The sequence below is a fragment of the Streptomyces alfalfae genome (assembly GCF_004127445.1).
Lineage (GTDB): Bacteria > Actinomycetota > Actinomycetes > Streptomycetales > Streptomycetaceae > Streptomyces > Streptomyces alfalfae.
On sequence record NZ_QEXM01000049.1, the window covers coordinates 56782 to 113971 of the forward strand.

Annotated in this window: 53 protein-coding genes and 3 pseudogenes (2 of these 56 running past the window's edge); 41 read left to right on the forward strand and 15 right to left on the reverse strand. The window is 71.5% G+C overall.

What is annotated here, in order from left to right:
- Window positions 1-458, reverse strand: partial view of an SAM-dependent methyltransferase gene (locus DCW30_RS30795; protein WP_076684297.1) — the 5' portion only. Its footprint begins 430 nt before the window's first position; 458 of the gene's 888 nt are visible here — the first part of the coding sequence; its start codon is at window positions 456-458; its stop codon lies beyond the left edge, outside the window.
- A gap of 486 nt (window positions 459-944) precedes the next feature.
- Between DCW30_RS30795 and DCW30_RS30800 the strand changes: the two genes are divergently transcribed.
- The 17 genes from DCW30_RS30800 (at window position 945) to DCW30_RS30880 (ending at window position 13958) form a co-directional block, all read left to right on the forward strand.
- Window positions 945-1577: a hypothetical protein gene (locus tag DCW30_RS30800; RefSeq protein ID WP_076684296.1), complete on the forward strand. Its 633-nt coding sequence runs from the start codon at window positions 945-947 to the stop codon at window positions 1575-1577.
- A 189-nt stretch (window positions 1578-1766) separates the two neighbouring features.
- Window positions 1767-2213 (forward strand): 30S ribosomal protein S16, encoded by a 447-nt coding sequence (gene rpsP / locus DCW30_RS30805; RefSeq protein ID WP_076684295.1) that lies wholly within the window; start codon window positions 1767-1769, stop codon window positions 2211-2213.
- A 2-nt stretch (window positions 2214-2215) separates the two neighbouring features.
- A complete protein-coding gene (locus DCW30_RS30810) occupies window positions 2216-2455 on the forward strand; it encodes an RNA-binding protein (protein WP_014176063.1) in 240 nt (79 codons plus the stop codon).
- A gap of 92 nt (window positions 2456-2547) precedes the next feature.
- Window positions 2548-3120 (forward strand): ribosome maturation factor RimM, encoded by a 573-nt coding sequence (gene rimM / locus DCW30_RS30815; protein ID WP_076684294.1) that lies wholly within the window; start codon window positions 2548-2550, stop codon window positions 3118-3120.
- A complete protein-coding gene (gene trmD, locus DCW30_RS30820; protein ID WP_076684293.1) occupies window positions 3120-3941 on the forward strand; it encodes a tRNA (guanosine(37)-N1)-methyltransferase TrmD in 822 nt (273 codons plus the stop codon). The genes rimM and trmD overlap by 1 nt, the downstream gene beginning before the upstream one ends.
- Window positions 3942-4072: 131 nt before the next feature.
- Window positions 4073-4423 carry a 50S ribosomal protein L19 gene (gene rplS, locus DCW30_RS30825; protein WP_062783686.1) on the forward strand — a complete coding sequence of 117 codons (351 nt, stop codon included), beginning with the start codon at window positions 4073-4075 and terminating at the stop codon, window positions 4421-4423.
- 45 nt (window positions 4424-4468) lie between these two features.
- Window positions 4469-5185, forward strand: coding sequence for a signal peptidase I (gene lepB / locus DCW30_RS30830; protein ID WP_076684292.1), 717 nt, complete (start codon window positions 4469-4471; stop codon window positions 5183-5185).
- Window positions 5178-6257: a signal peptidase I gene (gene lepB / locus DCW30_RS30835; RefSeq protein ID WP_076684291.1), complete on the forward strand. Its 1080-nt coding sequence runs from the start codon at window positions 5178-5180 to the stop codon at window positions 6255-6257. The genes lepB (DCW30_RS30830) and lepB (DCW30_RS30835) overlap by 8 nt, the downstream gene beginning before the upstream one ends.
- Window positions 6142-7104, forward strand: coding sequence for a signal peptidase I (gene lepB / locus DCW30_RS30840; protein ID WP_103557410.1), 963 nt, complete (start codon window positions 6142-6144; stop codon window positions 7102-7104). The genes lepB (DCW30_RS30835) and lepB (DCW30_RS30840) overlap by 116 nt, the downstream gene beginning before the upstream one ends.
- 79 nt (window positions 7105-7183) lie before the next feature.
- Window positions 7184-7933, forward strand: coding sequence for a signal peptidase I (lepB, locus tag DCW30_RS30845; protein WP_076684289.1), 750 nt, complete (start codon window positions 7184-7186; stop codon window positions 7931-7933).
- Complete coding sequence (locus tag DCW30_RS30850; RefSeq protein WP_076684288.1) at window positions 7923-8432, forward strand: NUDIX hydrolase; 510 nt, start codon at window positions 7923-7925, stop codon at window positions 8430-8432. The genes lepB (DCW30_RS30845) and DCW30_RS30850 overlap by 11 nt, the downstream gene beginning before the upstream one ends.
- 55 nt (window positions 8433-8487) lie before the next feature.
- Window positions 8488-8796 carry a DUF2469 domain-containing protein gene (locus tag DCW30_RS30855; RefSeq protein ID WP_003965949.1) on the forward strand — a complete coding sequence of 103 codons (309 nt, stop codon included), beginning with the start codon at window positions 8488-8490 and terminating at the stop codon, window positions 8794-8796.
- Between the two features lie 126 nt (window positions 8797-8922).
- A complete protein-coding gene (locus DCW30_RS30860) occupies window positions 8923-9330 on the forward strand; it encodes a YraN family protein (protein WP_076684287.1) in 408 nt (135 codons plus the stop codon).
- Entirely contained in the window at window positions 9330-10949 is a 1620-nt protein-coding gene (locus DCW30_RS30865) for a YifB family Mg chelatase-like AAA ATPase (protein WP_076684286.1), read from the forward strand. Before DCW30_RS30860 ends, DCW30_RS30865 begins: the two co-directional genes overlap by 1 nt.
- Window positions 10946-12106: a DNA-processing protein DprA gene (gene dprA / locus DCW30_RS30870; protein ID WP_076684285.1), complete on the forward strand. Its 1161-nt coding sequence runs from the start codon at window positions 10946-10948 to the stop codon at window positions 12104-12106. The genes DCW30_RS30865 and dprA overlap by 4 nt, the downstream gene beginning before the upstream one ends.
- A 345-nt stretch (window positions 12107-12451) precedes the next feature.
- A complete protein-coding gene (gene whiG / locus DCW30_RS30875) occupies window positions 12452-13294 on the forward strand; it encodes an RNA polymerase sigma factor WhiG (protein WP_076684284.1) in 843 nt (280 codons plus the stop codon).
- A gap of 106 nt (window positions 13295-13400) precedes the next feature.
- Entirely contained in the window at window positions 13401-13958 is a 558-nt protein-coding gene (locus tag DCW30_RS30880; protein WP_062783720.1) for a TetR/AcrR family transcriptional regulator, read from the forward strand.
- 98 nt (window positions 13959-14056) lie between these two features.
- On the opposite strand, the pseudogene DCW30_RS30885 reads toward DCW30_RS30880, so the two are convergent.
- Window positions 14057-14599: pseudogene (locus tag DCW30_RS30885) on the reverse strand (murein hydrolase activator EnvC family protein); the annotation flags it as partial.
- Window positions 14600-15432: 833 nt separating this feature from the next.
- Here DCW30_RS30885 and rpsB point away from each other — a divergent pair.
- The 10 genes from rpsB (at window position 15433) to DCW30_RS30935 (ending at window position 26326) form a co-directional block, all read left to right on the forward strand.
- Window positions 15433-16332, forward strand: coding sequence for a 30S ribosomal protein S2 (gene rpsB / locus DCW30_RS30890; RefSeq protein WP_062778870.1), 900 nt, complete (start codon window positions 15433-15435; stop codon window positions 16330-16332).
- 101 nt (window positions 16333-16433) lie between these two features.
- Window positions 16434-17270 (forward strand): translation elongation factor Ts, encoded by an 837-nt coding sequence (gene tsf / locus DCW30_RS30895; protein WP_062778868.1) that lies wholly within the window; start codon window positions 16434-16436, stop codon window positions 17268-17270.
- Window positions 17271-17469: 199 nt separating this feature from the next.
- The gene (gene pyrH, locus DCW30_RS30900; protein WP_062778866.1) at window positions 17470-18234 is read left to right on the forward strand and encodes a UMP kinase; all 765 of its coding nucleotides are present in this window, start codon (window positions 17470-17472) and stop codon (window positions 18232-18234) included.
- 156 nt (window positions 18235-18390) lie between these two features.
- Window positions 18391-18948 (forward strand): ribosome recycling factor, encoded by a 558-nt coding sequence (frr, locus tag DCW30_RS30905; protein WP_062778864.1) that lies wholly within the window; start codon window positions 18391-18393, stop codon window positions 18946-18948.
- 42 nt (window positions 18949-18990) lie between these two features.
- Window positions 18991-20088 carry a phosphatidate cytidylyltransferase gene (locus DCW30_RS30910; protein ID WP_076684283.1) on the forward strand — a complete coding sequence of 366 codons (1098 nt, stop codon included), beginning with the start codon at window positions 18991-18993 and terminating at the stop codon, window positions 20086-20088.
- 95 nt (window positions 20089-20183) lie between these two features.
- A complete protein-coding gene (gene rlmN / locus DCW30_RS30915; protein ID WP_076684282.1) occupies window positions 20184-21290 on the forward strand; it encodes a dual-specificity RNA methyltransferase RlmN in 1107 nt (368 codons plus the stop codon).
- Window positions 21291-21600: 310 nt separating this feature from the next.
- Complete coding sequence (locus DCW30_RS30920; RefSeq protein ID WP_076688858.1) at window positions 21601-22662, forward strand: thiamine ABC transporter substrate-binding protein; 1062 nt, start codon at window positions 21601-21603, stop codon at window positions 22660-22662.
- Complete coding sequence (locus tag DCW30_RS30925) at window positions 22638-24347, forward strand: ABC transporter permease (RefSeq protein ID WP_076684281.1); 1710 nt, start codon at window positions 22638-22640, stop codon at window positions 24345-24347. Before DCW30_RS30920 ends, DCW30_RS30925 begins: the two co-directional genes overlap by 25 nt.
- Complete coding sequence (locus DCW30_RS30930; protein WP_076684280.1) at window positions 24347-25375, forward strand: ABC transporter ATP-binding protein; 1029 nt, start codon at window positions 24347-24349, stop codon at window positions 25373-25375. The genes DCW30_RS30925 and DCW30_RS30930 overlap by 1 nt, the downstream gene beginning before the upstream one ends.
- A gap of 93 nt (window positions 25376-25468) precedes the next feature.
- On the forward strand, window positions 25469-26326 hold the full coding sequence (locus DCW30_RS30935; protein WP_079249985.1) for a maleylpyruvate isomerase family mycothiol-dependent enzyme: 858 nt from the start codon (window positions 25469-25471) through the stop codon (window positions 26324-26326).
- A gap of 42 nt (window positions 26327-26368) precedes the next feature.
- On the opposite strand, the gene DCW30_RS30940 is transcribed toward DCW30_RS30935, so the two are convergent.
- From DCW30_RS30940 to DCW30_RS30965, 6 genes and pseudogenes are all read right to left on the reverse strand, one after another.
- A complete protein-coding gene (locus DCW30_RS30940) occupies window positions 26369-27520 on the reverse strand; it encodes an LOG family protein (protein WP_076684279.1) in 1152 nt (383 codons plus the stop codon).
- A gap of 38 nt (window positions 27521-27558) precedes the next feature.
- On the reverse strand, window positions 27559-27963 hold the full coding sequence (locus DCW30_RS30945) for a VOC family protein (protein ID WP_076684278.1): 405 nt from the start codon (window positions 27961-27963) through the stop codon (window positions 27559-27561).
- Between the two features lie 110 nt (window positions 27964-28073).
- On the reverse strand, window positions 28074-29243 hold the full coding sequence (locus DCW30_RS30950) for a hypothetical protein (RefSeq protein ID WP_076684277.1): 1170 nt from the start codon (window positions 29241-29243) through the stop codon (window positions 28074-28076).
- A 1190-nt stretch (window positions 29244-30433) separates the two neighbouring features.
- A pseudogene (locus DCW30_RS30955) lies at window positions 30434-31141 on the reverse strand (ABC transporter ATP-binding protein); the annotation flags it as partial.
- A gap of 249 nt (window positions 31142-31390) precedes the next feature.
- Window positions 31391-32770 carry an aspartate aminotransferase family protein gene (locus DCW30_RS30960; RefSeq protein WP_062778814.1) on the reverse strand — a complete coding sequence of 460 codons (1380 nt, stop codon included), beginning with the start codon at window positions 32768-32770 and terminating at the stop codon, window positions 31391-31393.
- Window positions 32755-33300: an Lrp/AsnC family transcriptional regulator gene (locus DCW30_RS30965; RefSeq protein ID WP_076684276.1), complete on the reverse strand. Its 546-nt coding sequence runs from the start codon at window positions 33298-33300 to the stop codon at window positions 32755-32757. Before DCW30_RS30965 ends, DCW30_RS30960 begins: the two co-directional genes overlap by 16 nt.
- A gap of 163 nt (window positions 33301-33463) precedes the next feature.
- On the opposite strand from DCW30_RS30965, the gene DCW30_RS30970 reads away from it, so the two are divergent.
- From DCW30_RS30970 to DCW30_RS30980, 4 genes are all read left to right on the forward strand, one after another.
- A complete protein-coding gene (locus DCW30_RS30970; protein WP_076684275.1) occupies window positions 33464-34903 on the forward strand; it encodes a gamma-aminobutyraldehyde dehydrogenase in 1440 nt (479 codons plus the stop codon).
- A 188-nt stretch (window positions 34904-35091) separates the two neighbouring features.
- Window positions 35092-35988 carry a hypothetical protein gene (locus DCW30_RS37110; protein ID WP_076684274.1) on the forward strand — a complete coding sequence of 299 codons (897 nt, stop codon included), beginning with the start codon at window positions 35092-35094 and terminating at the stop codon, window positions 35986-35988.
- Window positions 35918-37081 carry a TerD family protein gene (locus DCW30_RS37115; RefSeq protein ID WP_076684273.1) on the forward strand — a complete coding sequence of 388 codons (1164 nt, stop codon included), beginning with the start codon at window positions 35918-35920 and terminating at the stop codon, window positions 37079-37081. The genes DCW30_RS37110 and DCW30_RS37115 overlap by 71 nt, the downstream gene beginning before the upstream one ends.
- Window positions 37082-37163: 82 nt before the next feature.
- Window positions 37164-38354, forward strand: a complete 1191-nt coding sequence (locus tag DCW30_RS30980; protein WP_076684272.1) for an ABC transporter substrate-binding protein — start codon at window positions 37164-37166, stop codon at window positions 38352-38354.
- 12 nt (window positions 38355-38366) lie between these two features.
- On the opposite strand, the gene DCW30_RS30985 is transcribed toward DCW30_RS30980, so the two are convergent.
- From DCW30_RS30985 to DCW30_RS31000, 4 genes are all read right to left on the reverse strand, one after another.
- Window positions 38367-39566: a serine hydrolase domain-containing protein gene (locus tag DCW30_RS30985; protein WP_076684271.1), complete on the reverse strand. Its 1200-nt coding sequence runs from the start codon at window positions 39564-39566 to the stop codon at window positions 38367-38369.
- A 105-nt stretch (window positions 39567-39671) separates the two neighbouring features.
- A complete protein-coding gene (locus DCW30_RS30990; RefSeq protein WP_076684270.1) occupies window positions 39672-40565 on the reverse strand; it encodes a DUF72 domain-containing protein in 894 nt (297 codons plus the stop codon).
- Window positions 40566-40587: 22 nt separating this feature from the next.
- Complete coding sequence (locus DCW30_RS30995) at window positions 40588-41268, reverse strand: glycerophosphodiester phosphodiesterase (protein ID WP_076684269.1); 681 nt, start codon at window positions 41266-41268, stop codon at window positions 40588-40590.
- Between the two features lie 21 nt (window positions 41269-41289).
- Window positions 41290-42414: an adenosine deaminase gene (locus tag DCW30_RS31000; RefSeq protein ID WP_079249983.1), complete on the reverse strand. Its 1125-nt coding sequence runs from the start codon at window positions 42412-42414 to the stop codon at window positions 41290-41292.
- A gap of 332 nt (window positions 42415-42746) precedes the next feature.
- On the opposite strand from DCW30_RS31000, the gene DCW30_RS31005 reads away from it, so the two are divergent.
- A complete protein-coding gene (locus DCW30_RS31005; RefSeq protein WP_309029385.1) occupies window positions 42747-43292 on the forward strand; it encodes a DUF4190 domain-containing protein in 546 nt (181 codons plus the stop codon).
- A gap of 425 nt (window positions 43293-43717) precedes the next feature.
- Here the strand turns inward: DCW30_RS31005 and DCW30_RS31010 are convergent, their stop codons facing one another.
- Window positions 43718-44320, reverse strand: a complete 603-nt coding sequence (locus DCW30_RS31010) for an NADAR family protein (protein ID WP_076684268.1) — start codon at window positions 44318-44320, stop codon at window positions 43718-43720.
- Between the two features lie 177 nt (window positions 44321-44497).
- On the opposite strand from DCW30_RS31010, the gene DCW30_RS31015 reads away from it, so the two are divergent.
- From DCW30_RS31015 to DCW30_RS31050, 8 genes and pseudogenes are all read left to right on the forward strand, one after another.
- Window positions 44498-46000 carry a gamma-aminobutyraldehyde dehydrogenase gene (locus tag DCW30_RS31015; protein ID WP_076684267.1) on the forward strand — a complete coding sequence of 501 codons (1503 nt, stop codon included), beginning with the start codon at window positions 44498-44500 and terminating at the stop codon, window positions 45998-46000.
- A 66-nt stretch (window positions 46001-46066) separates the two neighbouring features.
- On the forward strand, window positions 46067-47317 hold the full coding sequence (locus DCW30_RS31020; RefSeq protein ID WP_076684266.1) for a polyamine ABC transporter substrate-binding protein: 1251 nt from the start codon (window positions 46067-46069) through the stop codon (window positions 47315-47317).
- A 120-nt stretch (window positions 47318-47437) separates the two neighbouring features.
- Window positions 47438-48625 carry an ABC transporter ATP-binding protein gene (locus DCW30_RS31025; protein WP_076684265.1) on the forward strand — a complete coding sequence of 396 codons (1188 nt, stop codon included), beginning with the start codon at window positions 47438-47440 and terminating at the stop codon, window positions 48623-48625.
- Window positions 48622-49557: an ABC transporter permease gene (locus DCW30_RS31030; protein ID WP_076684264.1), complete on the forward strand. Its 936-nt coding sequence runs from the start codon at window positions 48622-48624 to the stop codon at window positions 49555-49557. Before DCW30_RS31025 ends, DCW30_RS31030 begins: the two co-directional genes overlap by 4 nt.
- Window positions 49557-50360 carry an ABC transporter permease gene (locus DCW30_RS31035; RefSeq protein WP_062778788.1) on the forward strand — a complete coding sequence of 268 codons (804 nt, stop codon included), beginning with the start codon at window positions 49557-49559 and terminating at the stop codon, window positions 50358-50360. Before DCW30_RS31030 ends, DCW30_RS31035 begins: the two co-directional genes overlap by 1 nt.
- Window positions 50361-50407: 47 nt before the next feature.
- On the forward strand, window positions 50408-51826 hold the full coding sequence (locus tag DCW30_RS31040) for an NAD(P)/FAD-dependent oxidoreductase (RefSeq protein ID WP_076684263.1): 1419 nt from the start codon (window positions 50408-50410) through the stop codon (window positions 51824-51826).
- A gap of 102 nt (window positions 51827-51928) precedes the next feature.
- Window positions 51929-52393: a hypothetical protein gene (locus DCW30_RS31045; protein WP_076684262.1), complete on the forward strand. Its 465-nt coding sequence runs from the start codon at window positions 51929-51931 to the stop codon at window positions 52391-52393.
- A gap of 277 nt (window positions 52394-52670) precedes the next feature.
- Window positions 52671-53675: pseudogene (locus DCW30_RS31050) on the forward strand (chitinase); the annotation flags it as partial.
- Here the strand turns inward: DCW30_RS31050 and DCW30_RS31055 are convergent.
- Together DCW30_RS31055 and gabT are read right to left on the reverse strand one after the other, a co-directional pair.
- Window positions 53663-54529, reverse strand: coding sequence for a phosphatase PAP2 family protein (locus DCW30_RS31055; protein WP_076684261.1), 867 nt, complete (start codon window positions 54527-54529; stop codon window positions 53663-53665). The pseudogene DCW30_RS31050 and the gene DCW30_RS31055 sit on opposite strands and share 13 nt — an antisense overlap.
- 259 nt (window positions 54530-54788) lie before the next feature.
- Complete coding sequence (gene gabT / locus DCW30_RS31060) at window positions 54789-56123, reverse strand: 4-aminobutyrate--2-oxoglutarate transaminase (protein WP_076684260.1); 1335 nt, start codon at window positions 56121-56123, stop codon at window positions 54789-54791.
- Window positions 56124-56463: 340 nt separating this feature from the next.
- Between gabT and DCW30_RS31065 the strand changes: the two genes are divergently transcribed.
- Window positions 56464-57190 carry the 5' end (the start) of an ATP/GTP-binding protein gene (locus DCW30_RS31065; protein ID WP_076684259.1) on the forward strand. Its footprint extends 1652 nt past the window's final position, so only the first 727 of its 2379 coding nucleotides appear in the window; the start codon lies at window positions 56464-56466; the stop codon falls past the right edge of the window.

The following is a 57190-nucleotide window of genomic DNA, read 5'->3' on the forward strand; positions in this document are numbered from 1 at the left end:
AAGAGGGTCGACAGCCCTTCGGAGTCGCCCGCCAGGCACCCGATCGGGTGAAACGCGGTGATGAGGTCGTACGCGGACGCCGCGGGGTCCGCCGCGTCCGCGGGGCCGCCCTCGACGAGCGTCGCCTCGGCACGCGCGCGTGTCCCGGGCTCGGCCTCCGCCGTGGCGTCCCGCAGCAGCCGCGCCCGCGCGAGGGCCAGCCGCTCGGGCGCCGACGCCTCGACGCCGGTGACCGCCGCGCCCCGTGACGCGGCCATCAAGAGGGCGAGCCCGGAGCCGCAGCCGAGGCCGAGCAGCCGGGTCCCGCTGCCCACTTCGAGCCGTTCGTACACCGCTTCATAGAGGGGGACCAGCATCCGTTCCTGAATCTCCGCCCAGTCACGCGCGCGTGCGCACAGGTCCACACGGGGCGCTGAGCCCGCGTGGGGACGGTGCGACTGCGCGAGTGTTGGTGTCATCGAAAGCGCCCCAATCCGCTGAGAGTCATGGCCGTTCCGGTGGTCAACGGTTCGTCCGCCCCCGTGCAGTGCGCCCGCACTCCCCCTGTATGCCAGAGAACTCCGCATCGGTCCCGACGTCCAGTGCTTGTCGGGGACTGCTTGTGTGCCCCCGTCGTGCGCCCCCCGGCCGGCGACGGGGCGGTGCCCGCGGCGGACGAGGCACCGGGTAACGTCGCGGTCGTGGCCCGCTCCTCGCGAGGGGTTCGGCCCGCGCCTTCTGAGGAGGGCCCTTCCGGTGGCGGGACGCCCGTTCCGGCCCACCCGCCCCGCCGGGCGCCATCAGCCCCGGCGTGAGGGAACGCCCTACGCGCCGGGGCGTACGCGCCACTACGTACCGGCTTGGTGGGAGCTGTGAGGCTTCTCCGCAGATCAGCGCACCCGCCCTCGTCCGGACGCATCAACGGCAACTGACGGGTACGTGCAAATTATTTGAGATGCCCCGGAATGGAACCCCCGGGGCACTCGGCTCGTTGTCACGACGTGAGCACGACACCACCTGTTCTCGCCGCAGAGCTGGCACAGGCGTGGGCCGACATTCAGCGGCACCACCCCGAGCTGCCCGACCTTGCCGCGCCCGAATCCCTGATCGGAGAGTCGTCGTCCGCCTGCGGCGCCGAGCTCTCCTTCGAGCGACTGCTCCACGAGGCAGTCCATGGCATCGCCGCCTCGCGCGGCGTACGCGACACTTCACGAGCCGGCCGCTATCACAACCGCAGATTCCTCGCGATCGCCGAGGAGCTGGGCCTCGACCATCCGGAGGAGCCGCACCCGAGCAGCGGCTTCTCCCTGGTCACGCTGAACCCCGAGGCCCGCAAGCGGTACCGTCCGACGATGGAGCGCCTTCAGCGCGCCCTGAAGGCGCACACCGCGGCCACGACCGCCGACACCGCGCGCAGCTTCCGCGGGCCCGCCGCCCGGCACGGCTCCTCGGGGGGAGGGGTGCGTGTGAAGGCCGTCTGCGACTGCGGGCGCAATGTGCGCGTGGTCCCGTCCGTGCTCGCCCAGGCGCCCATCGTGTGCGGCGGCTGCGGCAAGCCCTTCCGCATCCCGGAAGCGGTCGGCGCGGGCGTCGGCTGAGCTGGGCAGGGGCGTCCGGACCGGGTGCGGGTGCCCCGCCGACGTATGGCACAATGGCTAGCTGTACTCGACAGTCGCACAGGACCCCTCTCTCCTCCGGCTGACGCGTCCATCGGGCACTCGAGTACCGCAACCCCACGCGGCATCACGTTGTGCCCACCCACGTCAAGACCAGGAGACACCACTCCCGTGGCAGTCAAGATCAAGCTGAAGCGTCTGGGTAAGATCCGTTCGCCTCACTACCGCATCGTCGTCGCCGACTCCCGTACCCGCCGTGACGGCCGGGCCATCGAGGAGATCGGTCTGTACCACCCGGTGCAGAACCCCTCGCGCATCGAGGTCAACTCGGAGCGTGCCCAGTACTGGCTGTCCGTCGGCGCCCAGCCGACCGAGCCGGTCATGGCCATCCTGAAGCTCACCGGTGACTGGCAGGCGCACAAGGGCCTGCCCGCCCCGGCGCCGCTGAAGGTCGCCGAGCCCAAGGACAAGCGCGCCGCGTTCGAGGCCTTCACCAAGGGTCTCGAGGGCGACGACGCCAAGGGTGAGGCCATCACCCAGAAGGCCAAGAAGTCCGACAAGAAGGCGGACGAGGCTGACACTGCCTCGTCGGCGTCCGCCGAGTCGACCGAGGCCTGAGCATGCTCGAGGAGGCTCTCGAGCACCTCGTGAAGGGCATCGTCGACAACCCCGACGACGTGCAGGTCGCCTCGCGCAATCTGCGTCGCGGACGCGTCCTCGAGGTCCGGGTCCACCCCGACGACCTCGGCAAGGTGATCGGCCGCAACGGCCGCACCGCGCGCGCTCTGCGCACTGTCGTGGGCGCCATCGGTGGCCGCGGTGTCCGCGTCGACCTCGTCGACGTGGACCAGGTTCGCTGAACCGGGTTCGCAGAACCACAGCAGCACCGGCTCGGGCCGGGGAGGGCTTCAGGGCCTTCCCCGGCCCGTAGTCGTGGATGAGGAGAAACGCAGTGCAGTTGGTAGTCGCCCGTATCGGCCGTGCCCACGGCATCAAGGGTGAGGTCACCGTCGAGGTCCGCACCGACGAGCCGGAGCTGCGGCTCGGGCCCGGCGCCGTGCTCGCCACCGAACCCGCCGCCACGGGGCCGCTGACCATCGAGAGCGGCAGGGTGCACAGCGGCCGTCTCCTGCTGCGCTTCGAGGGCGTGCGCGACCGCTCCGGCGCCGAGGCGCTGCGCAACACCCTCCTGATCGCCGAGGTCGACCCGGAGGAGCTCCCGGAGGACCCCGACGAGTACTACGACCACCAGCTGATGGACCTGGACGTGGTCACCGCGGACGGCGCCGAGGTCGGCCGCATCACGGAGATCTCGCACCTGCCCTCGCAGGACCTGTTCATCGTGGAGCGCCCCGACGGCAGCGAGGTCATGATCCCCTTCGTCGAGGAGATCGTCACCGAGATCGACCTCGACGAGCAGCGCGCGGTCATCGACCCGCCGCCCGGCCTGATCGACGACCGCGCGGAGACCGCGTCCGCCAGGGACGCCGCCGAGGAAGCGGCCGCCCCGGAGGGCGGCGCCTGATGCGGCTCGACGTCGTCACGATCTTCCCCGAGTACCTGGAACCCTTGAACGTCTCGCTCGTCGGCAAGGCACGCGCGCGTGGCCGGCTCGACGTGAACGTGCACGACCTGCGGGAGTGGACGTACGACCGCCACAACACGGTCGACGACACCCCCTACGGCGGCGGCCCCGGCATGGTCATGAAGACCGACCCCTGGGGCGCCGCCCTCGACGACGTGCTCGCCGAGGGCTATGAGGCGGGGGCCCACGGTCCCGTCCTCGTCGTCCCCACGCCGAGCGGCCGTCCCTTCACCCAGGAACTGGCCGTCGAGCTCTCCGAGCGCCCCTGGCTCGTCTTCACCCCGGCCCGCTACGAAGGCATCGACCGCCGCGTCATGGACGAGTACGCGACCCGCATGCCCGTCTACGAGGTGTCCATCGGTGACTACGTCCTCGCGGGCGGGGAAGCCGCCGTCCTGGTCGTCACCGAGGCGGTGGCCCGGCTCCTGCCCGGCGTCCTCGGCAACGCCGAGTCCCACCGGGACGACTCCTTCGCGCCCGGCGCCATGGCCAACCTCCTCGAAGGGCCCGTCTACACCAAGCCCCCCGAGTGGCGCGGACACGGCATCCCCGACGTCCTGCTCAGCGGCCACCACGGCAAGATCGCGCGCTGGCGCCGGGACGAGGCGCTGCGCCGCACCACCCGCAACAGGCCCGACCTCATCGAGCGCTGCGACCCCGCGACCTTCGACAAGAAGGACCGCGAGATGCTCTCGATCCTGGGCTGGCGGCCGGGGCCCGACGGCCGATTTGGGCGAGACCCCGAGGCCGTGGAAGAATAGGCCGCTGCTGTACGTCCAGCGTGCGCCCCTGCCACAGGGGGAATGACGCCCGCCCGACGCGATCAGCTACCGAATCCTCATCACCACGTACCGCTGATGACCTGTGGCATCAGTGAAGAAAGCAGACGATCATGGCTAACCTGCTCGACTCCGTCGACAGCGCGTCGCTGCGCAGCGACATCCCGGCCTTCCGCCCGGGTGACACCGTCAACGTCCACGTCCGCGTCATCGAGGGCAACCGCTCCCGTGTGCAGCAGTTCAAGGGCGTAGTCATCCGCCGCCAGGGCGCCGGCGTGCGCGAGACCTTCACGGTCCGCAAGGTCTCCTTCTCCGTCGGCGTCGAGCGCACCTTCCCGGTGCACACGCCGATCGTCGAGAAGATCGAGCTCGTGACCCGTGGTGACGTGCGCCGCGCCAAGCTGTACTACCTCCGTGAGCTGCGCGGCAAGGCCGCGAAGATCAAGGAGAAGCGCGACAACTGAGCTTCCGCGCTGGTCCGCGTCGGGGCCGGATAGCATCTGGCCCCGATGGACAGCGAAGCACAGCACACGGAGCGCGACCGCTCCTCCACTCCCTCCGGTTCCGGAGACGTCCCCGACGTCGCCGAAGCACCCGAGGGGACGGAGGAGCGGTCGCGCTCCGTTTTCAGGTCCCTGCTCGCCCGGCTGCCGGGCGGCGGGTACACCGCGACGTTCCTGCTGTGCCTCGGGGCGCTGCTCCTGGTCAGCGCCTTCGTGGTGCAGCCCTTCCAGATCCCGAGCGGTTCCATGGAACCCGCGTTCCGGGTCGGGGACCGGGTACTCGTCAACAAGTTGGCGTACCGTTTCGGGTCCGAGCCGCAGCGAGGCGATGTGGTCGTCTTCGACGGCAGCGGGTACTTCGGTGACGCCGACTACATCAAGCGGGTCGTGGGCGTGGGGGGAGACCGGGTGGTCTGCGAGCGGGGGAGGATCAAGGTGAACGGCGAGCCCGTCGACGAGCCCTTCCTGTACCCGGGGGACGCCCCCTCACAGGTGCCCTTCGACGTCGTGGTGCCCGAGGGCAGCCTGTTCCTGCTCGGCGACCACCGCAGCGACTCCAGCGACTCCCGCGACCACCTGGGGCAGCCCGGCGGCGGCATGATCCCGGTCTCCGAGGTCATCGGCAGGGCCGACTGGATCGTCTGGCCGATCGGCCACTGGACCTCCCTGGACCGTCCCGACAGCTACGCGCGCGTGCCGGCACCCGGCGGGGCGCATGGGTAACCGCGGGCGGACGGCGGGGCACGCGGCCGACACCCGGCTGCCCACGGGTTCCCGGCCGACCAGCGGTCCCGCGCTGCCGGGCCGGGCCGAGCGCCGCAAGCTCGCAAAGAAGGTCAAGCGGCGCCGACGGCGCTCCGCGATCAGGGAGATACCGCTCCTCATAGGCGTGGCCCTGCTCATAGCCCTCGTCCTGAAGACCTTCCTGGTGCAGGCCTTCGTGATCCCCTCCGGCTCCATGGAGCAGACGATCCGCGTCGGCGACCGGGTTCTCGTCGACAAGCTCACCCCCTGGTTCGGGTCGAAGCCGAAGCGCGGCGACGTCGTCGTCTTCAGGGACCCCGGCAACTGGCTCGAAGAGGAACAGAGCAAGAAGAAGGACGACCCCGTGGTCGTCAAGCAGGTCAAGGAAGGCCTGACCCAGATCGGTCTGCTGCCCTCCGACAGCGAGCGCGACCTGATCAAACGGGTGATAGGCGTGGGCGGCGACACCGTGCGGTGCTGCGACAAGAACGACAAGGTCACCGTCAACGGCGTACCGCTCGACGAGCCCTACATCCACCCCGGCGACAAGCCCTCGGCCTTCGAGTTCCGGGTGAAGGTCCCCGAAGGCCGCCTCTTCATGATGGGCGACCATCGCAGTGACTCCGCCGACTCCCGCTTCCACCGCACCGAGAAGTTCAGCGGCACCATCTCCGAGGACGAGGTCGTCGGGCGCGCCCTCGTCATCGCCTGGCCGTTCGGCCACTGGCGCCGGCTGGAGGCGCCGGAGACGTACGCGTCCGTGCCCGACGCGCGTGCGGCATCGGACGACGCCACAGGGGCGTCGCATAGGGTGGCCCACGGCGATCCCTATGGATTGATCCGGCTCCCGACCCCTGCGGAACTCCCGCTCGTTATGGGAGTGGTGGGCCTGCATCGCATCTGGGGCAGGCGGCGGCACGGACTGAGGAGTGGATGTGGGGGATTTGGCGGTCGGCGCACGATCCGGACACGAGGGGCCCGAGGAGCGGCCGGGAGGATCCGACGAGCCGGGCGTCGAAGGCGTCGCGGACGGTGCGCCCCCCGGGGATGACGCCGGGGACGGCGGGAGCACGGAGGGCGAGCGTGCCCTCGGGCGGCCGAAGAAGCCGCGGTCCTTCTGGAAGGAGCTTCCGCTCCTCATCGGCATCGCCCTCGTCCTGGCGCTGTTGATCAAGTCCTTCCTGGTCCAGGCGTTCTCGATCCCGTCGGACTCGATGCAGAACACGCTGCAGCAGGGCGACCGCGTCCTCGTCGACAAGCTGACGCCGTGGTTCGGCTCCGAGCCGGAGCGCGGCGAGGTCATCGTCTTCAGGGACCCGGGCCACTGGCTGGACGGCGAGCCGACCCCCGACCCGAACGCGATCCAGCGGGTCCTCGGCTGGGTGGGTCTGATGCCGTCCGCCGACGAGAAGGACCTCATCAAGCGCGTCATCGGTGTCGCCGGCGACACCGTGGAGTGCAAGGGCACCGGTCCGGTGAAGGTCAACGGCAAGGCGCTGAACGAGCCGTACGTCTTCGCGGGGAACACCCCGTGCAGCGCCGACGACCAGGGCGGACAGTTCAAGGTCACCGTCCCCCAGGGCAAGGTCTGGGTCATGGGCGACCACCGGCAGAACTCGCTGGACTCCCGTTACCACCAGAACCAGCCGGGCGGCGGCGCCGTCCCCGTGGACAACGTCGTGGGCCGCGCCATCGTGATCGCCTGGCCGCCCACCCGCTGGGCGACGCTGCCCAAGCCGGACACCTTCGACCAGCCGGGCATCAACGCCCTGTCGAGCGCCGCTCCCGGCGTCCTCGGCCTCGCGGGCGCGGTGCCGATCGTGCTGTGGCGCCGACGGCGTCTCACGGTCGCCGCCGGGCGGGCCGCGTGGGTTTCTGGCGGGACTACCGCCGGGTAGGGTGCCGTCCCAGATCGGCGATCTTCCGCCGTCCGGGTACGGGCGACGGAGGTCGTCCCCGAGACGGGAGAGCACTGGGATGAGCGGGACACGTCGTACGGCCGAGGGCCACGGACGGCTGGGCAGCGTGCTGTCGGGCGTCGCCGTGGCCCTCGGCTGTGTGCTGTTCCTCGGCGGGTTCGTCTGGGGCGCGGTCCTGTACCAGCCGTATACGGTGCCCACCGGGTCGATGACGCCGACGATCGGCGCGGGCGACCGCGTGCTCGCCCAGCGGGTCGACGGCGGTGAGGTGCGCCGCGGTGACGTGGTCGTCTTCGAGCAGTCCACCTGGGGCGACCTGCCGATGGTCAAGCGTGTGGTCGGCGTGGGCGGCGACAAGATCGCCTGCTGCGAGGACGGCAAGCTGACCGTCAACGGCGAGGAGATCGCAGAACCGTATCTTCCCGACGGCACGGGTGCCGCGGCCATGGGCATCCCCACCACGACGGTCCCCGAGGGGCGCCTGTTCCTGCTCGGCGACGAGCGCAGCGGCTCCCTGGACTCCAGCGCGCACCTGAGCGACGGCGAGAACGGCACGGTGCCACGCGACGCGGTGCGGGGCCGGGTCGACGCGGTGGCCTGGCCCATGGACGAATTCGGCATGCTGGAGCGGCCCGAGGGCTTCGCGGACATGCCGGGCGGCCTCTCCGAGCCCGGACCGCTGCGCCTGATGGTGACCGCGGTCGTGGTGGGCATGGTGCTCGTGCTCGGCGGGGCGGCGTACGGTCCCGTGGCCAAGCGGATGGGGCGCGGCAGGAGCCGTGCCATGGAGGCGGCCCGTGCCGCCTGAGATCTCTTCGAGCAACCGGCCGCTGCGCAGGGTGGCGCGCGTGGTGGTGCTCGACCCGGAGGACCGCATTCTGCTGCTGCACGGCCATGAGCCGGGGGACCCGTCCGACGACTGGTGGTTCACGCCGGGCGGCGGCCTGGAGGGCGGCGAGACGCGGGAAGAGGCCGCGCTGCGCGAGCTGCGCGAGGAGACGGGCATCACCGAGGTCGAGCTGGGGCCCGTGCTGTGGCGTCGGGTCTGCTCCTTCCCCTTCGACGGGCGGCGCTGGGACCAGGACGAGTGGTACTACCTGGCCCGCACCGCGCAGACCGCGATCGCCGCGGAGGGCCTCACGGAGCTGGAGCGCCGCAGCGTCACCGGAGCACGTTGGTGGACGTGCCGGGAACTGACCGAGGGTCATGAGACGGTGTATCCGACCAGACTCGCCGAGCTGTTGCGCCGACTGCTCGACGAAGGGCCCCCTGAGCGGCCCGAGACCCTCGCCACGGAAATCGTGTAGGGGCTCTCGGGGCTGACGCACAATGGGGGGACGCACGGCTGAAGGGGAACATGCCATGAGCGCCGAGGACCTCGAGAAGTACGAGACCGAGATGGAGCTGAAGCTCTACCGGGAGTACCGCGATGTCGTCGGTCTGTTCAAATACGTGATCGAGACCGAGCGGCGCTTCTACCTCACCAATGACTATGAGATGCAGGTGCATTCGGTCCAGGGCGAGGTGTTCTTCGAGGTCTCCATGGCGGACGCCTGGGTGTGGGACATGTATAGACCGGCCCGTTTCGTGAAGCAGGTGCGCGTCCTGACGTTCAAGGACGTGAACATCGAGGAACTCAACAAGAGCGATCTTGAGCTGCCTGGGGGCTGAGCCGGGCCCGAGCGGCTCGCCAGGGGTGTGAGTCGCTCGCCGCGGGTGTGAGTCGCTCGACAGGGTGACGGAGTTGTCCACAACCGGCGAGTAACGCACCAAGATCCAATAGGCGCGGCCGGGTGCGTGACCGTGTGTGTCGGAGGTGGTGCCGACATGAACGCACGAGGAGCACTCGGCAAGTACGGCGAGGAACTGGCCGCCCGGCGGCTGGTCGAGTCGGGAATGACGGTCCTGGCGCGCAACTGGCGCGCGGGCAGGTCCGGCGAGATCGACATCGTGGCCCTGGACGGTGACGCCCTCGTCGTCTGCGAGGTCAAGACCCGCAGGGCGGGACCGGACGGCTCCACGCCGTTCGAGCACCCGATGGCGGCCGTGGGCCCGGACAAGGCGGAGCGGCTCCGGCGGCTGGCCGAGCGCTGGATCGAGGAGCGCGGCGGCCCACCGCCGGGCGGCGTCCGCATCGACCTCGTCGGCATCCTGCTCCCGCGCCGCGGCGCCCCCGCGGTCGAGCATGTGCGCGGGGTGGCGTGATGGGCTTCGCGCGTACGTGTTCCGTGGCGCTGGTCGGTGTCGAAGGCGTCGTGGTGGAGGTGCAGGCGGGTCTGGAGCCGGGCGTGGCGGCGTTCACGCTGGTCGGCCTGCCGGACAAGAGCCTGACGGAGAGCCGTGACCGCGTCAGGGCCGCCGTGGTCAACTCGGGCGGCGAGTGGCCGCAGAAGAAGCTCACCGTGGGGCTGAGCCCGGCGTCCGTGCCGAAGGGCGGCAGCGGCTTCGATCTGGCTGTCGCCTGTGCCGTCCTCGGCGCGGCCGAGCGGATCGACCCCCGGGTCCTCGCCGACATCGTGATGATCGGGGAGCTGGGGCTCGACGGCCGGGTGCGGCCCGTGCGAGGCGTCCTGCCGTCCGTCCTCGCGGCGGCGGATGCGGGCTATGAGCAGGTGGTCGTCCCGGAGTGCACCGCCGCCGAGGCCTCGCTGGTGCCGGGCGTCTCGGTGCTCGGCGTGCGCAGCCTGCGGCAGCTCGTCGCGGTGCTCACCGACGAGCCGGTGCCGCACGAGGAGCCGGAGGAACCGGGCCGTCCCGACCTGATGCTCGCGGGGCTCAGCGTGCCCGGCGCCGGAGTCGGCACGGGTCTCGGCGGCGCCCCGGACGACGCCCACGCGCTCGACCTGGCGGACGTCGTGGGCCAGGCGGCGGCGAGGACCGCCATCGAGGTGGCCGCCGCGGGGGCGCACCACCTCTTTCTGCAGGGCCCTCCGGGCGCGGGAAAGACGATGCTCGCGGAGCGGCTGCCGGCGATCCTGCCGCCGCTGAGCCGCGAGGACTCCCTGGAGGTGACGGCCGTCCACTCGGTGGCCGGCATGCTGCCGCCGGGCAGGCCGCTGCTGGACGTCGCGCCCTACTGCGCACCCCACCACTCCGCGACGATGCAGTCCCTGGTGGGCGGCGGCAAGGGGCTGGCGCGGCCGGGCGCGGTGTCGTTGGCCCATCGTGGAGTCCTCTTTCTCGACGAGGCCCCGGAGTTCAGCAGCCAGGCCCTCGACTCCCTGCGGCAGCCCCTGGAATCGGGCCACGTGGTCATCGCCCGCAGCGCGGGCGTGGTGCGGCTGCCCGCGAAGTTCCTGATGGTGCTCGCCGCCAACCCCTGCCCCTGCGGACGGCACACCTTGCTCGGCGACGGCTGCGACTGCCCCGCCTCCGTCATCCGGCGCTATCAGGCCCGCCTCTCGGGCCCGCTGCTCGACCGGGTCGACCTGAAGGTGGAGGTGGAGGCGGTCACCCGCTCCGAACTGGCGGGGTATGCCACGCGCGGTGAGTCCACCCGCACCGTCGCCGACCGGGTGCGCGCGGCACGCGAGCGCGCGGCGGCCCGGCTGTCCGGCACCGGCTGGCGGACCAACAGCGAAGTCCCCGGTCACGCCCTGCGCACCCGGTGGCCCGCCGTCCCCGGCGCGCTGGACGCCGCGGAGGTGGACCTGGAGCGCGGCTTCCTCACCGCCCGCGGCCTCGACCGCGTCCTGCGCGTGGCGTGGACGGTCGCCGACCTCGCGGGGCACGACCGGCCCTGCGCACAGGACGTCGCCCTCGCACTCCAACTGCGCACGGGGATCTCACGCGGCGTCCCGACGGCGATCGGTGCCGCGCGGTGACCGCGGCGGGCCCGCCGGCCGACGAGGAGCGCCTTGCCAGAGCCGCCCTGACACGCGTGCTCGAACCCGGAGACACTGTTGGCGGCCGGTGGCTGCGCGAGCACGGCCCTGTCGAAGTGCTGCACCGCCTCCGAGGCGAGGAGCCACCGCCAGGAGTCAGCGCCCGCCGGTGGGAAGGGCTGCGGGCGCGGGCCGCCGAGGCGCGGCCGGAGCGGGACCTGGCGGTGGCGCGGGACGTCGGGGCACGGTTCGTGTGCCCGGGGGACACCGAGTGGCCGTCGCCGCTGGACGACCTCGGTGACGGGCGGCCGGTCGGGCTCTGGGTGCGGGGCCGGCCCTGCCTGCGGATATGGGCCCTGCGGTCGGTGGCCGTCGTCGGCTCACGCGCCTGCACGGAATACGGCGCGCACATGGCGGCCACGCTCGGGGCGGGGCTTGCCGAGCGCGGCTGGGTCGTGGTCTCCGGTGGGGCGTATGGAGTGGACGGTGCCGCCCACCGCGGGGCACTCGGCGCGGGCGGGGCCACCGTGGCCGTGCTGGCGTGCGGGGTGGACAGGCCCTATCCACGCGGCCATGCCCAGTTGTTCGGGCGGATCGCGGAACAGGGGCTCGTGGTCGGCGAGTTGCCGCCGGGCGACCATCCGACCCCCAGCCGCTTCATCCAGCGGAACAGGGTGATCGCCGCCCTGACCCGGGGGACGGTGGTCGTCGAGGCCACCTACCGCAGCGGGGCGCTCGCCACGGCCCGCTCCGCGCAGGAGTTGGGACGCTTCGCCATGGGGGTGCCGGGGCCCGCGACCAGCGCCCTCTCCGGCGGCGTGCACGAGCTGCTGCGGGGGAGCGGCGTCCTCGTGACCGACGCCGCGGAGGTCGTCGAGCTGGTCGGAGACATGGGTGAGCTGGCCCCGGAGAGACGCGGCCCCGTGCTGCCGCGTGATCTGCTCGACCCCGGGGCGGCGCGCGTCCTGGCGGCCGTGCCCGCGCGGGGGCGTGCGACGGCGCGTGACCTCGCGGTCGGCGGGGGCACGACCGAGGACGACGCCGTAGGGCGCCTGTACGAACTTCAGTCGATGGGGTTCGTCGAACGACACGGCGACAGCTGGCAGTTGACACGCCAGGCGAACCCGGCCGTCTTCCCCGGCGGAGGTGAATCGTGACCGAGCGTGTTCCGCCGGACGGATGACTCTCGACGCCCCTTGCGAAATGGCGGAGTTGGTGCGCCGGTGCCGTGACGCAGTGCGACGGAGGGGACACCTTCGGGGTCTGAGCGGAACGTATCTGCGCACCCTTGAGCCCCCTTCCTTCGCGCACTGCGACGCTTCAGTCACGCTACGCTCACGAGCATTCCGACGCGGACAGGCAACCAGACGGACAACCTCATTCACTTCACGGACACTTCCCACCGCAGTGGCGCGAGCGGCACCGGCGATGTCACCGCTCCGCGCGAACAGACCGACCGACGCGACCTCACCGGTTCACGGCAGAACGGCTCAAGGCGAAGAATGCCCCAGCACATCTCAGGGTCCGACCGGGCAGCGGTTCCGCCCGCCGCCCGTAGCGGCGAGCAGGAGCGGCCCCCCGCCCCCTCGTCGCTGGACGAGTTGTGGCGCTCGTACAAGGAGACGGGCGACGGGCGATTGCGGGAGCAGCTGATCCTGCACTATTCGCCGCTGGTCAAGTACGTCGCGGGCCGGGTCAGCGTGGGGCTGCCGCCCAATGTGGAGCAGGCCGACTTCGTCTCGTCCGGGGTGTTCGGGCTGATCGACGCGATCGAGAAGTTCGACATCGAGCGGTCGATCAAGTTCGAGACGTACGCGATCACGCGTATCCGCGGCGCGATGATCGACGAGCTGCGGGCGCTCGACTGGATCCCGCGGTCCGTGCGGCAGAAGGCCCGCAACGTCGAGCGCGCCTACGCCACGCTGGAAGCGCAGCTCCGGCGGACCCCGTCGGAGAGCGAGGTGGCCGCCGAGATGAGCATCGCCGTGGAGGAACTGCACGCGATTTTCAGTCAGTTGTCGCTGGCGAACGTGGTGGCGCTGGAGGAGCTGCTGCACGTCGGCGGTGACGGCGGCGACCGCCTCAGCCTGATGGACACGCTTGAGGACCACGCGGCCGACAACCCCGTCGAGGTGGCCGAGGACCGGGAGCTGCGCCGGCTTCTCGCTCGGGCGATCAACACGCTGCCGGAGCGTGAGAAGACCGTCGTGACGCTCTATTACTACGAGGGACTCACGCTCGCCGAGATCGGCAACGTCCTTGGGGTGACCGAGAGCCGGGTCAGCCAGATCCACACGAAGTCGGTGCTGCAGCTGCGGGCGAAGCTGGCGAGTTTTGGGCGCTGAGCGCGCTGAATCGGTCCTGCCCTAGGCGTCCGGCCGGGGGAGGCGGCTCCCATGCGGGGCGTCCCGTCCGTAAGGTGGAGCCGTGCCAAGGATTCGAGCGGCCTCAGTGGCCGAGCACCGGTCGATGCAGCGCGGGGCCCTGCTGGACGCCGCGCGGTCCCTGCTGTCCGAGGGCGGTACGGAGGCGTTGACCTTCCCCGCTCTCGCCGAGCGCACCGGGCTCGCCCGATCGTCCGTGTACGAGTACTTCCGGTCGCGGGCAGCCGTGGTCGAAGAACTCTGCGAGGTCGACTTCCCCGTCTGGGCGGCCGAGGTCTCGGCGGCGATGCAGGGCGCGGACTCCGCCGAGGGCAAGGTCGAGGCGTACGTCAGGCAGCAGCTCGCCCTGGTGGGCGACCGGCGCCACCGGGCGGTCGTGGCCATCTCCGCGAGCGAGCTCGACGCCGGGGCCAGGGAGAAGATCCGGGCCGCGCACGGCGGGCTCGTCGCGATGATCGTCGAGGCGCTCGAAAGCCTCGGGCACGAGCAGCCGCGGCTGGCCGCGATGCTGCTCCAGGGCGTGGTGGACGCGGCGGTGCGGCGGATCGAGCTCGGCGCGGCGGAGGACCCCGCCGCCATCACCGAAGCGGCGGTCTCCATGGCCCTGCGGGGTGTGCGGGGCTGAGGCTTCGCGGCGACCGAGGCCCTGGGGCCGAGGTTCTGCGGCGACTGTGGCTTGGCGGGGCTCCCGGCTCGGCGGCGCGTGGTGCTCGTCAGCGCCGCCCCCTTGATCGGCAGGAGTCGTGACGGGCCGCGGTTGAGGAGCCAGGGCGGCAGCAGGGTCAGTGGGTCGAGGTAGACCTCGGCTCTGCGGAGGCCCCAGTGGAGGCAGCTCGCGGGGCAGTGGCCCGTAGGGGATGCGAGGGTGCCGATCTGCTGGCCCGCGGTGACCTTGGCGCCCTTCTTCAGTGCCGGCCGCACCGGTTCGTACGTCGTGCGCAGCGGGGGGTCGCCTGTGCCGTCCAGTTCCACGGAGATCACCCCTCGGCCCGCGACCTGCCCCGCGAAGGAGACCCGGCCGGGAGCAACCGCCCGCACCGGGCTGCCCGGGAGCGCGGCGAGGTCGACTCCGCGGTGGCCCGCGCCGTATCCCGTCGCCGGGGGGTCCCAGGCGCGCAGGACCGCGGGGTGGGTGCCGACAGGCCAGGCCGTGGCCATGCGTGGGGGTGGCGGTGGCGGTGGGGAGGAGACGGGAGCGGGGGCGGGCGGGTTCCAGGTCGTCGCCAGCAGGGCGGCCAGTGCGGTCAGCAGCAGTTCCAGGCGCATGGGGGAACCGTCCCGCGCTTCGGCGTTCCGCAGGGATCATGGTCCGGATCGGTGGATGACCGGCTCGTTGTGCATAACTTCGTCACCCGTCCGGAGACGACGACGAACCTCCGGTGGACGCCCACCACCGGCTCACCCTGCCGCCGGGCCTCCCGGCCGCCGGGCTTTCCTGCCGCCGGGCTTTCCTGCCGCCGGGCCTCCTGACCGCGGGCCACCCGCCCCCGGGCCTCTCGACCGCCCGCCTCGCTCACCGCCCCCGCCTGGCTCACCCGACCGCAGGGCTCCAGGGCCCCCTGGCCGCAGGGCCGCTCGACTGCGGAGCCGCCCGACCCGCCGCCCCGCCTGGCCCGGTCCGACCGCAGGGCCGCACGGCCGTCGCTCCCGATCGCAGGGCCGCCCGGCTCACCGCCCCGCCAAGCTCACCGCCCCGCCAAGCCCACCGCCCCCTGGCCCGACCGCCAGACACGAGGCCAGCCCCCCGGGGGGCGCCGCCCGGCTCACCGCCCCGCCAAGTCCACCGCCCCCTGACCCGACCGCCAGACGTGAAGCCAGCCCCCGGGGCCGCCCCTCGGCCTCCCACCATCCCTCCCCGGGGCCTCCCCCCACCCCCCGCCAGCCTGGTCAACCCAGTGGCGTCATCCGGGGCCCCGTGGGTCCCGTACACTTCTTGTGGCGATCCGGGTCACCGGGTCGACTTCGCACGCCCCGACACCGAGCCGTCAGCGGCCGGTGTCAGCGCCCCTCGGTCCCTAGCGGCAAGGCGCACAGCGGGCGTCAGGCGCGAGTGCCGTCCGGCACACGCGGCACAACCGAGAATCTCAAGGAGAACGGCCATGGCCGTCGTCACGATGCGGGAGCTGCTGGAAAGCGGCGTCCACTTCGGTCACCAGACCCGTCGCTGGAACCCGAAGATGAAGCGCTTCATCTTCACCGAGCGCAACGGCATCTACATCATCGACCTGCTCCAGTCGCTGTCGTACATCGACCGCGCCTACGAGTTCGTCAAGGAGACCGTCGCCCACGGCGGCACGGTCATGTTCGTCGGCACGAAGAAGCAGGCGCAGGAGGCCATCGCGGAGCAGGCCACCCGCGTCGGCATGCCCTACGTCAACCAGCGCTGGCTGGGCGGCATGCTCACCAACTTCTCGACCGTCTACAAGCGTCTGCAGCGCCTCAAGGAGCTCGAGCAGATCGACTTCGAGGACGTCGCCGCCTCCGGTCTCACCAAGAAGGAGCTTCTCGTGCTCTCGCGCGAGAAGGCCAAGCTGGAGAAGACCCTCGGTGGTATCCGCGAGATGCAGAAGGTGCCCAGCGCCGTCTGGATCGTGGACACCAAGAAGGAGCACATCGCGGTCGGCGAGGCCCGGAAGCTCAACATCCCGGTCGTCGCCATCCTCGACACCAACTGCGACCCCGACGAGGTCGACTACAAGATCCCCGGCAACGATGACGCGATCCGTTCCGTCACCCTGCTCACCCGCGTGATCGCCGACGCCGTCGCCGAGGGCCTCATCGCCCGTTCCGGCGTCGCCACCGGCGACTCGAAGCCGGGCGAGAAGGCCGCCGGCGAGCCGCTCGCCGAGTGGGAGCGCGACCTGCTCGAGGGCGAGAAGAAGGCCGACGACGCCGAGGCCCCCAAGGCCGAGGAGAAGCCGGCCGAGGACGCCGCCGAGGCGCCCGCCGCCGAGGCCCCGGCCGCCGAGGCCCCGGCCGCGGACGCCGAGCAGGCCTGACCTCACAGGTTCGGTAGTTGACGGCGGGGGCCCGATCGGCCCCCGCCGTTCACCCGTACACCTTCGTAGATCTTTCAGACTCCGAGAGAGAAATTTCGATCATGGCGAACTACACCGCCGCTGACGTCAAGAAGCTCCGCGAGCTCACCGGCGCCGGCATGATGGACTGCAAGAAGGCGCTCGACGAGGCCGAGGGCAACGTCGACAAGGCCGTCGAGGCGCTCCGCATCAAGGGCCAGAAGGGCGTCGCCAAGCGCGAGGGCCGCTCCGCCGAGAACGGCGCCGTGGTCTCCCTCATCGCCGACGACAACACCTCCGGTGTCATCGTCGAGCTGAAGTGCGAGACGGACTTCGTCGCCAAGGGCGAGAAGTTCCAGGCCGTGGCGAACAACCTCGCCGCCCACATCGCCAAGACGTCCCCGGCCGACCTCGAGGCGCTGCTCGCGTCCGAGATCGAGGCCGGCAAGACCGTCCAGGCGTACGTCGACGAGGCCAACGCCAACCTCGGCGAGAAGATCGTCCTGGACCGCTTCGCGCAGTTCTCGGGCTCCTACGTCACCGCGTACATGCACCGCACGATGCCCGACCTGCCCCCGCAGATCGGTGTCCTCGTCGAGCTGGACAAGGCCGACGCCGACGTCGCCAAGGGTGTCGCGCAGCACATCGCCGCCTTCGCGCCGAAGTACCTCTCCAAGGAGGACGTCCCGGCCGAGGTCGTCGAGACCGAGCGTCGCGTCGCCGAGGAGACCACCCGCGCCGAGGGCAAGCCCGAGGCCGCCCTCCCGAAGATCGTCGAGGGTCGCGTCAACGGCTTCTTCAAGGAGGCCACCCTCCTCGGCCAGCCGTACGCGCTGGACAACAAGAAGTCGGTCGAGAAGGTTCTCGCCGAGGCCGGTGTCACCCTGAAGCGCTTCTCGCGCATCAAGGTCGGCATCTGAGTCCGTACCGCGATCGACGGTAGACCCCTATAGGGTCGACAGCGGTCGCCCGCGTGGGGAGCCCCGCAGAGGGAACCCGTACGCGATGTACGACCGCAGGATCTGACGAGGAGGCCGCTGCCGAGCATGGGATGCGAACGACACCCCGCCGGCAGTGGCCTTCTTCGCATGTGTGTCAAGTAAGAGAAGCGAGATCACCATGACCACCAAGGCCGACTCCAAGAGTGACGACGACGGCAAAGTAGCCGGACGCTTTCTGCTGAAGCTCTCCGGTGAGGCGTTCGCCGGTGGTGGCGGCCTCGGGGTCGACCCCGACGTGGTGCACGCCATCGCCCGGGAGATCGCGGCCGTGGTCCGCGACGGCGCCCAGATCGCCGTCGTCATCGGCGGCGGCAACTTCTTCCGCGGCGCCGAACTGCAGCAGCGCGGCATGGACCGCGCCCGCTCCGACTACATGGGCATGCTCGGCACGGTCATGAACTGCCTCGCCCTCCAGGACTTCCTGGAGAAGGAGGGCATCGACTGCCGCGTCCAGACCGCCATCACCATGGGGCAGGTCGCGGAGCCGTACATCCCGCTGCGCGCCGTGCGCCACCTGGAGAAGGGCCGCGTGGTCATCTTCGGCGCGGGCATGGGCATGCCGTACTTCTCCACCGACACCACCGCCGCCCAGCGCGCCCTGGAGATCGACGCCGAGGCGCTGCTCATGGGCAAGAACGGCGTGGACGGCGTCTACGACTCCGACCCGAAGTCCAACCCCGACGCGGTGAAGTTCGACGCGCTCGGCTACGGCGAGGTCATCACCCGCGACCTCAAGGTCGCCGACATGACCGCGATCACGCTGTGCCGGGACAACAAGCTGCCCATCCTGGTCTTCGAGCTGCTCTCCGCGGGCAATATCGCCCGGGCCGTCAAGGGTGAGAAGATCGGCACACTCGTGGGCGATCAGGAAAGCCGAGCCTGACCCCAGGGACCTGGACCAGCCTCAAGGAACGTCACGCAGACGCCCCTTGAGGGGATGGACAAAGCCCTGCCGGTCGGACACCGTGCAGGAAAGACACGCGACGCAGCCGGCCGCCCCGTGCCGGCCGGGCCTACTCAAGACACGCAGGAGCAAGTGGTGATCGAAGAGACCCTCCTCGAGGCCGAGGAGAAGATGGAGAAGGCTGTCGTGGTCGCCAAGGAGGACTTCGCCGCGATCCGCACCGGCCGTGCGCACCCGGCGATGTTCAACAAGATCGTGGCCGACTACTACGGCGCGCTGACGCCGATCAACCAGCTGGCCTCGTTCTCGGTTCCCGAGCCGCGGATGGCCGTGGTGACCCCGTTCGACAAGAGCGCGCTGCGCAACATCGAGCAGGCGATCCGCGACTCCGACCTCGGGGTCAACCCGAGCAACGACGGCAGCATCATCCGGGTGACCTTCCCCGAGCTCACCGAGGAGCGCCGCCGGGACTACATCAAGGTCGCCAAGGGCAAGGCCGAGGACTCGAAGGTGTCGATCCGCTCGGTCCGCCGCAAGGCCAAGGACGCCATCGACAAGGCGGTCAAGGACGGCGACATCGGCGAGGACGAGGGCCGTCGCGCGGAGAAGGAGCTCGACGACACCACCGCGAAGTACGTCGCTCAGGTGGACGAGCTGCTCAAGCACAAGGAAGCCGAGCTGCTCGAGGTCTGAGGCTCTGGTCCGAGGAAGCCCGAAAAACTAGGAAACCGATCCGTGAACGACTCCTCCTGGGGGGCGCCGCCCAGAACCGGGTACTGGGGGACGCCCGGCCAGGGCGCGCCTCCGGCAGGTCCCGCGTACGATGCGCAGGACGCGCTGCTTCCGTCCGAGACGCGGCCCATGCCCATCGTGCCTGACGTTCCCGTGAGCGGCTCAGACCAGGACGACCGGGGGGCCACTCGGACGAGCGGCCCCCCGTTCCGTCACGAGCCTCCGCAGGAGCCCATGCCCAGCGCACCACAGCCCGTCCCGGCAGCTCCGCAGCCTCCGCAGAAGAAGAGCGCGGGCCGCGACCTCGGGGCGGCCATAGGAGTCGGTGTGGGGCTCGGCGCGGTGATCGTCGCGTCGCTGTTCATCGTGAAGGCCGTCTTCATCGGCGTCATAGTGGTCGCCGTCGTCGTCGGCCTCTGGGAGCTCACCTCGCGGCTCCAGGAGCGCAAGGGCATCAAGGCGCCGCTGGTGCCGCTCGCGGTGGGCGGCGCGGCGATGGTCGTCGCCGGATACGTCCGCGGCACCGAGGGCGCGTGGGTGGCGATGTCGCTCACCGCGCTCGCGGTGCTCGTCTGGCGCATGACCGAGCCCCCCGAGGGCTATCTGAAGGACGTCACGGCGGGCGTGTTCGCCGCGTTCTACGTCCCCTTCCTCGCGACGTTCGTGGCGCTGATGCTCACCGCGGACGACGGCCCGCGGCGGGTGCTCACGTTCCTGCTCCTGACCGTGGTCAGCGACACCGGGGCGTACGCGATCGGCTGGCGCTTCGGCAAGCACAAGCTCGCGCCCCGCATCAGCCCCGGCAAGACCCGCGAGGGCCTGGTCGGCGCGGTCACGTTCGCGATGGCCGCGGGCGCGCTGTGCATGGAGTTCCTGATCGACGACGGGGCGTGGTGGCAGGGACTGCTGATCGGCCTCGCGGTCGCGGCGAGCGCCACGCTGGGCGACCTCGGCGAGTCGATGATCAAGCGGGATCTCGGGATCAAGGACATGGGCACGCTGCTCCCGGGCCACGGCGGCATCATGGACCGCCTGGACTCGCTCCTCCCGACGGCGCCGGTGGTCTGGCTGCTGCTGGTGGTCTTCGTGGGGTCGGGCTGATCTCGTAACCGTTTGACCTGCGTAAACGTACGAAGGGGTCCGTTGTCCACAGGGCGGCGGGCCCCTCCTCGTATGTCTGCGACACTGGAAGGACCATGCCTAAGCCCGGAGAACTCACTTTCGTCGCGCCCCGCGGTGCCAAGAAGCCGCCGCGGCACATCGCCGACCTCACGCCCGCCGAGCGCAAGGAAGCCGTCGCCGCCACCGGCGAGAAGCCGTTCCGCGCCAAGCAGCTCTCGCAGCACTACTTCGCGCGGTACGCCCACGACCCCGCGGAGTGGACCGACATCCCGGCCGGTGCGCGCGAGAAGCTCCGGGAAGCGCTGCTGCCCGACCTGATGTCCGTGGTGCGGCACATCAGCTGTGACGACGACACCACCCGCAAGACGCTCTGGCGGCTCTTCGACGGGACGCTCGTGGAGTCGGTGCTCATGCGCTACCCGGACCGGGTGACCATGTGCATCAGCTCCCAGGCCGGATGCGGCATGAACTGCCCGTTCTGCGCCACCGGACAGGCCGGTCTCGACCGGAACCTGTCGACGGGCGAGATCGTGCACCAGATCGTGGACGGCATGCGCGCGCTGCGGGACGGCGAGATCCCCGGCGGCCCCGCGCGGCTCTCCAACATCGTCTTCATGGGCATGGGCGAGCCGCTGGCCAACTACAACCGCGTGACCGGCGCCATCCGCCGCCTCACCGACCCCGAGCCGGACGGCCTCGGTCTGTCGCAGCGCGGCATCACGGTTTCGACGGTCGGCCTCGTGCCCGCGATCCACCGGTTCTCCGACGAGGGCTTCAAGTGCCGCCTCGCCATCTCGCTGCACGCCCCGGACGACGAGCTGCGCGACACCCTCGTGCCGGTCAACACGCGCTGGCAGGTGCGCGAGGTGCTCGACGCGGGCTGGGAGTACGCCGCCAAGTCGGGCCGCCGCCTCTCCATCGAGTACGCGCTCATCCGCGACATCAACGACCAGGCGTGGCGCGGTGACCGTCTCGGCCGGCTGCTCCGGGGCAAGCCGGTGCACGTGAACCTCATCCCGCTGAACCCGACGCCGGGCTCCAAGTGGACGGCCTCGCGGCCCGAGGACGAGAAGGCGTTCGTGGAGGCCATCGCCGCCCATGGTGTGCCGGTGACGATCCGCGACACCCGTGGCCAGGAGATCGACGGGGCGTGCGGTCAGCTCGCCGCCGCCGAGCGGTAGTCTGGCGGTCGTACGGGTTTCGTACGCACATCTGCATATTCCGACAGGGGAGCGCCACAGCGCTGAGAGTGCGGCACCTTGGACAGGTGGGCCGCAGACCCTCTGAACCTCGCCCAGGTCATTCTGGGTAGGAAGTTCGGGCATTACTCAAGCTGTAGCGCCCTGCCCGCGTGCCACCGGCCCGTGGGCAGGGCCGCGTCTCTTCCTGGACACCCAGGAGGACTTTTCCGTGAGCACCACCCGCACCACCCGCACCACCAGCAGGAGCCGCCAGAGCGGCAAGAGCGGCAGGAACCGAGGCAGGAACGTCGTGGCCGCCGCCGTCGCGGTGGGTCTCGGGGTCTGCGCGCTCTCCGCGTGCGGCTCCGGCGGCGGCTCGGACAAGGCCGACGCCAAGAAGGTCACGCTCGTCACGCATGACTCCTTCAACGTCTCCAAGGACGTGCTGAAGGACTTCGAGAAGCGCTCCGGCTATCAGGTCACCATCCTCAAGGACGGTGACGCGGGCGCCGCCGTGAACAAGGCGATCCTCTCCAAGGACAACCCCCAGGGCGACGTCTTCTTCGGCGTCGACAACACCCTCCTGTCCCGGGCGCTCGACAACGGCCTCTTCCAGCCGTACGAGGTCAAGGGCGCCGACGGCATCGACGCGCGCTACCGGGTCGACGGGGGCAAGCACCGGGTGACGCCCGTCGACAGCGGTGACATCTGCGTCAACTACGACAAGAAGTACTTCGCCGACAAGAAGCTGGCGCCGCCGAAGTCCTTCGACGACCTGGTCAAGCCCGCCTACAAGGACCTCCTGGTCACCGAGAACGCCTCGACGTCCTCGCCCGGCCTCGGCTTCCTGCTCGGCACCGCCGCGAAGTACGGCGACCAGGGCTGGGCGGGCTACTGGAAGAAGCTCAAGGCCAACGGCGTCAAGGTCGTCGACGGCTGGGAGCAGGCCTACAACGAGGAGTTCTCCGGGTCCGCCGGCGGCAAGAAGGCCAAGGGCGACCGGCCGCTCGTCGTCTCCTACGCCTCCTCCCCGCCCGTCGAGGTGCTCTATGCCGAGCCGCAGCCCGAGGAGGCGCCGACCGGCGTCGCCACCGGCACGTGCTTCCGCCAGGTCGAGTACGCGGGCCTGCTCGGCAACGCGGGCAACACCAAGGGCGGCAAGGCGCTCCTGGACTTCCTCGTGGGCAAGGAGTTCCAGGCGGACATGCCGTTGCAAATGTTCGTGAATCCGGTGGTCAAGGGCACGAAGCTGCCCGAGCTGTTCACGGAGCACGGTGTGACGGTCGACGAGCCGCAGACCATGGACCCGAAGAAGATCGCCGACAACCGCGAGCCGTGGATCAAGTCGTGGACCTCGCTCGTACTGAAGTAGACAAGAGCGCGGAGGCGGTCGCGCCCCGCTCCCGCACGCGGTCGCGCAGGGGGAGTGCGGCGCGGCTCGGCCTGATGGCCCTGCCCGTCGCGTTCTTCGCGGTGTTCTTCGCCTACCCGGTCACCGCGATCGTCGCGCGCGGGCTGCACGTCGACGGCGTCTGGCGGTTCGGGCGGATCACGGAGGTGCTGGGGCAGTCCGACATCCGGCACGTGCTGTGGTTCACCACCTGGCAGGCGCTCGCGTCGACCGCGCTCACGCTGCTGATCGCGCTCCCCGGCGCGTATGTGTTCGCGCGCCTCGACTTCCCCGGCAAGCAGGTGCTGCGGGCCGTGGTCACCGTGCCGTTCGTGCTGCCCACGGTGGTCGTCGGGACGGCGTTCCTCGCGCTGATCGGGCGGGGCGGGCTCTTCGACGAGCTGTGGGGCGTGCGCCTGGACACCACCGTGTGGGCGATCCTCCTCGCGCACGTCTTCTTCAACTACGCGGTCGTCGTCCGCACGGTCGGCGGGCTCTGGTCGCAGCTCGACCCGCGGCAGGAGGAGGCCGCGCGGATGCTCGGCGCCTCGCGCCTGACCGCCTGGCGGACGGTGACGCTGCCCGCGCTCGGGCCCGCCGTCGCGGCGGCGGCGCTGATGGTCTTCCTCTTCACCTTCACCTCCTTCGGCGTCGTGCAGATCCTCGGCGGGCCCGCGTACTCGACGCTGGAAGTGGAGATCTACCGGCAGACCGCACAACTGCTCGATCTCCCCACGGCCGCCGTCCTGACCCTCGTGCAGTTCGCGGCGGTGGGGCTGATCCTGGCCGTCCACGCGTGGACGGTGCGGCGGCGCGAGAGCGCGCTGAAGCTCGTGGACGCCGTCGGGGTCGCGCGCCGCCCGCGCGGGGCGGGCCAGTGGACCCTGCTCGGCCTGGTCATGGCCACGGTCGCGGTGCTGATCCTGCTGCCGCTCGGGGTGCTGGTCCAGCGCTCCCTCGCCGGGCCCGACGGCGTCGGGCTCGCCTACTACCGCGAGCTGACCTCGGCGGACGGCGGCGCCTTCCTCGTGCCGCCGATCGAGGCGATCGGGAACTCGCTGCGGTACGCGCTCGTGGCCACCGTCATCGCCGTGGTCATCGGCGGGCTCGCCGCCGCCGCGCTCACCCGGCGCGCCGGTCGTCTCGTACGCGGGTTCGACGCGCTGCTCATGCTGCCGCTCGGTGTCTCGGCGGTGACCGTCGGCTTCGGGTTCCTGATCACGCTCGACGAGCCGCCGCTCGACCTGCGGGCCACCTGGATGCTGGTGCCGCTCGCCCAGGCCCTGGTCGGCGTGCCGTTCGTCGTACGGACCATGCTGCCCGTCCTGCGGGCGGTGGACGGACGGCTGCGCGAGGCGGCGGCCGTGCTCGGCGCCTCTCCGCTGCGGGTGTGGCGGGAGGTCGACCTGCCCATGGTGCGGCGCGCGCTGCTGATCGCCGCGGGGTTCGCCTTCGCGGTGTCGCTCGGGGAGTTCGGGGCGACGGTGTTCATCGCGCGGCCCGACAACCCGACGCTGCCCGTCGCCGTGGCCCGGCTGCTCGGCCGGGCCGGTGACCTCAACTACGGGCAGGCGATGGCTCTCTCCACGATCCTCATGGTGGTGTGCGCGGTGTCCCTGCTGCTTCTCGAACGCCTTCGGGCCGACCGCACCACGGGAGAGTTCTGATGACGACGGACCTGCTGAGCCTGCGGGAGGCGACGGTCCGCTTCGGGGCGCGGGCCGCGCTCGACGCCGTCGACCTGGCGGTCGCCGAACACGAGATCGTGTGCGTGCTCGGACCCAGCGGCAGCGGCAAGTCGACGCTGCTGCGGGCGGTCGCCGGGCTCCAGGGGCTCGACGCGGGGCGGATCGAGCTGGACGGACGCGACCAGCGCGGGGTGCCCGCGCACAAGCGGGGCGTCGGCCTGATGTTCCAGGACCACCAGCTCTTCCCACAGCGCGACGTGGCGGGCAATGTCGCCTTCGGGCTCCGGATGCGCGGCGCGTCGCGGGGCGAACAGGCCGACCGGGTCGCCGAACTGCTGGAGCTCGTCGGGCTGCCCAAGGCGCAGCGGCGCGCGGTCGCCTCGCTGTCCGGCGGCGAACAGCAGCGGGTCGCGCTGGCCCGCGCCCTCGCGCCGCGGCCCCGGCTCCTCATGCTCGACGAGCCCCTTGGCCAGTTGGACCGCTCGCTGCGGGAGCGCCTGGTCGTGGAGTTGCGGGAGCTCTTCGACGAGTTGGGCACGACGGTGCTCGCCGTCACGCACGACCAGGGCGAGGCCTTCGCGCTGGCCGACCGCGTGGTCGTCATGCGGGACGGGCGGATCGCCCAGTCCGGCACGCCGCTCGAGGTGTGGCAGCACCCGGCCGACGAGTTCGTGGCCCGCTTCCTCGGCTTCGACAACGTCACCGAGGCGACGGTATCCGGCGGGGCGGCCGAGACGGCGTGGGGCAGGGTCCCCGTCCCCGAGGGCACTCCCGCCGGACGGTGCCGCATCCTCGTGCGCCCGGCCGGCGTGCGGCTCGTGGCCGCCGACGAGGGGCTGCCGTGCGAGGTGACGGCACGGACTTTCCGCGGCACCCATGTCGCCGTCCACCTCCAGCCGAAGGAGGGGCCGCGCCTGGAGGCGGCGTGCACGCTGCGGGAGGCGCCGGAGGTGGGGGAGCGGGTGGAGGTCGCGTTCGACGCGGGGGACGTCGTCGTCCTGGGGTGAGTGCCAGGACCAGCGGAGCGGAGGCGGCGGCTCCGGTGAGCTCCGCCGAAAACCTGGATGCCGCCGATCATGGCTCGCTCTAAAGTTCGAGCCATGACGACCTCGACGACCCCGACGACCTCGACGTCCGCGACGCCTGCGACGTCCCCGAAGCCGCCGACGCTGCTGAGCCACGACCGCTACTGCGACGAAGTCACCCACCAGATGGACCTGTTGAGGGCCACGCTGAACGGCGCCGATCTCTCCGCCACCGTGCCGACCTGCCCCGACTGGACGCTCGCGCAGCTCGCGCGGCACTCGGGCGGCGCGGTGCGCTGGAGCGAGCGGCTGGTCACCACCCGTGCCGAGGAGAACATCCCCCCGCAGGACGTGCCGGCGGCCGGCGGGCCCGACGGCGACGACCCGGCCGCGCTCGACGCCTGGCTGGCCGAGACCGCCGCGCTCGGCACGAAGACGTTCCGCGACGCGGGCGCCGACGCCTCCGCGTGGTCGTGGACCGACGACCACACCGCCGGGTTCTGGGCGCGGCGCATGACGCACGAGCTGGCGATCCACCGCTCGGACGCCGCGATCGCCGTGGGCGTCGCCTACGAGGTGGCGCCGGACGTGGCCGCCGACGCGATCGACGAGTGGCTGGACATCGTGCGGTTCGTCCAGCGCCACGTCCCCGACGACAGCGCGGCCGAACTCAAGGGCGCCGGGCGCGGCTCCATCCATCTGCACGCGACCGACGCCCCCGAGGGCCTCGACGCCGAGTGGCTCATCGAGTTCGGCGACGACGGCTTCACCTGGCGCCGCGGCCACGCCAAGGCCGCCGTCGCGCTCCGCGGGCCGCTCACCGAGGTGCTGCTCGCCTTCTACCGGCGGCGGCCGGTGGACGGCGGACAGGTCGAGGTCGTCGGGGACCGCGAGCTGCTCGACTTCTGGCTGGAGCGCGCGACGTTCGGCTGAGCACCCGCCCGACGCCACGGGGCCCGTCCGCCACGGCGGGCCCTACGCGGGCCCGGCGTGGCCGGCGAGCAGCGCGGCGAGCGCGTCCGGCGCCTCCTCCACCGTGTCGACCAGCGCGATACGGGACTCCATCGGCCGCTCCCGGGCCAGCGACCGCAGCAGCGGCCAGACCGGGAGGTGGTCCGTCCAGTGCGCCCGGTCGACCAGGACCATCGGGGTGGGCTCACCGCGCGACTCGTAGTAGTTCGGGGTGGCGTTGTCGAAGACCTCCTGCACCGTGCCCGCCGCGCCGGGCAGGAAGACGACGCCCGCGTTCGATCGGGCGAGGAGCCCGTCCTCGCGGGTGGCGTTGGCGAAGTACTTGCCGAGGTGGGAGGCGAAGGCGTTCGGCGGCTCGTGGCCGTAGAACCAGGTGGGGATGCCGACCGACATGCCGCCGGAGGGCCGGAGTTCGCGGACCGCGTAGGCCGCGCGTGCCCACTCGGTCACCGACGGCGTGAACGACGGCGCCCCGGAGAGGAGTTCGAGGGCCTCGTCCAGCATGGCGTCGTCGAAGACGGCCGCATACGCGCCGAGGTTCGCCGCCTCCATCGCGCCGGGGCCGCCGCCCGTCGCCACCGTGAACCCCGCGCGGGCCAGCGAGCGGCCGAGCCGTGCCGCGCCCGCGTAGGCGTCCGTGCCGCGCTTCATCGTGTGGCCGCCCATGACGCCCACCACGCGCGCCCCGTCGAGCAGTTCGTCCAGGGCATCGGAGATGGAGTCGTCGTGTATGGCGCGGAGCATCGACGACAGGACGTCCCCGTCGGCCTTGGTGCGCTGGAACCACTCGTAGGCGTGGGCGTCCGGAGTCGCCTCGTAACCGCCGTCGGCCAGGCCCGCGAACAGGTCGTCGGGGGAGTAGAGCAGGCCCCGGTACGGATTGAACGGCAGTCCGGGAACCGGGGGGAAGACCAGCGCGCCGGAGGCGCGGACCTTCGCCGCCGCCTCCTCGTCCATGGGGCAGCCGAGGAAGACGGCGCCCGTCACGTCCGCGGCGAGGAGCGCGGAGGTGCGCTCCGTCAGGTCCACGGCCTGGACGCGGCTCCCGGCGAGCGCCCCGCGTCCGCAGACCTCGTCGAACTCGACGAGGGTCTCGATCTCACGGTCGTCGCCGGGTCGCCGCGTGGCGGATGCGTGTTCGGAAGAGGGCTGCATCCGCCCATGCTAAGCAGCACCACTCGGGGCGACAGAGGTCAGCCCTGCACCTCGGAGGGGTCCATCCACATGATCTCCCAGGTGTGCCCGTCCAGGTCGTCGTAGGCACGGCCGTACATCGTGCCGTAGTCCTGGACCCTGCCCGCCGTGCCGCCCGCGGCGATCGCCTTGTCCACGAGCTCGTCGACCTTCTCGCGGCTCTCGGCGCTCAGACAGAGCAGCGTCTCACTGGTCTTCGCGGAGTCCGCGATCTCCTTCTGCGTGAAGTCCGCGTAGCGCTGCTTGCTCAGCATCATCGCGATGATGGTGTCGCTGATGACGACGCACGCGCAGTCGTCCGTGGAGAACTGCGGGTTGATGGTGTACCCGAGGTCCGTGAAGAACTTCTTCGACGCGGCGACGTCGTTCACGGCGAGGTTCACGAAGATCATCTGCTGGTACATGAGGGTCTCTCCCGGTCAGTGTGTGCGCTGTGTGCGTGCTGTACGGAGACTTAGACACCCATTCGACACAGAACTCATCGCCCGGCGTGGACTTTTCGAACGAATTTTTTTCAGCGGGTCAGCGGCAGCGCCGCGAGCTCCGCGACGGCCCAGGTCAGAGGGGCGAACAGGGCGGTGAGCGCAGCCGCGCGCAGCGCCGCGGAACTCCGCAGCGCCGTGGCGGGCGCGCCGAACCGCAGCAGCGTCTCGTTGGTCCGGGTACGGGACTGCCTCGTCTCGACGGCCGCCGTGGCGAGGGTCAGCACGGCGCACCCCGTGACGAGCAGCGCGCCGAGCGCCGTGAGCGGCCCGACGCCGGTGCGCGGCTCCGCGTACAGGACCACCGAGGCGTACGCGCCCGACGCCACCGCGCACAGCACGCCGAGCGGACGCCCGATGCGCCGCGCCTCCTCCTGGAGGACGCGCCCCGCGAGCAACCGCACCGCGCCGGGCCTGGCGGCCTGGAGCAGCCGCCCGCAGAGGTAGGTGAGGCCGGGCCCGGCGAGAGCGAGGCCGAGCGCGGTCAGCGCCCAGCCGCCGAGGACGCCCGCCGGGTTGCCCGTGGCGCCCCCGGGGAGCCGGAAGCCGGAACCATCGGGTGAACGGCCCGCGTACGTCTCCACGGCGAGGCCCGCGGCCAGCACGGCGATGCCCCACGGCAGGCCGCCGGGCGGCGAGGCGGGGGCGTCCGACGGCCCGTCGGCGCGTGCGTCCTCTTCGGTGGCGCTCCCCTTGGCGGGGCGCGGGCGCAGCGCGACGGCGGTCACGGCCGAGGCGGTGACGGGGACGACGGTGAGCAGGGTCAGGACGGCGCCGAGCGGCAGCGGCAGCTTGGCGGCGAGCAGTCCTGCGGCGGCGCCGTCGAAGGGAAGCCCCGACAGGTCGCCGCGCAGGTGCAGGAAGACGAGCAGCGCCACCATGGAGCCGAGCGTGCAGGCCACGGCCGTGGAGATCGCGGCGAGCACCGTCAGCCGGGCGGGGCCGAGCCCGACCCACGAGAGGCCCGTGCGCGGCTTGGTGCCGGGGTCGGTGCGGGCCACCGCGACGGCGAAGTAGACGGTCGCCGTGACCGGTGCGACGCACCAGGCGAGGCGCGCGAAGGCGCCGGCGCCGGGGTGCTCCATGGCGTACGCGAGGGTGCAGAGCAGCAGGAAGCCGGTGCCGGCAGACGCGCCGGCCACGAACAGCCGCCGCAGCTGGACGAGCGGGTGGGCGCGGCGGCCTAGACGGAGAGCGAGCACGTGGCCCGGCCTTCCACGCCGGAGACGGCCCCTGCGCCCACGGAAGGGGCGTCGCTGCCGGCTTGGGCCGGGGTGTGGGCCTGGGCTTGAGCCTGGACCGGCGCTGGGGCTGTTGGGGTGCTTGAGGTGCTTGAGGTGCTTGAGGTTTCAGCGGTGCCGGTGGGGGCTGCGGTGCCGACGGTGCTGGCGCTGACTGTGACGTCGACGCTTGCGGGGGCCTCGGGGGAGCTTGGGGCCCTGGGGGTACTTGGTGCTTCGGTGGGTGTGGCGGTGCCTGGAGCGTCGGGGGTCTCGGCGGCCTTGGGGGCGTCTGGGGCCTCGGGAGCCGTGGGGGCCTCGGAGGCCGTGGGGGTCGCGGGGGCTTCGGGGCTGCCGGTGGCTTCAGAGGGCTCAGCGGCTGCGGGGGCCTCGGTGGGCTCCGGGGTTTCAGGAGCCTCTGGTGGCGTGTCGGCCGCGGTGGTCTCAGTGGTCTCGACGGACTCCGGGGCCTCGAAGGCCTCCGGGGCTTCAGCAGCCTCTGGTGTCGTGTCGGCTCCCGGGGTGTTGGTGGCTCGCGGCGTCTCGACGACCTCCAGGGTCTCGACGGTCTCCGGGGCCTCGGCGTGCTCCGGGGCTTTAGCGGCCTCCGGGGCTTCAGCGGCCTCTGGCGTCGTGTCGGCACCCGAGGTCTCAGCGACCTCCGGCGTCTCAACAGCCTCTGAGGTCTCAGTAGCTTCTGCGGCCTCCGCGATCTCCGGGGGCCCAGCAGTTCCTGCGGCCTGCGCGATCTCCGAGGCCTCCGCGGTCTCCGAAGTCTCTACGACCTCCGGGGTCTCCGCAGCCCCCGAGGCCGCGGAGACCCCGGCAGCCTCTGGGGCCGGGATGTCGGCAGGTTCCGGCGCCGCAGCGGCCCCCGTAGCCTCAGCCGACCCGGCAGCCTCCGGCGCAGGGACATCGGCGGCCTCCGGTGCCGCAGCACCCCCCGAGGCCTCAACGCCTCCCGGAGCCTCAACGCCCCCCGAAGCCGCAGCACCAGCACCAGCACTGTTCACAACCTCAGCACCCCCCGAAGCCGCAGCGGTCTCCGAAGCCTCAACGCCCCCCGAAGCCCCCAGGGTCTCCAAAGTGGGAACAGCCCCCACCGCCACAGCGGAACCCCCAACCGCAACCCCACTCTCCAGCCCAAGCTCAACCCCAATCCCGTGCCCATCCTCACGCTCACGCCGACGCCGCAGCTCCCCAGCCTCCACGCGCCGCCCGTCCAGCAACGTCAGGGTGCGGTCGGCGAGAGGTGCCGCCTCCGTGTCGTGCGTGGTGAGGACGACCGTGATGCCGTGTGAGCGGGCCGCGGTGGTCAGCGTCCGGAGGACATGTGTGCGGTCGGCATGGTGGAGCGGCGCGGTCGGCTCGTCGGCGAAGATCACGGACGGCATGGTGATCAGCGCGCGGGCGACGGCGACGCGCTGCCGCTCCGCCTGGCGGAGGGCGTGCGGCCGCTTCTGGGCGCACTTGCCGATGTCGAGGCGGTCGAGCCACTCCTGGGCGGCGGCCTTGGCCGCCCGGTGGGGCGTGCCGCGCAGCATCAACGGCAGCGCGACGTTCTCCCAGGCGGTGAGTTCGGGGACGAGCTGGGGCGACGACTCGATCCAGCCGAAGCGCTCACGCCGCAACCTCGCACGCGCGCGTGTACGCATCGTGTGGAGGGGACCGCCGTCGAACCAGACCTCCCCCTCCTGGGGCCGGAGCCGGCCCGACAGGACATGCAGCAGAGTCGTTTTTCCACTGCCACGCGGGCCGTTGACGACGAGGATCTCGCCCTCGCCGACACCGAGCGAGACGTCGGTGAGGGCTGGGGAGCCGTTGTGTGTGACGTGCAGTGCGCGTGCCCACAGCACGTCGCTGTCCGGCGGGGCCACCATGGCGTACACCTCGGTTCAGATCAGCTCGACTCCCACGCACGGGGGGAACGAAGGCGGGGCCGATCGGTCACTGGGCACGCTAGGGATTCGGGCGGACCTGCCCGGAAAAGACGCGGCCCGGGGGCACCCGTTCTCACTCGAACGGGTGCCCCCGGGGGCGGTGTGGATCACTCGATCAGGCGATGCTCGGCACGCGCTCCAGCGTGCGGAGGGGGGTACGGAGGTGTGGAGAGGTGCGGAGCGCCCGCCTCAGAGCTTGGTCCACGCCTCGCTGAGCACCTGCCGCAGGACGCCCTCGATCTCGTCGAACGTGTCCTGGTTCGAGATCAGCGGCGGCGCGAGCTGGACGACCGGGTCGCCGCGGTCGTCGGCACGGCAGTACAGGCCGTTCTCGAAGAGGGCCTTGGAGAGGAACCCGTACAGGACGCGCTCGGTCTCCTCGTCGTTGAAGGTCTCCTTGGTGTCCTTGTCCTTCACCAGCTCGATGCCGTAGAAGAAGCCGTTGCCGCGGACGTCGCCGACGATCGGCAGGTCCAGGAGCTTGCGCAGGGTCTGGTAGAACGCGTCCTCGTTGTCGAGGACGTGCTGGTTCAGGCCCTCCTTCTCGAAGATGTCGAGGTTGGCGATGCCGACCGCGGCCGACACGGGGTGGCCGCCGAAGGTGTAGCCGTGCAGGAAGGTGTTGTCGCCCTGGTAGAACGGCTCGGCGATCTTGTCCGAGATGATGCACGCGCCGATCGGGGAGTAGCCCGAGGTCATGCCCTTGGCGCAGGTGATCATGTCCGGGACGTAGCCGAACTTGTCGCAGGCGAACATCGTGCCGAGGCGGCCGAAGGCGCAGATGACCTCGTCGGAGACGAGCAGCACGTCGTACTTGTCGCAGATCTCGCGCACGCGCTGGAAGTAGCCGGGCGGGGGCGGGAAGCAGCCGCCCGCGTTCTGCACCGGCTCCAGGAAGACGGCGGCGACGGTCTCCGGGCCCTCGAAGAGGATCTCCTGCTCGATCTGGTCGGCGGCCCAGCGGCCGAAGGCCTCGGGGTCGTCGCCGTGGATCGGGGCGCGGTAGATGTTGGTGTTCGGCACCTTGTGCGCGCCGGGGACCAGCGGCTCGAAGGGGGCCTTGAGGGCCGGCAGGCCGGTGATGGACAGGGCGCCCTGCGGGGTGCCGTGGTAGGCGACCGCGCGGGATATGACCTTGTACTTCGTGTGGTTGCCGGTGAGCTTGTGGTACTGCTTGGCCAGCTTCCACGCGGTCTCGACGGCCTCGCCGCCACCGGTGGTGAAGAAGACCTTGTTGAGGTCGCCCGGCGCGTAGTCGGCGAGGCGCTCGGCCAGCTCGACGGCCTTCGGGTGGGCATAGCTCCACACCGGGAAGAAGGCCAGCTCCTGGGCCTGCTTGTAGGCGGTCTCGGCGAGTTCGTGACGGCCGTGGCCCGCGTTGACGACGAAGAGGCCGGACAGACCGTCCAGGTACTTCTTGCCCTTGTCGTCGTAGATGTAGGTGCCCTCGCCACGCACGATGGTGGGAACGGGCGCGTTCTCGTACGACGACATGCGGGTGAAGTGCATCCACAGGTGGTCGTAGGCGGTCTGGCTGAGGTCCTTGCTCACGGCTATCGGGTTCCCCACATATAGGTCTGCTTCTTGAGCTTGAGGTAGACGAAGCTCTCGGTGGAGCGCACGCCGGGGAGGGCGCGGATGCGCTTGTTGATGACTTCCAGGAGGTGGTCGTCGTCCTCGCAGACGATCTCCACCAGGAGGTCGTACGAGCCCGCGGTCATCACCACGTACTCGGCCTCCGGCATGGCGGTCAGCGCGTCCGCGACGGGGTCGAGGTCGCCCTCGACCGTGATCCCGACCATCGCCTGCCTGCGGAAACCCACGGTGAGCGGGTCCGTGACGGCGACGATCTGCATCACGCCCTGATCGAGCAGCTTCTGGACGCGCTGGCGCACGGCCGCCTCGGAGAGGCCCACGGCCTTGCCGATGGCGGCGTACGGACGGCGTCCGTCCTCCTGGAGCTGCTCGATGATCGCCAGAGACACGGCGTCCACGGGAGGGGCGCCGTTCCCGCTGGTGCCGCCGCCCGGGTTTCCGGTGCGGGAGCCGCGGGGGCTGCTGGGGTCTGCGCTGCGACTGGCCACGCCCTCACTCTGCACGACGTCTCGTCACTTCCGCAAGGTCGAACCGATGAAATTCGTTGTCTCGGACTTCGATCGTCACGGATTCCGCAGTTCTGGGGTGCCGGGTATGTTGAAAGCGTCGGTGCAACGGCTAGTGTGGGTGTCTCATCCACTGGACATCTGACCTGGAGGGCCGGAAGTGACCACCGAGCTGCGCCGTCTGCGCAACTACATCAACGGAGAATTCCGGGACGCGGCCGACGGACGGACCACCGAGGTGATCAATCCGGCGACCGGCGAGGCGTACGCGACCGCACCGCTGTCGGGTCAGGCCGACGTGGACGCCGCCATGAAGGCCGCGGCCGACGCGTTCCCCGCCTGGCGTGACCAGACGCCCGCGGAGCGGCAGAAGGCCCTGCTCAAGATCGCCGACGCGTTCGAGGAGCGGGCCGAGGAGCTCATCGCGGCCGAGGTCGAGAACACGGGCAAGCCGACCGGGCTCACGCGGTCCGAGGAGATCCCGCCCATGGTCGACCAGATCCGCTTCTTCGCGGGTGCGGCCCGGATGCTGGAGGGCCGCGCGGCCGGCGAGTACATGGAGGGCCTGACCTCCATCGTCCGCCGTGAGCCGGTCGGCGTCTGCGCGCAGGTGGCCCCGTGGAACTACCCGATGATGATGGGCGTGTGGAAGTTCGCCCCGGCGCTCGCCGCGGGCAACACCGTCGTCCTGAAGCCCTCGGACACGACGCCCGCGTCGACCGTCCTGATGGCCGAGATCATCGGCTCCATCGTGCCGCCCGGCGTCTTCAACGTCGTCACCGGCGACCGCGACACCGGCCGCCTGATGGTCGAGCACAAGACCCCGGCCATGGCCTCCATCACCGGCTCCGTGCGCGCCGGCATGCAGGTCGCCGAGACCGCGGCCAAGGACCTCAAGCGGGTCCACCTGGAGCTCGGCGGCAAGGCGCCCGTCGTGGTCTTCGAGGACACCGACATCGCCAAGGCCGTCGAGGACATCTCGATGGCCGGCTTCTTCAACGCCGGCCAGGACTGCACGGCCGCCACGCGCGTGCTCGTCCAGGAGTCCATCCACGACGAGTTCGTGACGGCGCTCGCCAAGGCCGCCGCCGACACGAAGACCGGCATGCCGGACGACGAGGACGTGCTCTACGGCCCGCTCAACAACGCCAACCAGCTGAAGCAGGTCTCCGGCTTCATCGAGCGGCTGCCGGCGCACGCCAAGGTCGAGGCGGGCGGCTCACGGGTCGGCGAGAAGGGCTACTTCTACGCCCCGACCGTCGTCTCCGGCCTCAAGCAGGACGACGAGATCATCCAGAACGAGGTCTTCGGCCCCGTCATCACCGTGCAGTCCTTCACGGACGAGGCGCAGGCCGTCGAGTACGCGAACGGCGTCGAGTACGCCCTCGCCTCCTCCGTCTGGACCAAGGACCACGCGCGCGCCATGCGCATGTCCAAGATCCTCGACTTCGGCTGCGTCTGGATCAACACGCACATCCCGCTCGTGGCCGAGATGCCGCACGGCGGCTTCAAGAAGTCCGGCTACGGCAAGGACCTCTCGTCCTACGGCTTCGACGACTACACGCGCATCAAGCACGTCATGACGTCGATCGAGGGCTGAGCCCGAGGGCCGCGCCCGCGGCTCGGCGGCGCCGAAATCAGGTGACCGCACCGCCCGCCCCCACGTACCGTCTTGCGTACGCGGGGGCGGCTCCGCGGCGTGCTTCCTTCTTTCTTCTTATGTGAAAAGAGCCGTAGCGCACACACTTCCCGCCCCCGCTTCTCTCCGCGCTACGGGGGCGGGACCAGATGGTGACGTCGACGACCGACGATCTCGCGGGGCTGCTGCTGCGCCGACGGCAGAGCGTGGACGTCGCCGAGGGCACCGGACGGACGGTCGCCGCCGACCGGCTCCCGGCCGAGATACCGCTGCGCGAGAGCAAGGCGCTCGCGCTCGCGCCGCTGCTCGACGACGCGGGCACCCGGCCGCTGGTCGCGCGGTACGCGGACACCGCCACGGACGTGCTGCGCCTGCTCGCCGTACGGTCGGGCGGAGACCCCGACCTGCTCGAACCGCCGCGTCTGCGCGGCCTCACCCGGCCCGTGCGCCGTGAACTCCTCGCCCTCCTCGACCGGCTCGACTTCGCCCGTCTCGCCGAGGACATGGCTCGGCACCCGCGCGCGTGGAAGCGGGTCGGCGAGATCCTGCACCCCTTCGAGGGCGCCCACCGCCACGCGCGCGTGGCGCTCGCCTTCGCCGTGCTGCGGGGGACACGGCTCGACGACACACGGCTCGGCGGCATACTGCTCGCCGAAGCGGGGCGGCACGCGTGCGTGCGGCTCGTGGGCGACCGGCTGCGCGTCGTCACCTGGCAGAGCCGCGTCGAGGACGCCCTCGGCCGCTGGGACACCACGGCCGCCGCGCGGCTGCTCGGCGAACGCCCCGGCGAACTCCTGGCGCCGCCTCGACCTGCTCCTCGCCCGCTCCGGCTCCGCGACCCTGCCGGAGCCGGTCGCCGAGGCGCTCGCCCGCGCCCTGCCGCACACCGCTCCCGGACCACTGCTCGGCGCGTACGGACAGCTCACGATCCGCACGGCGCCGGGGCGCCGCCGCGTCTTCTTCCCGCGCGGGCGGGTGACCAAGGCGTACGCGGTCGACGACCACCGGCCGCCGCTGCCCTCCCGCGTCGCGGGCCGCGCCGGTGAGCTGATCGCGGCGGAGGCCGTGCGACGCCTGACCGAGCGGGACGGCGAGCGGTACGACGTGGCGGTCCTGGACGCCTCGCTCGCCGACCTGCCCGTACCGTTCGCCGAGCGGGCATCGGCCGCCTCGCTGGTCGCGGTGCCGCGCGGCAGCTCGCTGCCCATGCCGGCGGACGGCGAGACCGTGCGGCTCTTCCTGCACTGGCTCCAGCCCAGGAGCACCCGCGTCGACCTCGACCTGTCCGTCGCGCTCTACGACGACCTGTGGCGGTTCATCGGCCTCTGCGACTACACGCACCTGGAGTACGCGGGCGGCGCCGCCCGGCACTCCGGCGACCTCACGTCGGCGCCCGCCCCGCACGGCGCCACCGAGTGCCTGGACCTCGACCTGCCGCGGCTCGCGGCCACCGGGGTGCGGTTCGTGGTGCCGGCCGTCCTCTCGTACAACGACGTGGCCTTCGACGAACTGCCGGACGCCTTCGCGGGGTTCATGGCCGTGCGGGGCGACAAGCGGGCCCGCTACGACCCGCGGACGATCCGCCAGCGCTTCGACCTCGCGGGCGACGCGCGGCTGCGCGTGCCGATGGTCGTCGACCTGCGCACGCGCCGCGCCTGGTGGGCGGACGTCACGCTCGCCACGTCCGAGGGCAACCACGACGTGTGGCGCTACCGCAGGCAGCTCGGGCACATCGGCCACGACCTGCTCGACGCCTTCCAGCCGGGCGGCCGGGCCACCCTCTGGGACCTGGCCTGCTGGACGGCGGCGGCCCGCACCGTCGGGGACGTGTTCGTCCGCGGCCGCGGCCACGTCCTGTGGGGCTACCGCCGCGCCGACGACGAGCCCCGCGCGGACTTCGCCCTGCGTGTCCGCGACGCCTGGGAGCCCGACGCCCTGCGCGCCGAACCGGAGCTGACGGGCCGCCGGGCCCTCCTCGCCCTCCTGCACGGCGAGCTGCCGGAGGCGGCGACGGCCGCGTCCGGCACCGTGTACCGCCTCTACCCGGGTCCGGTCGACGCCGCGCCGCTGGAGCGGGTCACCGCCGGGGACCTGGCGGCGTGGCTGGAACCGGCGTCGAGCCGTACGGCGGCGGGCTGATCGACAGGGTGTCGGCTCAGGCGCGCCCGGCTCGACGCAGCGTCCATTGTCCGGCGGGGGCGCGAAGGCGCATGCTGCCGGGGTGCCAGCGAACCCCACAGCCTCCTCCGTCTCCCGCCGGTCCCTGCTGCGAGCCCTCGGCGGCGCCACGGCCGTCGGCACGCTCGCGGGGTGCGGTGTGCCCGCCGCCTACATCGCACCGGACGAGCGGTCGGCGGGCGACCGCTCCGCCACGGACAAGAAGCTGACGTTCGCCAACTGGCCGCTGTACATCGACACCGACGACGACAGCACCTCACGGCGTCCCTCGCTCGCGGCCTTCGAGAAGCGGACCGGCATCGACGTCCGCTACACGGAGGAGATCAACGACAACGACGAGTTCTTCGGCAAGATCAGCCCGTCCCTGATGAACCGCCAGGAGACCGGCCGCGACCTCATCGTCATCAGCGACTGGATGTGCGCGCGCTTCGTACGCCTGGGCTGGGTCCAGGAGATGGACCGGGCGCGCCAGCCCAATGTCACCCGGTACCTGGACCCGCTCCTGCGGTCCCCGCACTTCGACCCGGGGCGGAAGCACACCGTTCCCTGGCAGTCGGGCATCACCGGCATCGCCTACAACAAGCGCAAGGTCGGCCGGGAGATCAAGCAGGTCTCCGACCTGTGGGCCGACGACCTCAAGGGCAAGGTGACGCTGCTCTCCGGCCTCGACGAGGCGTTCGCGCTCCTCCTCCAGGGGGACGGCGTCGACATCCGCGCGTGGACGGCGGACGACTTCCACCGGATGTGCGACAAGGTCGAGAAGATGGTGGACAGCCACCACATCCGCCGCTTCACCGGCAACGACTACATCAAGGACCTCTCCAGTGGCGACGTCCTGGCCTGCCAGGCCTACAGCGGCGACGTCATCCAGCTCCAGGCGGACGACCCGGACATCGCGTTCGTCGTCCCCGAGGAGGGCGCCGAACTGTGGGCCGAGTCTCTGATGGTCCCCAACCTGGCCCGCCACAAGCGCAACGCCGAGAAGCTCATCGACTACTACTACGAGCCCGAGGTGGCGGCGGAGCTCGCGGCCTGGGTCAACTACGTCTGCCCGGTCCCCGCCGCCCGCGACGTCCTCGCCTCCTCCAAGGACGAGGAACGCGCCGCCCTCGCCGAGGACCCCCTGATCTTCCCGGACGACAGCATGCGCGAGCGCCTCGCCATCGCCCGCGACATCACCTCGAAGGAACGCCCGGAGCTCGCGAGGCGGTGGAACGCGCTGGCGGGGCTGTAGTCCCGGCGGGGCTCAGCCCAGGGCCGCCCGCGCGATGCGCTCCGCGACCGGGTTCATGCCCTCGCCCTTCGCGTCCGTGGCGTTGACGGAGTAGACGAGGGTACGGGAGCCGTTCTCGGTGGCGGCGATCATGTTCACGTAGCCGTGGCGGGCGCCCGTCTTCAGCCAGACGTCCCGGCCGCCGACCTCCATGTGCTGGAGCCCCGCCCCGAAGACGGCCTCGGGAACGCCCGGCGCGAGGCGGGGCAGCGTGAACATCTCCTTGAGCTGCGGCCGCGGCACCACCTCGCCGTCGAACAGCGCCCGCGTGAACGTCTCCAGGTCCGCCGTGGAGGAGATCATGTCGCCCGCCGCGAAGCGGTCGAACTGGTTCCACACCGTCACGTCGACGAGGCGCGTGGTGCCGTCCGCCCGCTCCATCGCCTGGTAGCCGCGGTTGTGCGGGCCACGGATGCGGGGATCGGCGCCGGGGAAGCAGGTGTCGTCCATGTCCAGGGGCCGGAAGATCCGCTGGGCCGCCTGACGGGCGTACGAGTCGCCGGTGATCCGCTCGATGAGCAGGCCGAGGACGGTGTAGCCGATGTTGCGGTAGTGCTGTTCGTCGCCCGGCGCGTGCTCGGGGCCCTTGGCGATGGCCGAGGCGACGACGGTCCTCGGGTCCAGCGTGTCGTAACGGTGGGCGAACTCGTCGTCGAAGCCGTCGCCCGACTTGAGGCCGCTGGTGTAGTTGAGCAGCGAGCGGACGGGGATGGGGTCGAAGTCCTTGCCGCTGCCGCTCTTCGCGCCCTTGAACAGCTCCGGCATATAGCGCTGGAGCGGGGCGTCGAGGTCGAGGTCGCCCTCGGCGGCCAGTTGCAGCGCCACGGCCGCGGTCACGATCTTGGTGACGGAACCGGCGCGGAACCGGCCGTGCGGGTCGGCCTTGCGGTGCGTGACCAGGTCGTGCACGCCGGAGCTGCCGCGCCAGGTCCCCTCTCCGCCGCCGACCCGCACGAGCGCGGCGGTCGCGTCGGGGTTCGGCAGGTCCTCGATCGCCTCGCGCAGGGCCTTGCGGTCGAGCCCCCGCGGGGTGGTTCCGGCCGGGTCCGCAGCCCGGGACACGGCCGCCGTGCCGGACGGGCCCGGCGGCCGGGCGAACGCGGGGACGGCCACGGTCGCGGTCAGGCCGAGGACGAGGGCGGCGGCGGTGGCGGCGCGGGTGGCGAGCTGCACGGTGACTCCTGGATCGGTTCGCGGGTCGGTGCTCCCATCCTGTTGATCACGTGGACGCCGTGGATCGTCGACGCGGAGGAGGCGGCCCCCGTACCGTCTGAGGGGTCAGGTCACCGCCGTCTCCGGGGCGTGGGCAGGGGTGTCCCCTAGGGGGCGAGAGCCGAGGAGCCGGGTCATCGACTCCGCCGCGCGGACCGCCGCGTCGGCGCAGCAGTTGTTGAAGAGGACGTGCAGCTCGTCGGCCCGCTCGGACATCGTCCGGATACGGGGCAGCCACTCGGCCAGTTCCGCGTCCGTGTAGGTGTGGCGGAACTTGTCCTCCTTGGAGCCGTTGCCCCAGGCCGGGCTGCGGCCGTGGAAGCGGATCACCGCGAGGCGGTCCACGGTGACCGGCGCCACCGGCGGCATCGAACGCGGCAGGCCCTGGGCCGTGTCGACCGCCACCGCGGCCATGCCGAGGTCCGTCAGGAGCGCGGCGGTGCGCGCGCCCCGGTCCTCGCGCCACCAGCCCGGGTGGCGGAACTCCACCGCCAGAGGCCGGCCCGCGGCACGCTTCGCGCACTCGGCCAGCGTGCGCTCGGCCCGGGGGCCGGGGGCGAACCACGGCGGGTACTGGAACAGGAGGGTGCCGAGACGGCCCGCGTCCCGCAGGGGCGCGAGGGCGTCGTCGAAGCGCTGCCAGACGGCGTCGAGCAGTTCGGGGCCCGCCGGCCGGTCGCGCAGGTCGGCGGGGAGCGCGGCCGGGCGCGTCGGGTGGCCGGTGAGGAGGGAGAACGCCTTGACGTCGAAGCGGAAGCCGTCCGGTGTGCGCTCCGCCCAGGAGCGGCAGGTGCGTTCGCTGGGCAGCGCGTAGTACGTGGAGTCGACCTCCACGAGCGGGAAGCTGCCCGCGTAGTGGCGCAGGCGGCCCTCCGCGTCCTTCAGCCCCGGCGGATACCAGCCACTGGCCAGCAGCGCGCGGTCCGTCCATGAACAGGTGCCCACCAGTATCTCGCTCATCCGGTACGGGTACCCCGATGCGTCACGGCGTGCGCAGTGACTCCAGGACGTCGATGCGGTTGGTGGTGATGGCGTCGACGCCCGCGTCGAGCAGACGGCGCATCGAGCGGCGCGTGTCCGGGGTCCACACGGAGACGAGATAGCCCTGGCGGTGCACCTCCAGGGCGAGTTCACGGTCGACGAGGGGGAAGCGGTAGTTGAGCCAGCGCGGCTTCACCGCGTCGAGCAGGACGCGGCGCGGCGGGGCGAGCGTCGTCCAGGTCAGCGCGATCTCCGCGGCCGGGGCGGCCTCGCGCACGGCGAGCATCGTGTCGCCGCCCGCGCAGTAGCACACCCGCTCGGCCGCCCCGCACTCGGCGACGACGCCGACGACCGTGCGCACGTCCTCGCCCGTCGCGCCCGGCAGGTCGATCATGACGCGGTGCCCCTCCGTGGCGGCGAGGGCCGCGGCGAGCGTCGGCACGCCGCCCTCGGTGAGGCCGTCGAGTTCGGCGGCGGACAGCACCGACAGCGGGCGCTCGCACCCCCACAGACGCTTCAGCGTGGGGTCGTGCAGCAGGACGGGCACACCGTCACTGCTCAGCCGGACGTCGATCTCCACCACGTCCGCGCCCTTCCTGAGCGCGGAACGCAGGGACGGGAGGGTGTTCTCGCGGACGTGGTAGGGATCGCCTCGGTGGGCCACAGCAGTCACGGTGCGCATGGGCCCATTGTGCTGCCGCGATCAGCCGGCGAGCCACGTCTCCGTGTACGTGTCGATCTCGGCGGCGATCTCGGCCTTGCCCGCCGGGTCGAGGAAGGACGCCTCGACGGCGTTCTTCGCCAGGGCGGCGATGCCGCGCTCGTCGAGGTCGAGAAGACGGGCCGCGACCGCGTACTCGCTGTTGAGGTCGGTGCCGAACATCGGCGGGTCGTCGGAGTTGATCGTCACCGTCACCCCGGCCGCGACGAACTCCTTGATCGGGTGCTCGTCGAGGGTGTGGACCGCGCGGGTCGCGATGTTGGAGGTCGGGCAGACCTCCAGCGGGATGCCGTGCTCGGCGAGGTGGGCGAGGAGCCTCGGGTCCTGCGCGGAGGTGGTGCCGTGGCCGATGCGCTCGGCGCCCAGGTGGTTCAGGGCGTCCCAGACGGTCTCGGGGCCCGTGGTCTCGCCCGCGTGCGGCACCGAGTGCAGGCCGGCCGCGATGGCCCGGTCGAAGTAGGGCTTGAACTGCGGGCGCGGCACGCCGATCTCGGGCCCGCCGAGGCCGAAGGAGACCAGGCCCTCGGGGCGCAGCCCGTCCGTGACGGCGAGCCGCAGCGTCTCCTCGGCGGAGGCGAGTCCGGCCTCGCCCGGGATGTCGAAGCACCAGCGCAGTACGGTGCCGAACTCCTTCTCGGCGGCCAGGCGGGCGTCCTCGATGGCGTCCATGAAGGCGCCGTCGTCGATGCCGCGGCGGACGGAGGAGTACGGGGTGATGGTCAGCTCGGCGTAGCGGACGTTCTGCCGGGCCATGTCGCGGGCCACCTCGTAGGTGAGCAGGCGCACGTCGTCCGGGGTGCGGATCAGGTCCACCACGGAGAGGTAGACCTGGATGAAGTGGGCGAAGTCCGTGAACGTGAAGTAGTCGACGAGCGCCTCGGGGTCCGTCGGCACGGCCGAGTCGGCGTGCCGGGCGGCGAGCTCGGAGACGATGCGGGGGGACGCCGAGCCGACGTGGTGCACGTGCAGTTCCGCCTTCGGCAGTCCCGCGATGAAGGCGTGGGTGTCCCGCGTGGACGCGGGCGACGGCGTGGACGCGGGTGCGGGCGTCGGTGCGGGCTGCCGGGTCGCCTTCGTCGCCGCGGCTGCGGGCTGCTGGTCGGTCACGGGTTCCTCCCCAGGAACGGGCTTGATCGGCTGATCGGTGGGTCCGGGCCATCGTAGGCCGAGGGGCGTGGGGGTGAAGCGAGGGCCGTAGCATGACGGAACGTACGAAAGAGGGAGCCGTCATGTCCGCCATGCCCGAGGACGGAGCGGGGGCCCCGGGGGAGCGGGACCCGTGGGCTCCGCCGCCGGAGGATGCGGCGCCGTCGCCGAAGCGGGGGGCTTGGCAGCCGCCGGCGCCTTCCGTTCCTCCTGGGCCTTCCGTCGCTCCCGCGCTTCCTGTCACTCCCGCGCCGGGGGCGGCGCCCGTGGCGCCGGGGCAGTGGGCGGGGCCCGTGCCGGGCAATCCCTTCGCGGCGCCCGGGGAGCCGGTGCCGCCGCCTCCCGTGTCACCGGAGGGGCCGGGACAACTGCCCACGCCCTACGGGTACGGGGGCTTCGCCGGTCATCCGGGGCCGCAGGGGTTCGCGGGCGGGGGCGGGTACGCCGGGTACGGGCATCCGGGGTACGGCTATCCCGGGCAGCAGATGCCCGGCGGGCCTCCCGGGTACGGCTGGCCCGCGATGCCGATGGCGCCCGCGAACGGCATAGGCGTCGCCGGGCTCGTCCTCGGCATCATCTCGGCGGTGGGCTTCTGCCTGTGGCCGCTGGCCATCGTCCTCGGCATCCTCGCGGTGATCTTCGGGGCGGTGGGCCGCGGCAAGGCGAAGCGCGGCGAGGCGACGAACGGCGGCCAGGCCCTGGCCGGGATCATCTGCGGGGCGGCCGGCGTCGTGCTGGGCTCGGCCCTGCTGGTCCTCTTGATCGTGCTGCCGGACGAGACCCTGGACGCGGATGCGGCGGGGCCGCCCAGCGCCGTGCGGCTCGTGACCCACGCCTAGGCCTCAGCCCGGCTTTGCGCGCCGGCCCGCCGCCGGGGGCCTTGCTGGGTTCGCCCACGGGTGCGCCGCGGAAGCCCCCCGGCTAGGCCGGGCTTCGCGTACCGGTGTCACCCGGGGGCCGACTGGGCTCCGCCATGGCTCGGTGGCCGCTGGTCTCGAGTGTCGATGGCCCGTCGACCGGGCGGGCCTGTCCCGCCGCTTCGCGGCGGACACTTCCCACCCACCCGTGCACCCCGCATCGACCCGCACCCCTCGACCCGGCGTCGCTGACGCCCCAAAGCCGCCCGAGCGGGCGGGCGGGTGGGCCAGACCCGCCGCGAAGCGGCGGCTTGGAACCCGAACACTTGGCACGGGGCCGCCCCAGCGGGCCGCCAAGGCCACCGCGAAGCCGGGCGAGGCCGCTCATCCCCGCCGGAGGCCGTGGCTCAGGCCGCCCCGGGGCCCAGCAGAGCCCTCGCTTCCATCAGGGCGAAGCCGAGGAGATTGGGGCCCCGCCACTGAGCGGGGTCCCCCACCCGGGGGTCGTCGGCCGCCAGGCCCACGCCCCAGATCCGGTCGACAGGGCTCGCCTCCACCAGGACCCGCCGGCCCGTGCCCCGCAGGAAGTCTCCCAGCGCCGGGTCGGCGGCGAACTTGTGGACGCTGCCCTCGACCACGACGGCGAACCGCTCCCGGGCCCATATCGCCTCGTCGAAGCCCCGCACGAGCCGCCCCGCCTTCTTCGCCTCCGCCGGAGTCCGCGCCGCGAGGACGGCGCGCTCCGCCTCCGCGTCCACGAAGAGGCGGGCCTTGGCCGCCATCATCCAGTGCTCCGCCGTCGCGTACGAGACGCCGTCCACCGTGAAGGGCGACGGCCACCACTGGCTGAGGCAGCTCCGCCCGAGCGTGCCGTCCCCGCGCGGGGTGTGCCCCCAGAAGTGCAGGTACTTCACCGGCTCCCCCGCTCGGACCGCGTCCAGCAACGCCTCCGCCGAGCGGACCGAGTCGATCTTCATCATGCACGCGAGTCTGGCACGCGCCACTGACATTCCGTCCTGCGTTTTTCAGGAGGACTCGACACCTGGTCGACAGATTCCGTCGCGTAACCAAAAGGCAACAACGGAATCACTTGTTGAGCATTCACCGCTCTGTCAGGATCGGCACTCAAATCGATCTGGAGCTACGCCGGGCCCCGTCAAACGGGGCGCACGGCGGAGGAGAGCGTCATGCACAACTTCCAGGCGCAGGACCACTTCGCGGACGGCGCCCAGTACATCGCCGGGCGCCTGACCAGGGGGACGTCGGGGCGCACCCACGCCGTCGTCGACCCCGCCACGGGCGATGACGTGTTCTCGTACGAACTCGCCGGAAGCGCCGACGTCGACGCCGCCGTGGCCGCCGCGGCCGAGGCGTTCCCCGGCTGGTCGGGGGCCACCCCCGGGGAGCGCTCCGACGCCATGCACCGCTTCGCGGGCGTGCTCGCCGAGCGCGCCGAGGAGTTCGCGCGGGCCGAGTCGTTGCAGTGCGGCAAGCCGATCAAGCTGAGCCGGGAGTTCGACGTCCCCGGGACCGTCGACAACGCCGCCTTCTTCGCGGGCGCCGCCCGGCACCTCCAGGGCCAGTCGGCCGGTGAGTACTCCGGCGACCACACCTCGTACGTACGCCGTGAGCCCATCGGCGTCGTCGGCTCCATCGCCCCCTGGAACTACCCGCTCCAGATGGCCGCCTGGAAGGTGCTCCCGGCGATCGCGGCCGGCAACACCATCGTGCTGAAGCCCGCCGAGCTGACCCCGTTCACCTCGCTGCTCTTCGCGCGGGCCGCCACCGACGCCGGCATCCCCGACGGCGTCGTCAACATCGTCTCCGGCGCGGGCAAGGACGCCGGCGAGCACCTCGTCGGCCACCCCGACGTCGCCATGACCTCCTTCACCGGGTCCACGGGCGTCGGCAAGCGCGTCGCCGAGATCGCCACCGCCACGGTCAAGCGGCTCCACCTGGAGCTCGGCGGCAAGGCCCCCTTCGTGGTCTTCGACGACGCCGACCTCGAAGCCGCCGTCCACGGCGCGGTCGCGGGCGCGCTCATCAACACCGGGCAGGACTGCACGGCCGCCACGCGCGCGTACGTGCAGAGGCCGCTCTACGAAGCCTTCGTGCAAGGCGTCGCCGACCTCATGGAGACCGTGCGGCTCGGCGACCCGTTCGACCCGGCGACCGACTTGGGGCCGCTCATCTCGCACACGCACCGCGACCGCGTCGCCGGTTTCGTCGACCGCGCCCGCTCCTACGCGCGCGTGGTGACCGGCGGCGAGGCGCCCAAGCACCCGGGCGCCTTCTACCAGCCCACCCTCATCGCCGACGCCGCGCAGGACAGTGAGGTCGTGCAGTCGGAGATCTTCGGCCCCGTCCTGGTGGTCCTGCCCTTCGACAGCGACGACGAGGGCATCCGGCTCGCCAACGACACCCCCTACGGGCTCGCCGCCTCCGCCTGGAGCCGCGACGTGTTCCGCGCCAACCGCGCCACCCGCGAGATCAAGGCCGGCTGCGTCTGGGTCAACGACCACATCCCGATCCTCAGCGAGATGCCCCACGGCGGCTACAAGGCCTCCGGCTACGGCAAGGACATGTCCGCCTACTCCTTCGAGGAGTACACCCAGGTCAAGCACGTGATGTTCGACAACACCGCGGTGGTCCGCAAGGACTGGCACCGCACGATCTTCGGGGACCGATAGCCCAAGGGCCACAGCCACAGGCCGCGCGACCGGCGGCCGCCTTCCTCCCGAAAGGGCAACCCGCGTATGGAGCAGTACGAGCCGACCGACCTCTCCCCGGCCCAACTGGCCGCCATGCGCCGCGGCCTGCGCAACGGCAGGGGCTCCTTGACCCGCCGTTCCCTGCTGCGCGCCTCCACCGGCGGCGCGCTCGCCGTCGGCGGGCTCGGCGCGCTGAGCGCCTGCGGCATCCCCGCGGCGGGCAAGGGGCAGGGCGAGGTGTCGTCCGAGGACCACTCGGCCGAGGAGAAGCGGATCACCTTCTCCAACTGGACCGAGTACATGGACGTCGACGAGAAGGACGAGAACCGGCGGCCCACCCTGGAGGCGTTCTCCAGGCGCACCGGGATCACGGTCAAGTACACCGAGGACATCAACGACAACGTCGAGTTCTTCGGCAAGATCAAGCCGCAGCTCGCCGCGGGCCAGGACACCGGCCGCGACCTCATATGCGTCACGGACTGGCTCGCCGCCCGGCTCATCCGCTTCGGCTGGGTGCAGAAGCTGGACCCCGCCAACCTGCCGCACGCCTACACCCATCTCTCCGCCCAGTTCAGGAACCCCGACTGGGACCCGGGCAGGTCGTACTCGTATCCCTGGACCGGGATCTCCACCGTCATCGCCTACAACAAGAAGGCGACCGGCGGGAAGGAGATCACCTCGGTGTCGCAGCTCCTCGACGACCCGAAGCTGAAGGGGCGCGTCGGGTTCCTCTCCGAGATGCGCGACAGCGTCGGCATGACGCTCATCGACATGGGCAAGGACCCCGCGGACTTCGCCGACGACGACTTCGACGCCGCCATCGCCCGCCTCCAGAAGGCCGTCGACAAGAAGCAGATCCGCCGCTTCACCGGCAACGACTACACCTCGGACCTGGCCAAGGGCGACATCGCCGCCTGCCTCGGCTGGGCCGGCGACATCGTGCAGCTCCAGGCGGACAACCCCGACGTCGGCTTCCACATCCCGGACCAGGGCTACATCACGTCCACGGACAACCTCCTCGTCCCGAACAAGTCGCGCCACAAGAGCAACGCCGAGCGGCTCATCGACTACTACTACGAGCCGGAGCCGGCGGCCCGCCTCGCGGCGTACATCAACTACGTGTGCCCGGTCGACGGGGTGCGGGACGCTCTCGCGAAGATCGACAAGGACGCCGCGGCCAATCCGCTGATCCTCCCCGACGCGGAGATGAAGGCGAAGTCCCGGGCGTTCCGGTCGCTCACGCCGAAGGAAGAGACCGCGTACGAGGAGAAGTTCGCGAAGCTGACCGGCGCGTGACGCTTCGGCGGACGAGGCCGTATTCCGGCTGCCGGTCCGCCGTGGCCGGTCGCGCAGTTCCCCGCGCCCCTGAACGACACGGGACGCCTCCGCCCCCTCCACTCCTTCCTGGACGACACCATGACCTCTGCTCAAGAAACCGGCGGCGACGTCCGTCTCACCGGGATCAGCAAGACCTACGGCTCGTTCACCGCCGTGCACCCGCTCGACCTGACCGTGCCGCAGGGCTCGTTCTTCGCCCTGCTCGGGGCGTCCGGGTGCGGGAAGACCACCACGCTCCGCATGATCGCGGGCCTGGAGGAGCCCAGCTCCGGGACGGTCCACCTCGGGGACCAGGACGTCACGGCGCTGCCCCCGTACAAGCGGCCCGTGAACACCGTCTTCCAGTCGTACGCGCTCTTCCCCCACCTGGACATCTTCGAGAACGTCGCCTTCGGCCTGCGCCGCCGCGGCATCAAGTCGGTGAAGAACCAGGTCGGCGACATGCTCGACCTCGTCCAGCTCGGCGAGCAGGCCCGCAAGAAGCCGCACCAGCTCTCCGGCGGCCAGCAGCAGCGCGTCGCCGTCGCCCGCGCGCTGATCAACCACCCCAAGGTGCTCCTCCTCGACGAGCCGCTCGGAGCCCTCGACCTGAAGCTGCGCCGCCAGATGCAGCTCGAACTCAAACGCATCCAGACCGAGGTCGGCATCACCTTCGTGCACGTCACGCACGACCAGGAGGAGGCCATGACGATGGCCGACACCGTGGCCGTGATGAACGGCGGCCGGGTCGAACAGCTCGGCGCCCCCGCCGACCTCTACGAGAACCCCCGCACCACCTTCGTCGCCAACTTCCTCGGAACCTCCAACTTCATCGAGGCGGAGATCCAGGCGGGCGCCGCCAGGAGCGGCGACGACCTGGTCCTCAAGGCCGGCGACTGCAAGCTGACGCTGCCCGCCGCCCGATGCGGCGGCCCCGCCACCACCGGCGGCAAGGTCCTGGTCGGCGTACGGCCCGAGAAGATCTCCCTCACCCACGCCGACGACGCCGGGCAGATTCCGGAAGGCCGCAACCGCATCACGGGACGCATCGCCGACAGCAGCTTCATCGGCGTCTCCACGCAGTACGTCGTGCACAGCCCGGTCTGCCCGTCCTTCGAGGTGTACGCGCAGAACGTCGAGCGCGACACCCGCCTCGTCCCCGGCGCCGAGGTCGTCCTGCACTGGAACCCGGCGCACACCTTCGGCCTCGACGCCGCCCAGTCCCTGCTTGCCGGGACAACGGGCTCGGCGGGCGTCGAGAAGGTCGAGGAGGACGCCTCCGCATGACGACCGTGACCGACGCACCACCCCCGAAGGCGCCCGCCGGCGAGGATGCGCCCGCGCGCGGACCGCGCAAGCGCGGGCGGCTCGTCCCCTACTGGCTGCTGCTCCCCGGCATCCTCTGGCTGCTCGTCTTCTTCGCGCTCCCGCTGGTCTACCAGGCCTCGACATCCGTGCAGACCGGGTCGCTCGAAGAGGGCTTCAAGGTCACCTGGCACTTCGCGACCTACTGGGAAGCGCTCACCGACTACTGGCCGCAGTTCCTGCGCTCGGTGCTCTACGCGGGCGCCGCCACCGTCCTGTGCCTGCTGCTCGGCTACCCGCTCGCCTACCTCATCGCCTTCCGCGCGGGCCGCTGGCGCAACGTCATCCTCGTCCTCGTCATCGCGCCGTTCTTCACCAGCTTCCTCATCCGCACGCTGGCCTGGAAGACGATCCTCGCGGACGGCGGGCCCGTGGTCGACGCCCTCAACTCCCTGCACGTCCTCGACGTCACGAGCTGGCTGGGCGTCACGGCGGGCGACCGGGTCCTCGCCACCCCGCTCGCGGTGATCTGCGGACTCACGTACAACTTCCTGCCGTTCATGATCCTGCCGCTCTACACCTCCCTGGAGCGCATCGACGGGCGGCTGCACGAGGCCGCGGGCGACCTCTACGCCAAGCCGTCCACGACGTTCCGCAAAGTGACGTTCCCGCTCTCCATGCCGGGTGTCGTCTCCGGCACGCTGCTCACCTTCATCCCCGCGGCGGGCGACTACGTGAACGCGGACCTGCTCGGTTCGACCGACACCCGCATGGTCGGCAACGTCATCCAGACGCAGTTCCTGCGCATTCTCGACTACCCGACGGCCGCCGCGCTCTCCTTCATCCTCATGGCCGCCATCCTCTTCATGGTGACCTTCTACATCCGCAAGTCGGGGACGGAGGATCTCGTCTGATGGCCGCATTCTTCCGCTGGCTGCGCCGCAATCTCGTCGTCATCGCCGGCCTTTTCACGCTCGGCTACCTGCTGCTGCCGAACGTCGTCGTCACCGTCTTCTCCTTCAACAAACCGAAGGGGCGCTTCAACTACTCCTGGCAGGAGTTCTCGCTCGACGCCTGGAAGGACCCGTGCGGGGTCGCCGACATGTGCGGCTCGCTCTCGCTGAGCCTGCAGATCGCCGCCTGGGCGACGATCGGCGCGACCGTGCTCGGCACGATGATCGCCTTCGCACTCGTGCGCTACCGCTTCCGCGCGCGCGGCGCCATCAACTCGCTGATCTTCCTGCCGATGGCGATGCCCGAGGTCGTCATGGCCGCCTCGCTGCTCACCCTGTTCCTCAACATGGGCGCGCAACTGGGCTTCTGGACGGTCCTCATCGCCCACATCATGTTCTGCCTCAGCTTCGTGGTGACCGCCGTCAAGGCGCGCGTCATGTCGATGGACCCCCGCCTGGAACAGGCGGCCCAGGACCTCTACGCCGGTCCCGTGCAGACTTTCCTGCGGGTCACGCTGCCGATCGCCGCACCCGGCATCGCGGCGGGCGCGCTGCTCGCCTTCGCGCTCTCCTTCGACGATTTCATCATCACGAATTTCAACGCGGGCTCGACCGTGACGTTCCCCATGTTCGTCTGGGGATCGGCACAGCGCGGCACGCCCGTTCAGATCAATGTGATCGGTACGGCGATGTTCCTCGTCGCCGTCCTCCTGGTGCTCGCCGGAATGCTCGTCGGCAGGCGCCGCAACAAACAGGCGAAATAGCGGTACCACCGCTCCACGCCGCTACCGTTACCGAAGGAGTGGAAATCATGGCCCCTGGCGCCATGACCCGCTGGACCACCTCACTCTCCGACGCCAAGCCGGTCTCGTACTGGCTCGACGACCCCGGCAGGCCGGACCCCGAGCCCGCCCTCACCGGCGACGAACGCTGCGACCTCCTCGTCGTCGGCGGCGGCTACAGCGGCCTGTGGACCGCACTGATGGCCAAGGAGCGCGACCCGGACCGCGAGGTCGTCCTCGTCGAGGGCCGCGAGGCGGGCTGGGCCGCCTCCGGCCGCAACGGCGGCTTCTGCGCCGCCTCCCTCACCCATGGCCTCGGCAACGGACTGGCCCGCTGGCCCGGCGAGATCGCGAAGCTGGAGGAGCTGGGCGCGCGCAACCTCGACGAGATCGAGGCGGCCGTCAAGCGGTACTCCATCGACTGCGAGTTCGAGCGCACCGGTGAGATCGACGTCGCCACCGAGCCGCACCAGCTCGCGGAACTGCGCGAGCTGTACGAGGAGATGGCCGCCCACGGCCTGGCCGGCGGCGCCGAACTGCTCGACGCGGACGCCCTGCGCGAGCACGTCGACTCGCCGACGTTCCTCGGCGGCCTCTGGGACCGCGAGGGCGTCGCCATGCTGCACCCGGCGAAGCTGGCGTGGGGCCTGAAGCGGGTGTGCCTGGAGAAGGGCGTTCGCGTCCACGAGCACACGCCCGCCCTTGAGCTGGCCCCGGCGGGCGCCGGGATGGCCGTCCGCACGCCGTACGGCAGGGTCTTCGCCCGCCAGGTCGCGCTCGCCACGAACGTCTTCCCCTCGCTGGTCAAGCGGCTGCGCTCGTACACTGTGCCGGTCTACGACTACGCGCTGATGACCGAGCCCCTGACCGGCGACCAGCTCGCCGCGATCGGCTGGAAGAACCGCCAGGGCCTCGGCGACAGCGCCAACCAGTTCCACTACTTCCGGCTCACCGCCGACAACCGGGTCCTGTGGGGCGGCTACGACGCGATCTATCCGTTCGGCGGCAAGGTGCGCGCCGAGTACGACGACCGCCCCGAGACGTACGCGAAGCTCGCCGGGCACTTCTTCACCTGCTTCCCGCAGCTGGAGGGGGTCCGCTTCACGCACGCGTGGGGCGGCGCGATCGACACGTGCTCGCGCTTCTCGGCCTTCTTCGGCACCGCGCACCAGGGGCGCGTGGCGTACGCGGCCGGGTACACGGGCCTCGGCGTCGGCGCGACCCGCTTCGGCGCCGACGTGATGCTGGACCTGCTCTCCGGCGAGCGCACGGAGCGTACGGAGCTGGAGATGGTGCGGACGAAGCCGCTGCCGTTCCCGCCGGAGCCGTTCGCCTGGACGGGCGTGGCGCTGACGAAGTGGTCCTTGGCCCGCGCCGACGCCAACGGCGGCAGGCGGAACCTCTGGCTGAAAACGATGGACAGACTGGGGCTCGGCTTCGACAGCTGAAGTTTCTCGTCCAAACCGCGTAATGCCCGGCCCCCGGGCCCCCTCTCACCTGTGACACGTCCTGCGGACGCGGGGCGTGCGCACGGGAGAGGGAGGACCGGCATGACCGGCACGGGAGGTACGGGGGGCTCGCGGAAGAGGTCGGCGGTCGACTGGCTCGTGTCCGTGGCGGCGGAACCGGACGCCTGCCGCTGGGAGTGGGAGCGCAGTCCCCTGGGCGTCGTGCTCCTGCCCGCGGGCAGGGCCTGGGACGTGCTCATCGTCCCCGGCGTCCTCGGGCACGCCACGCTCGACGTGCTGGACCGCTGCCTCGACCGCCCCGGCCCGGTGCTCGCCGGCCGCGGCGACGCGCGCGTCGGCTTCTTCGTGCCGCCGGGCACCGCCGCCCACTGGGTCGGCACGGGCATACGGGGTGTCGGCCTCGGCGCCTGGATCGTCGTGCCCCGGCCGGGCCGGGCCGCGGGCGGCGTGCGCTGGCTGGTGCCGCCGGACGGCTCGGGCACGCTCACGGACCCGGCGCGGCTGGAACTCGCGATGCACGAGGCGGCGGCACGGGGGGCCACGTGAGCGCCCGGGAGTGTCGGAGGTATTGACACCGGCATTGGTCTGGACCAAGTTGGGCGGGCGCGCATCCACCACCCGAGCACCTCCACCCCCCGCCCCGGAGGCAGAAGTGGACCGTCCACCGTCGCGTTCTCCCCAGCGTTCCTCCCTGCACGGCCTGCGAAGAGCCGCCGTGGCCTCGGCCCTCGCCTGCGCGCTCACCGCGTCCGGCCTGCTCGCCGCGGGAGCCACGGCGGCTCCAGCGGCCGAGCCCCCCGCGCGGGCGAAGGCCGCTGCCGACCACACCCTCGTCGGCTATCTGCACACCAGCTTCGCCAACGGCTCCGGCTACACCCGCCTCGCGGACACCCCCGACAGCTGGGACATCATCGACCTCGCCTTCGGTGAGCCCACCACCGCGACCTCGGGCGACATCCGCTTCGACCTCTGCCCGAAGACCGAGTGCCCGAACGTGGAGACGAAGGCCGAGTTCAAGGCGGCCGTGAAGGCGAAGCAGGCCGCGGGCAAGAAGGTCCTCATCTCCATCGGCGGCCAGAACGGCCAGGTGCAGCTGAAGACGGCGCAGGCCCGCGACACCTTCGTCTCCTCCGTCTCGGCCATCATCGACGAGTACGGGCTCGACGGCCTGGACATCGACTTCGAGGGCCACTCGCTCTCGCTGAACGCCGACGACACCGACTTCAAGAACCCGAAGACCCCGGTCATCGTGAACCTGATCTCGGCGCTGAAGACGCTCAAGGCCAAGTACGGCTCCGGCTTCACGCTCACGATGGCCCCGGAGACCTTCTTCGTGCAGCTCGGGTACCAGTTCTACGGGACCGGCAAGTGGGGCGGCCAGGACCCGCGGGCCGGCGCGTACCTCCCGGTCATCCACGCCCTGCGCGACGACCTCACGCTGCTGCACGTCCAGGACTACAACTCCGGGCCGATCATGGGTCTGGACGGCCAGTACCACTTCATGGGCGGCGCGGACTTCCACATCGCGATGACCGACATGCTGCTGACGGGCTTCCCCGTGGCGGGCGACAAGAACAACGTCTTCCCGGCGTTGCCCGCGCGCAAGGTGGCGATCGGCATGCCCGCCTCGGTCCACGCGGGCAACGGCCACGTCTCCACGGCCGAGGTGAACAAGGCCCTGAACTGCCTGACCAAGGGCACGGACTGCGGCACGTACAAGACCCACGGCACCTGGCCGGACCTGCGGGGCCTGATGACCTGGTCGATCAACTGGGACCGCTTCAACGGCCAGGAGTTCTCCAGGAACTTCGACGCCTACTTCGGCTGAGCCACGTCCCCGGACGATCCCCCGGACGGGGGCGGGGGTGTCCCGAACCGGGTGGTCACCCCCAGCAGGACCCGGAGCAGCACCGCGAAGAGCAGCCAGCTCGCCACGACGTCCAGCGGCCAGTGGTAGCCGCGCCGCACGAGGCCGAACCCGACCCCCAGGTTCAGCACGGCGCAGCCGCAGAGCAGTGCGCGGCGGCCGTACGCGCCGTGCGGCAGCGGGAGCAGAAGCAGGGCGGCCGCCCCGTAGGCGACCGTGGCCGTGGCCGTGTGCCCCGAGGGGTAGTAGCCGTCGCCCGCCATGCCCGGCGGCCCCGGGCGGGCGACGGCCGCCTTGAGCGGGACGACGAGCAGCGGCACGAGGACCATCGCGCCGGCCGCGGCCACCGGCCCCAGCCACCAGCGGTACGCCCCGGCCCGGCGGCCCCGCGATCCCACGTACGCGATGACCGCGACGAGCACCGGCACGGCGACCACGAGATTGCCGAGGTCGGCGAGGAACTCCGCGACGCCTTCCGGAAAGCGGCTGCCGGCCAGGTCCCGCCCGACGCGCTCGTCGACGCGGCGCAGGGGCCCGCCGACGGCGACCTGCCAGGTGACGAGCGCGAACAGGAGCGCGCACAGCGCGAGGAGAAGGGGCGGCCGCCCCGGAACAGGGGGGGTGGTTCCGGGGCGGCCGAAAGGATCGGGTCGCCGCGCGCCCCGGGGGGTTTGGGGCGAGCGGCCATCCGATCGGTGAGGAGTTCCGGAGCAGAATGCTCCGGGTGCGTGCGCGGTGGCACGACCCGGGCGGGGCTGGGGAGGCTCCGCCCTGGTGTCACCCGCGGTCTCCCGCGGGCGGGGTGTTTCTCTCATCTGCAGAAACCGTACGGCAGGTGATGGCGGCCCGACAGGCACATCGGCCAAGAGCCATGGGGCCCGCACACCTTCTTCACACGCCCCGACGGCGGTCTGTCGCCACGGTGCCATCGGCGGAGTCCTCGGAGGGGGTGTCCGTACACGTCAGAGCATGTGCGAGGGGGTGGCGGGGGCCCGGCCGGGGGTTCCGGCGCGGGCTCGTGGACATGGGCGAGGCCCGTACGGGCGTGCGTACGGGCCTCGTCCGGTGGCTGGATCAGACGCGGGCGAAGGCGCCCTCGATGATGTCCAGGCCCTCGTTCAGGAGGTCCTCCCCGATGACCAGCGGCGGCAGGAAGCGCAGGACGTTGCCGTACGTGCCGCAGGTCAGGACGAGCAGGCCCTCGGCGTGGCAGGCCTTGGCCAGGGCGGCGGTCGCCTCGGGGTTCGGCTCCTTGGTCGCGCGGTCCTTGACCAGCTCGATGGCGATCATCGCGCCGCGGCCCCGGACGTCGCCGATGATGTCGAACTTCTCGGCCATCGCGGTGAGCCGGGCCTTCATCGTCGACTCGATCGCCTTCGCCCGGGCGTTGAGGTCGAGCTCCTTCATCGTCTCGATGGCGCCGAGCGCACCGGCGCAGGCGACCGGGTTGCCGCCGTAGGTGCCGCCGAGGCCGCCGGAGTGCGCGGCGTCCATGATCTCGGCGCGGCCCGTGACGGCGGCGAGCGGCAGGCCGCCCGCGATGCCCTTGGCCGTGGTGATCAGGTCGGGGACGATGCCCTCGTCCTCGCAGGCGAACCACTGGCCGGTGCGGCAGAAGCCGGACTGGATCTCGTCGGCGACGAAGACGATGCCGTTGTCGTTCGCGTACTTCACGATCTCGGGCAGGAAGCCCTTCGCGGGCTCGATGAAGCCGCCCTCGCCGAGCACCGGCTCGATGATGATCGCGGCGACGTTCTCTGCGCCGACCTGCTTGCTGATCTGGTCGATGGCCTGCTTGGCGGCCTCGGGGCCGGCGTTCTCGGCGCCGGTCGGCCAGCGGTAGCCGTAGGCGACGGGGACGCGGTAGACCTCGGGGGCGAACGGGCCGAAGCCGTGCTTGTACGGCATGTTCTTGGCGGTCAGCGCCATCGTGAGGTTCGTGCGGCCGTGGTAGCCGTGGTCGAAGACGACGACGGCCTGGCGCTTGGTGTACGCACGGGCGATCTTGACGGCGTTCTCGACGGCCTCGGCGCCGGAGTTGAACAGCGCCGACTTCTTCTCGTGGTCGCCCGGCGTCAGCTCGGCGAGCGCCTCGGCGACGGCCACGTACCCCTCGTACGGCGTGACCATGAAACAGGTGTGCGTGAAGTCGGCGAGCTGGGCGGAGGCCCGGCGGACCACGGCCTCGGCGGAGGCGCCGACGGACGTCACGGCGATGCCGGAGCCGAAGTCGATCAGACGGTTGCCGTCGACGTCCTCGATGACGCCGCCACCCGCGCGGGCCGCGAAGACGGGCAGCACGGAGCCCACGCCGCCGGCGACCACGGCGGTACGGCGGGCCTGCAGCTCCTGCGACTTCGGGCCGGGGATGGCGGTGACGACGCGACGCTCCTGCGGGATCTCGCTCATGCGGGGCTCCTGGTTCTGGGGGGTTGGACGGCTGCCGCCGGCGGCTGATCCGGTTTTCGCCTGGTCCCACGGGGGTTCTTTGACCCCACGCGGGGTCCCGCGCGGGGTTCTCTGGTCCCGCGAGGGGTTCTTACGGGGGTTTCCTCGCAGATTAGGGGCGGTGCGCGGAGTCGGTCATGCTCCATCGGGGTGGGATTGTGCCGGGCCGTTGTCCGACTTGGACACATACCGGTGGGCGGGGGTCCGCGCGGACCGGGCGCGTATCGGTGAACTCCCCCCGGACGGGCACTAGATTGAGCCCGGATCGACGGACGGACCGGCAGGTCAGGGGGCAAGGGCCATGGACACCGAGGGCACTCACGGGGCACGCGACGGGCGGCGGGCCGCACCGGTGCCGCTCACGGCGCCGCCCGCCGCCCCCACCGCCCCGCCGGCACCGAGGCAGCCGCCCGGAGCCGAGCGCTCCGCCGCCGTGGCGGAGTGGCTCGCGGACCCGCGCCCCAAGGCCTCGCCGGGCATCTGGCGCAAGGGCTACCGGCCCCCGGAGCCCGAGCCGGACACCGAGGGCGGCGACCGGCGGCGCATCGTGGGACTGGTCATCTCCACGCTGCTCGGACTGCTGTTCTGGTCGGCTTGGCAGCAGGGCGCCATCCCCTACCAGTGGGCCCCGCTGAGGCTGTTCACGCCGGGGGAGTGGTACTGGACGGGCAGCATGCAGCCCAAGAAGTGGCAGGGCGAGGAGGCCAAGATCGTCTACCACGGCTTCGTCTTCGGCATCCTCGTCTACACCGTCGGGCGGCTCGGCGCCTGGCCCGACGCGATCCGCCACTACGTGATGCGGCGCCCGCAGCCCGCCCGCGCCGTCATCGCCTCCCTCGGGTCCGTCGGCACCCTGCTCTTCGTCTGGCCGAGCTTCCTCGGCCTCGACTGGCGCCCGCTGCCCGTGGCCGACCCCGTCTTCTCCCTGGTCGCCCTCGTCGCCGGCCTCGACGTCTTCACCTCGCCCGTGATCACCGGCCTCCTGTACGCGGCCATCACCATCGCCGTGCTGTGGCCCTTCGTCCACA

What these genes read in the sequence shown, in the direction of transcription:
- DCW30_RS30800 (WP_076684296.1), top strand. Translation starts at nt 945, where the DNA reads ATGGAACCCCCGGGGCACTCGGCTCGTTGTCACGACGTGAGCACGACA.
- DCW30_RS30810 (WP_014176063.1), top strand. Translation starts at nt 2,216, where the DNA reads ATGCTCGAGGAGGCTCTCGAGCACCTCGTGAAGGGCATCGTCGACAAC.
- trmD (WP_076684293.1), top strand. Translation starts at nt 3,120, where the DNA reads ATGCGGCTCGACGTCGTCACGATCTTCCCCGAGTACCTGGAACCCTTG.
- rplS (WP_062783686.1), top strand. Translation starts at nt 4,073, where the DNA reads ATGGCTAACCTGCTCGACTCCGTCGACAGCGCGTCGCTGCGCAGCGAC.
- lepB (WP_076684292.1), top strand. Translation starts at nt 4,469, where the DNA reads ATGGACAGCGAAGCACAGCACACGGAGCGCGACCGCTCCTCCACTCCC.
- lepB (WP_076684291.1), top strand. Translation starts at nt 5,178, where the DNA reads ATGGGTAACCGCGGGCGGACGGCGGGGCACGCGGCCGACACCCGGCTG.
- lepB (WP_076684289.1), top strand. Translation starts at nt 7,184, where the DNA reads ATGAGCGGGACACGTCGTACGGCCGAGGGCCACGGACGGCTGGGCAGC.
- DCW30_RS30855 (WP_003965949.1), top strand. Translation starts at nt 8,488, where the DNA reads ATGAGCGCCGAGGACCTCGAGAAGTACGAGACCGAGATGGAGCTGAAG.
- DCW30_RS30865 (WP_076684286.1), top strand. Translation starts at nt 9,330, where the DNA reads ATGGGCTTCGCGCGTACGTGTTCCGTGGCGCTGGTCGGTGTCGAAGGC.
- whiG (WP_076684284.1), top strand. Translation starts at nt 12,452, where the DNA reads ATGCCCCAGCACATCTCAGGGTCCGACCGGGCAGCGGTTCCGCCCGCC.
- rpsB (WP_062778870.1), top strand. Translation starts at nt 15,433, where the DNA reads ATGGCCGTCGTCACGATGCGGGAGCTGCTGGAAAGCGGCGTCCACTTC.
- tsf (WP_062778868.1), top strand. Translation starts at nt 16,434, where the DNA reads ATGGCGAACTACACCGCCGCTGACGTCAAGAAGCTCCGCGAGCTCACC.
- pyrH (WP_062778866.1), top strand. Translation starts at nt 17,470, where the DNA reads ATGACCACCAAGGCCGACTCCAAGAGTGACGACGACGGCAAAGTAGCC.
- rlmN (WP_076684282.1), top strand. Translation starts at nt 20,184, where the DNA reads ATGCCTAAGCCCGGAGAACTCACTTTCGTCGCGCCCCGCGGTGCCAAG.
- DCW30_RS30930 (WP_076684280.1), top strand. Translation starts at nt 24,347, where the DNA reads ATGACGACGGACCTGCTGAGCCTGCGGGAGGCGACGGTCCGCTTCGGG.
- DCW30_RS30935 (WP_079249985.1), top strand. Translation starts at nt 25,469, where the DNA reads ATGACGACCTCGACGACCCCGACGACCTCGACGTCCGCGACGCCTGCG.
- DCW30_RS30940 (WP_076684279.1), bottom strand. Translation starts at nt 27,520, where the DNA reads ATGCAGCCCTCTTCCGAACACGCATCCGCCACGCGGCGACCCGGCGAC.
- DCW30_RS30945 (WP_076684278.1), bottom strand. Translation starts at nt 27,963, where the DNA reads ATGTACCAGCAGATGATCTTCGTGAACCTCGCCGTGAACGACGTCGCC.
- DCW30_RS37110 (WP_076684274.1), top strand. Translation starts at nt 35,092, where the DNA reads ATGGTGACGTCGACGACCGACGATCTCGCGGGGCTGCTGCTGCGCCGA.
- DCW30_RS30990 (WP_076684270.1), bottom strand. Translation starts at nt 40,565, where the DNA reads ATGAGCGAGATACTGGTGGGCACCTGTTCATGGACGGACCGCGCGCTG.
- DCW30_RS30995 (WP_076684269.1), bottom strand. Translation starts at nt 41,268, where the DNA reads ATGCGCACCGTGACTGCTGTGGCCCACCGAGGCGATCCCTACCACGTC.
- DCW30_RS31010 (WP_076684268.1), bottom strand. Translation starts at nt 44,320, where the DNA reads ATGTCAGTGGCGCGTGCCAGACTCGCGTGCATGATGAAGATCGACTCG.
- DCW30_RS31015 (WP_076684267.1), top strand. Translation starts at nt 44,498, where the DNA reads ATGCACAACTTCCAGGCGCAGGACCACTTCGCGGACGGCGCCCAGTAC.
- DCW30_RS31020 (WP_076684266.1), top strand. Translation starts at nt 46,067, where the DNA reads ATGGAGCAGTACGAGCCGACCGACCTCTCCCCGGCCCAACTGGCCGCC.
- DCW30_RS31025 (WP_076684265.1), top strand. Translation starts at nt 47,438, where the DNA reads ATGACCTCTGCTCAAGAAACCGGCGGCGACGTCCGTCTCACCGGGATC.
- DCW30_RS31030 (WP_076684264.1), top strand. Translation starts at nt 48,622, where the DNA reads ATGACGACCGTGACCGACGCACCACCCCCGAAGGCGCCCGCCGGCGAG.
- DCW30_RS31035 (WP_062778788.1), top strand. Translation starts at nt 49,557, where the DNA reads ATGGCCGCATTCTTCCGCTGGCTGCGCCGCAATCTCGTCGTCATCGCC.
- DCW30_RS31040 (WP_076684263.1), top strand. Translation starts at nt 50,408, where the DNA reads ATGGCCCCTGGCGCCATGACCCGCTGGACCACCTCACTCTCCGACGCC.
- DCW30_RS31045 (WP_076684262.1), top strand. Translation starts at nt 51,929, where the DNA reads ATGACCGGCACGGGAGGTACGGGGGGCTCGCGGAAGAGGTCGGCGGTC.
- DCW30_RS31055 (WP_076684261.1), bottom strand. Translation starts at nt 54,529, where the DNA reads ATGAGAGAAACACCCCGCCCGCGGGAGACCGCGGGTGACACCAGGGCG.
- gabT (WP_076684260.1), bottom strand. Translation starts at nt 56,123, where the DNA reads ATGAGCGAGATCCCGCAGGAGCGTCGCGTCGTCACCGCCATCCCCGGC.